The organism is Nocardia sp. NPDC003269 (genome assembly GCF_042888005.1).
In the GTDB taxonomy this organism is placed as follows: Bacteria; Actinomycetota; Actinomycetes; order Mycobacteriales; family Mycobacteriaceae; genus Nocardia.
In genome coordinates this window covers 1,264,288-1,320,642 of sequence record NZ_JBIAPA010000001.1, presented here as the reverse complement: position 1 = coordinate 1,320,642, position 56,355 = coordinate 1,264,288, and the positions used below count along the sequence as shown (strand labels likewise).

51 protein-coding genes and 1 pseudogene (2 of these 52 cut by a window edge) are annotated in these 56,355 nt (G+C 70.1%); 30 read left to right on the top strand and 22 right to left on the bottom strand.

The genetic code is table 11. The annotated features are described in order from the left end of the window. On the top strand, positions 1–623 hold the 3' portion of the coding sequence (locus ACFYWJ_RS06035) for an NAD(P)-dependent oxidoreductase (RefSeq protein WP_355275182.1). It extends 307 nt beyond the left edge of the window; 623 of the gene's 930 nt are visible here — the last part of the coding sequence; the start codon falls outside the window, past its left edge; its stop codon occupies positions 621–623. A 3-nt stretch (positions 624–626) separates the two neighbouring features. Here ACFYWJ_RS06035 and ACFYWJ_RS06030 read toward each other — a convergent pair whose 3' ends face one another. Further along, positions 627–1,568: an MBL fold metallo-hydrolase gene (locus ACFYWJ_RS06030; protein WP_355275183.1), complete on the bottom strand. Its 942-nt coding sequence runs from the start codon at positions 1,566–1,568 to the stop codon at positions 627–629. Between the two features lie 141 nt (positions 1,569–1,709). Between ACFYWJ_RS06030 and ACFYWJ_RS06025 the strand changes: the two genes are divergently transcribed. Both ACFYWJ_RS06025 and ACFYWJ_RS06020 read left to right on the top strand, forming a co-directional pair. Next, on the top strand, positions 1,710–2,099 hold the full coding sequence (locus ACFYWJ_RS06025; RefSeq protein ID WP_218718383.1) for a hypothetical protein: 390 nt from the start codon (positions 1,710–1,712) through the stop codon (positions 2,097–2,099). Beyond that, a complete protein-coding gene (locus ACFYWJ_RS06020; RefSeq protein WP_355275184.1) occupies positions 2,096–3,247 on the top strand; it encodes a cation:proton antiporter in 1,152 nt (383 codons plus the stop codon). The genes ACFYWJ_RS06025 and ACFYWJ_RS06020 overlap by 4 nt, the downstream gene beginning before the upstream one ends. Here ACFYWJ_RS06020 and ACFYWJ_RS06015 read toward each other — a convergent pair. The 3 genes from ACFYWJ_RS06015 to ACFYWJ_RS06005 form a co-directional block, all read right to left on the bottom strand. Further along, on the bottom strand, positions 3,244–3,636 hold the full coding sequence (locus tag ACFYWJ_RS06015; RefSeq protein WP_355275185.1) for an RNA-binding S4 domain-containing protein: 393 nt from the start codon (positions 3,634–3,636) through the stop codon (positions 3,244–3,246). The two genes, ACFYWJ_RS06020 and ACFYWJ_RS06015, sit on opposite strands and share 4 nt — an antisense overlap. A gap of 3 nt (positions 3,637–3,639) precedes the next feature. Next, a complete protein-coding gene (locus ACFYWJ_RS06010) occupies positions 3,640–4,200 on the bottom strand; it encodes a C40 family peptidase (RefSeq protein ID WP_355275443.1) in 561 nt (186 codons plus the stop codon). 328 nt (positions 4,201–4,528) lie between these two features. Next, the gene (locus ACFYWJ_RS06005; RefSeq protein WP_355275186.1) at positions 4,529–4,819 is read right to left on the bottom strand and encodes a hypothetical protein; all 291 of its coding nucleotides are present in this window, start codon (positions 4,817–4,819) and stop codon (positions 4,529–4,531) included. A gap of 107 nt (positions 4,820–4,926) precedes the next feature. Between ACFYWJ_RS06005 and ACFYWJ_RS06000 the strand changes: the two genes are divergently transcribed. From ACFYWJ_RS06000 to ACFYWJ_RS05990, 3 genes are all read left to right on the top strand, one after another. Continuing rightward, positions 4,927–6,108, top strand: a complete 1,182-nt coding sequence (locus ACFYWJ_RS06000) for an AAA family ATPase (RefSeq protein WP_355275188.1) — start codon at positions 4,927–4,929, stop codon at positions 6,106–6,108. Positions 6,109–6,370: 262 nt separating this feature from the next. Then, positions 6,371–7,321, top strand: coding sequence for an alpha/beta hydrolase (locus tag ACFYWJ_RS05995; protein WP_355275190.1), 951 nt, complete (start codon positions 6,371–6,373; stop codon positions 7,319–7,321). A 192-nt stretch (positions 7,322–7,513) separates the two neighbouring features. Then, positions 7,514–7,804, top strand: coding sequence for a hypothetical protein (locus ACFYWJ_RS05990; RefSeq protein WP_071930967.1), 291 nt, complete (start codon positions 7,514–7,516; stop codon positions 7,802–7,804). A gap of 62 nt (positions 7,805–7,866) precedes the next feature. On the opposite strand, the gene ACFYWJ_RS05985 is transcribed toward ACFYWJ_RS05990, so the two are convergent. Continuing rightward, a complete protein-coding gene (locus tag ACFYWJ_RS05985) occupies positions 7,867–9,051 on the bottom strand; it encodes an acetyl-CoA acetyltransferase (protein ID WP_355275191.1) in 1,185 nt (394 codons plus the stop codon). Positions 9,052–9,261: 210 nt separating this feature from the next. Here ACFYWJ_RS05985 and ACFYWJ_RS05980 point away from each other — a divergent pair, with 210 nt between their 5' ends. Genes ACFYWJ_RS05980 through ACFYWJ_RS05970 form a run of 3 tightly spaced genes read left to right on the top strand, consistent with a single transcriptional unit; the run spans position 9,262 to position 12,804 of the window. Next, on the top strand, positions 9,262–10,092 hold the full coding sequence (locus ACFYWJ_RS05980) for a hypothetical protein (RefSeq protein ID WP_355275193.1): 831 nt from the start codon (positions 9,262–9,264) through the stop codon (positions 10,090–10,092). A 28-nt stretch (positions 10,093–10,120) separates the two neighbouring features. Continuing rightward, positions 10,121–12,055 carry a fumarate reductase/succinate dehydrogenase flavoprotein subunit gene (locus ACFYWJ_RS05975; protein WP_355275195.1) on the top strand — a complete coding sequence of 645 codons (1,935 nt, stop codon included), beginning with the start codon at positions 10,121–10,123 and terminating at the stop codon, positions 12,053–12,055. Positions 12,056–12,057: 2 nt separating this feature from the next. Continuing rightward, positions 12,058–12,804: a succinate dehydrogenase/fumarate reductase iron-sulfur subunit gene (locus ACFYWJ_RS05970; RefSeq protein ID WP_355275197.1), complete on the top strand. Its 747-nt coding sequence runs from the start codon at positions 12,058–12,060 to the stop codon at positions 12,802–12,804. A 48-nt stretch (positions 12,805–12,852) separates the two neighbouring features. Here the strand turns inward: ACFYWJ_RS05970 and ACFYWJ_RS05965 are convergent, their stop codons facing one another. From ACFYWJ_RS05965 to ACFYWJ_RS05950, 4 genes are read right to left on the bottom strand one after another with little or no spacing between them, the layout of a single operon-like run. Continuing rightward, the gene (locus ACFYWJ_RS05965) at positions 12,853–13,050 is read right to left on the bottom strand and encodes a hypothetical protein (protein ID WP_355275199.1); all 198 of its coding nucleotides are present in this window, start codon (positions 13,048–13,050) and stop codon (positions 12,853–12,855) included. Positions 13,051–13,088: 38 nt separating this feature from the next. Then, the gene (locus ACFYWJ_RS05960) at positions 13,089–13,304 is read right to left on the bottom strand and encodes a DUF397 domain-containing protein (RefSeq protein ID WP_218718372.1); all 216 of its coding nucleotides are present in this window, start codon (positions 13,302–13,304) and stop codon (positions 13,089–13,091) included. Next, positions 13,301–13,519 (bottom strand): DUF397 domain-containing protein, encoded by a 219-nt coding sequence (locus ACFYWJ_RS05955; protein ID WP_218718371.1) that lies wholly within the window; start codon positions 13,517–13,519, stop codon positions 13,301–13,303. The genes ACFYWJ_RS05960 and ACFYWJ_RS05955 overlap by 4 nt, the downstream gene beginning before the upstream one ends. Next, positions 13,516–14,433, bottom strand: coding sequence for a helix-turn-helix transcriptional regulator (locus ACFYWJ_RS05950; protein WP_355275202.1), 918 nt, complete (start codon positions 14,431–14,433; stop codon positions 13,516–13,518). Before ACFYWJ_RS05950 ends, ACFYWJ_RS05955 begins: the two co-directional genes overlap by 4 nt. A gap of 203 nt (positions 14,434–14,636) precedes the next feature. Here ACFYWJ_RS05950 and ACFYWJ_RS05945 point away from each other — a divergent pair, with 203 nt between their 5' ends. Next, positions 14,637–14,822 (top strand): hypothetical protein, encoded by a 186-nt coding sequence (locus ACFYWJ_RS05945; protein ID WP_316573056.1) that lies wholly within the window; start codon positions 14,637–14,639, stop codon positions 14,820–14,822. Here the strand turns inward: ACFYWJ_RS05945 and ACFYWJ_RS05940 are convergent. Together ACFYWJ_RS05940 and ACFYWJ_RS05935 are read right to left on the bottom strand one after the other, a co-directional pair. Then, a complete protein-coding gene (locus ACFYWJ_RS05940; protein ID WP_355275204.1) occupies positions 14,819–15,766 on the bottom strand; it encodes a DNA-3-methyladenine glycosylase 2 family protein in 948 nt (315 codons plus the stop codon). The genes ACFYWJ_RS05945 and ACFYWJ_RS05940 overlap by 4 nt on opposite strands. A 238-nt stretch (positions 15,767–16,004) precedes the next feature. Beyond that, positions 16,005–18,917 carry an FAD-binding and (Fe-S)-binding domain-containing protein gene (locus tag ACFYWJ_RS05935; RefSeq protein ID WP_355275206.1) on the bottom strand — a complete coding sequence of 971 codons (2,913 nt, stop codon included), beginning with the start codon at positions 18,915–18,917 and terminating at the stop codon, positions 16,005–16,007. A gap of 148 nt (positions 18,918–19,065) precedes the next feature. Between ACFYWJ_RS05935 and ACFYWJ_RS05930 the strand changes: the two genes are divergently transcribed. Beyond that, positions 19,066–20,952: an ABC transporter ATP-binding protein gene (locus tag ACFYWJ_RS05930; protein WP_355275207.1), complete on the top strand. Its 1,887-nt coding sequence runs from the start codon at positions 19,066–19,068 to the stop codon at positions 20,950–20,952. Positions 20,953–20,976: 24 nt separating this feature from the next. Here ACFYWJ_RS05930 and ACFYWJ_RS05925 read toward each other — a convergent pair whose 3' ends face one another. Continuing rightward, on the bottom strand, positions 20,977–21,669 hold the full coding sequence (locus ACFYWJ_RS05925; RefSeq protein ID WP_355275209.1) for a GntR family transcriptional regulator: 693 nt from the start codon (positions 21,667–21,669) through the stop codon (positions 20,977–20,979). A 243-nt stretch (positions 21,670–21,912) separates the two neighbouring features. Between ACFYWJ_RS05925 and ACFYWJ_RS05920 the strand changes: the two genes are divergently transcribed. From ACFYWJ_RS05920 to ACFYWJ_RS05890, 7 genes are read left to right on the top strand one after another with little or no spacing between them, the layout of a single operon-like run. Further along, on the top strand, positions 21,913–22,833 hold the full coding sequence (locus tag ACFYWJ_RS05920) for an ABC transporter permease (RefSeq protein ID WP_355275211.1): 921 nt from the start codon (positions 21,913–21,915) through the stop codon (positions 22,831–22,833). Further along, on the top strand, positions 22,830–23,702 hold the full coding sequence (locus ACFYWJ_RS05915) for an ABC transporter permease (RefSeq protein ID WP_355275213.1): 873 nt from the start codon (positions 22,830–22,832) through the stop codon (positions 23,700–23,702). The genes ACFYWJ_RS05920 and ACFYWJ_RS05915 overlap by 4 nt, the downstream gene beginning before the upstream one ends. Then, complete coding sequence (locus ACFYWJ_RS05910) at positions 23,699–24,700, top strand: ABC transporter ATP-binding protein (RefSeq protein ID WP_355275215.1); 1,002 nt, start codon at positions 23,699–23,701, stop codon at positions 24,698–24,700. The genes ACFYWJ_RS05915 and ACFYWJ_RS05910 overlap by 4 nt, the downstream gene beginning before the upstream one ends. Next, on the top strand, positions 24,697–25,695 hold the full coding sequence (locus ACFYWJ_RS05905) for an oligopeptide/dipeptide ABC transporter ATP-binding protein (RefSeq protein ID WP_355275216.1): 999 nt from the start codon (positions 24,697–24,699) through the stop codon (positions 25,693–25,695). The genes ACFYWJ_RS05910 and ACFYWJ_RS05905 overlap by 4 nt, the downstream gene beginning before the upstream one ends. Further along, entirely contained in the window at positions 25,692–27,221 is a 1,530-nt protein-coding gene (locus ACFYWJ_RS05900; RefSeq protein WP_355275218.1) for an ABC transporter substrate-binding protein, read from the top strand. The genes ACFYWJ_RS05905 and ACFYWJ_RS05900 overlap by 4 nt, the downstream gene beginning before the upstream one ends. Before the next feature lie 4 nt (positions 27,222–27,225). Then, a complete protein-coding gene (locus ACFYWJ_RS05895; protein ID WP_355275220.1) occupies positions 27,226–28,476 on the top strand; it encodes an amidohydrolase family protein in 1,251 nt (416 codons plus the stop codon). Continuing rightward, positions 28,476–29,966, top strand: coding sequence for a chlorohydrolase family protein (locus ACFYWJ_RS05890; protein WP_355275222.1), 1,491 nt, complete (start codon positions 28,476–28,478; stop codon positions 29,964–29,966). Before ACFYWJ_RS05895 ends, ACFYWJ_RS05890 begins: the two co-directional genes overlap by 1 nt. 21 nt (positions 29,967–29,987) lie before the next feature. On the opposite strand, the gene ACFYWJ_RS05885 is transcribed toward ACFYWJ_RS05890, so the two are convergent. Further along, entirely contained in the window at positions 29,988–30,983 is a 996-nt protein-coding gene (locus ACFYWJ_RS05885) for an acryloyl-CoA reductase (RefSeq protein WP_355275224.1), read from the bottom strand. A 16-nt stretch (positions 30,984–30,999) separates the two neighbouring features. After that, entirely contained in the window at positions 31,000–32,079 is a 1,080-nt protein-coding gene (locus ACFYWJ_RS05880; protein ID WP_355275226.1) for a DNA polymerase IV, read from the bottom strand. A 150-nt stretch (positions 32,080–32,229) separates the two neighbouring features. Between ACFYWJ_RS05880 and ACFYWJ_RS05875 the strand changes: the two are divergent. Next, a pseudogene (locus ACFYWJ_RS05875) lies at positions 32,230–32,637 on the top strand (PaaI family thioesterase); the annotation flags it as partial. Between the two features lie 246 nt (positions 32,638–32,883). On the opposite strand, the gene lon reads toward ACFYWJ_RS05875, so the two are convergent. Beyond that, a complete protein-coding gene (gene lon / locus ACFYWJ_RS05870) occupies positions 32,884–35,355 on the bottom strand; it encodes an endopeptidase La (RefSeq protein WP_355275228.1) in 2,472 nt (823 codons plus the stop codon). A 267-nt stretch (positions 35,356–35,622) separates the two neighbouring features. On the opposite strand from lon, the gene ACFYWJ_RS05865 reads away from it, so the two are divergent. After that, a complete protein-coding gene (locus ACFYWJ_RS05865; protein ID WP_355275230.1) occupies positions 35,623–36,621 on the top strand; it encodes a hypothetical protein in 999 nt (332 codons plus the stop codon). After that, positions 36,618–37,583, top strand: coding sequence for a hypothetical protein (locus ACFYWJ_RS05860; RefSeq protein WP_355275232.1), 966 nt, complete (start codon positions 36,618–36,620; stop codon positions 37,581–37,583). The genes ACFYWJ_RS05865 and ACFYWJ_RS05860 overlap by 4 nt, the downstream gene beginning before the upstream one ends. Before the next feature lie 70 nt (positions 37,584–37,653). Here ACFYWJ_RS05860 and ACFYWJ_RS05855 read toward each other — a convergent pair whose 3' ends face one another. Genes ACFYWJ_RS05855 through ACFYWJ_RS05845 form a run of 3 tightly spaced genes read right to left on the bottom strand, consistent with a single transcriptional unit; the run spans position 37,654 to position 39,697 of the window. Next, positions 37,654–38,724 (bottom strand): DUF3068 domain-containing protein, encoded by a 1,071-nt coding sequence (locus ACFYWJ_RS05855; protein ID WP_355275234.1) that lies wholly within the window; start codon positions 38,722–38,724, stop codon positions 37,654–37,656. Continuing rightward, the gene (locus ACFYWJ_RS05850; protein ID WP_218718357.1) at positions 38,721–38,891 is read right to left on the bottom strand and encodes a DUF2613 domain-containing protein; all 171 of its coding nucleotides are present in this window, start codon (positions 38,889–38,891) and stop codon (positions 38,721–38,723) included. The genes ACFYWJ_RS05855 and ACFYWJ_RS05850 overlap by 4 nt, the downstream gene beginning before the upstream one ends. Before the next feature lie 29 nt (positions 38,892–38,920). After that, a complete protein-coding gene (locus tag ACFYWJ_RS05845; RefSeq protein ID WP_355275236.1) occupies positions 38,921–39,697 on the bottom strand; it encodes a hypothetical protein in 777 nt (258 codons plus the stop codon). Between the two features lie 84 nt (positions 39,698–39,781). Between ACFYWJ_RS05845 and ACFYWJ_RS05840 the strand changes: the two genes are divergently transcribed. Then, positions 39,782–40,393 carry a TetR/AcrR family transcriptional regulator gene (locus ACFYWJ_RS05840; protein WP_355275237.1) on the top strand — a complete coding sequence of 204 codons (612 nt, stop codon included), beginning with the start codon at positions 39,782–39,784 and terminating at the stop codon, positions 40,391–40,393. A 306-nt stretch (positions 40,394–40,699) separates the two neighbouring features. Here the strand turns inward: ACFYWJ_RS05840 and ACFYWJ_RS05835 are convergent, their stop codons facing one another. The 4 genes from ACFYWJ_RS05835 to ACFYWJ_RS05820 form a co-directional block, all read right to left on the bottom strand. Then, complete coding sequence (locus ACFYWJ_RS05835; protein ID WP_355275239.1) at positions 40,700–42,349, bottom strand: protein kinase; 1,650 nt, start codon at positions 42,347–42,349, stop codon at positions 40,700–40,702. A gap of 18 nt (positions 42,350–42,367) precedes the next feature. Further along, the gene (locus tag ACFYWJ_RS05830) at positions 42,368–45,187 is read right to left on the bottom strand and encodes a hypothetical protein (RefSeq protein WP_355275241.1); all 2,820 of its coding nucleotides are present in this window, start codon (positions 45,185–45,187) and stop codon (positions 42,368–42,370) included. Further along, the gene (locus ACFYWJ_RS05825) at positions 45,187–46,986 is read right to left on the bottom strand and encodes an HSP90 family protein (RefSeq protein WP_355275243.1); all 1,800 of its coding nucleotides are present in this window, start codon (positions 46,984–46,986) and stop codon (positions 45,187–45,189) included. Before ACFYWJ_RS05825 ends, ACFYWJ_RS05830 begins: the two co-directional genes overlap by 1 nt. Positions 46,987–47,079: 93 nt before the next feature. Beyond that, complete coding sequence (locus ACFYWJ_RS05820; protein ID WP_355275245.1) at positions 47,080–49,842, bottom strand: AAA family ATPase; 2,763 nt, start codon at positions 49,840–49,842, stop codon at positions 47,080–47,082. Between the two features lie 122 nt (positions 49,843–49,964). On the opposite strand from ACFYWJ_RS05820, the gene ACFYWJ_RS05815 reads away from it, so the two are divergent. The 8 genes from ACFYWJ_RS05815 to ACFYWJ_RS05780 all read left to right on the top strand — a co-directional run. After that, complete coding sequence (locus tag ACFYWJ_RS05815) at positions 49,965–50,300, top strand: hypothetical protein (protein ID WP_355275247.1); 336 nt, start codon at positions 49,965–49,967, stop codon at positions 50,298–50,300. Further along, the gene (locus ACFYWJ_RS05810; RefSeq protein WP_355275248.1) at positions 50,297–50,812 is read left to right on the top strand and encodes a YceI family protein; all 516 of its coding nucleotides are present in this window, start codon (positions 50,297–50,299) and stop codon (positions 50,810–50,812) included. The genes ACFYWJ_RS05815 and ACFYWJ_RS05810 overlap by 4 nt, the downstream gene beginning before the upstream one ends. A gap of 105 nt (positions 50,813–50,917) precedes the next feature. Continuing rightward, a complete protein-coding gene (locus ACFYWJ_RS05805) occupies positions 50,918–52,273 on the top strand; it encodes a hypothetical protein (protein ID WP_355275250.1) in 1,356 nt (451 codons plus the stop codon). Between the two features lie 108 nt (positions 52,274–52,381). Then, complete coding sequence (locus ACFYWJ_RS05800) at positions 52,382–53,173, top strand: TIGR03084 family metal-binding protein (protein WP_355275252.1); 792 nt, start codon at positions 52,382–52,384, stop codon at positions 53,171–53,173. Positions 53,174–53,508: 335 nt separating this feature from the next. After that, positions 53,509–54,192 carry a hypothetical protein gene (locus ACFYWJ_RS05795; RefSeq protein ID WP_355275254.1) on the top strand — a complete coding sequence of 228 codons (684 nt, stop codon included), beginning with the start codon at positions 53,509–53,511 and terminating at the stop codon, positions 54,190–54,192. Beyond that, positions 54,189–55,394 (top strand): L-2-hydroxyglutarate oxidase, encoded by a 1,206-nt coding sequence (gene lhgO, locus ACFYWJ_RS05790; RefSeq protein WP_355275256.1) that lies wholly within the window; start codon positions 54,189–54,191, stop codon positions 55,392–55,394. Before ACFYWJ_RS05795 ends, lhgO begins: the two co-directional genes overlap by 4 nt. 68 nt (positions 55,395–55,462) lie before the next feature. Further along, positions 55,463–55,936, top strand: coding sequence for an SRPBCC family protein (locus ACFYWJ_RS05785; protein WP_355275258.1), 474 nt, complete (start codon positions 55,463–55,465; stop codon positions 55,934–55,936). 10 nt (positions 55,937–55,946) lie between these two features. Beyond that, positions 55,947–56,355 carry the 5' portion of a ribonuclease H gene (locus ACFYWJ_RS05780; protein ID WP_355275260.1) on the top strand. It continues 113 nt past the right edge of the window, so only the first 409 of its 522 coding nucleotides appear in the window; the start codon lies at positions 55,947–55,949; the stop codon falls past the right edge of the window.

Below are 56,355 nucleotides of genomic sequence, written 5' to 3'. Positions count from 1 at the left end.
TGCTCGCCGCGGCCGAGCTGGTCGGCGCTGGTCGCTTCGTCACCCAGTCGCTGATCCTCGGCTACGGCTACCTCAATCACGGTGACCGGCCGCTGACCGAGAGCGATCCGTTCGGGGTGTGCACCGGTGGCGTCGCCGACGAGGTGGTGCGGGCGACCGTCGCGGGCGAACAGCAGGTGCTCGAGACTCCGGGCGTGGACGGCATCGCGTTGCGGTACGGGCTGTTCTACGGACCCGGCGCGTTCAGCGACCTGTTCGCCGACATGATGCGCAAACACACGCCGGTCGGGCCGCTCGGGTCGGGCGGCGTCAACAGCTGGATCCACGTCGAGGACGCCGCCGCCGCGACCGTCGCCGCGCTCGAACGCGGTACCCCGGGCCGGGCCTACAACCTGGCCGACGACACCCCGATCACCTGGCGCGAATTCCTCACCGAGGTCGCCCGCAGCCATGGCACGCCCCGCCCGATCCGGCTGCCCGGGTGGCTGATCCGGCTGGCCGTGCCCTATATCGGGGCGCTGATGACGGAGACGTCGATGCGGATCTCGAGCGCGCTGGCCCACGAGGAACTGGGCTGGCGGCCGCGCTACCCGAGCGTGGCCGCTGGACTGGCCGCGCGGTGAGGTTCAGCGCGGCGCGCGGGCGGTGACGGCGGCGCGATCGTGGCCGGGGATCAGCTCGATGTCTTCGGGCAGCGCGTGCAGGCGGTGCAGGGTCTCGAAGGCGGCGTCGCGATCGTCGTCGAGCAGGTCACCCGGCAGCGGGGCCTTCTCCCGCAGCAGCTCGACCTGCAGGGTGCTCCACACCGCGTCGCCCGCCAGCAGCACCCGCGACCCGTCGTCGACGGCGAGCAGCACGCCGATGCTGCCCGGCGTGTGCCCGGCCAGGTCGACCAGCACGACCGAGCCGTCGCCGAACAGGTCGTGGCTGCGGGTGAAGGTGAGCACCGGGGGTCCGTCGAGGTCGTAGAGGTCGAAGACGCGACCGCGCAGCGGACCCCTGGCGACCCCCAGCGGGGCCTGCGATCCGCCCATCGCCCACTGGTATTCGACGCCGGGCACCCGGATCGGCACCCAGCCGGGCAGCTCGTAGAGCCCGGCGACGTGGTCCCAGTGCAGGTGCGTCGGCAGCACGAAATCGATGTCGGCGCCGGTCAGCTCGTGCGCGGCGAGCACCTCGCTCAGGCCGCGCACCGGCTGATCGGGCGCGACCAGCAGCGGGACGGGGAACGGCAGCTCGGGCAGCACCCGCTCGTGCACACCCGCGCAGATCGCCGGATCGACCAGGAAGGTGGCCGACGGGTGCCGCACCAGGAAGGTCGACATGGTCAGCGGCGTCGACCGCAGCGTCCGCGCGCCCTCGGCGACGATCGCTGTGGGCGCGGACATCTCGGCCTGGACGAGCGCGGTGAGGGCGACGGTCGCGCGCGCCTTCGGCAGCGGCGCCGACTCGAGCGCGGCCAGGAACGCGTGGTCGGCGGGACGCGGCCACAGCAGCCGCGGCACCGTCGCGACGACAGCGACACAGCAGGCGAGAAGCGTCGATAACATCGTCCTGCGCTCACCCATAGTTGCCACCGTAGGCGATCGCCCACAACCCGACCACCGCGTACTTTTCGGGGCCGGGCGCCCGGATACCGATCGCGCAAACAAACGACAACATCCAGCGACTCTCCCGCTAACCGGGCACCAGCGGCGGATGATGATTCGATGGCAGACCAAATCATCCAGGTGCAGTGGAAGGCCACCCCGGAGGAACACGACTACCCGGCCGCCGCCGACTATCTCGAGCTGCTCGGCGACGCGACGGTGGTCGAGGCGATCGTCGCCGATCTCCGCAGCGCGCCGGTGGTCGTGAAGAAGGCGAAGGACATCCTGCGCGCCTCCCAGCTCGAGGCCCTGACCCCGGACAACCCGCACGTGCGCAAGGACCTGCTCAAGATCAACGAGGGCAAGAAGCTCTCGCCGATCCTGCTGGTCCGCGGTGACTGCCGCAAGAACGTGCCGATGCTGATCGCCGACGGGTACCACCGGGTCTGCGCGCTCTACTTCGCCGACGAGAACGCCGAGATCCCCGCCAAGATCGCCGCGATGCCGTGACCTTCGCGACCCTGGCGCTGATCGTCGCGCTCGGGGTGATCGGGCCACTGCTCGCGCTGCCGAAGCGGCTGCATCTGCCGGTCATCCTCGGCGAACTGCTGGCCGGGATCATTTTCGGCACGACGGGTTTGCAGATCCTGGACGCGAGCGATCCGATCTTCATGTTCCTGGCCGACATGGGATTCGCGCTGGTGATGTTCGCGGCGGGCACGCACGTGCCGGTGCGCGACCCCGCCGTGCGCGGCGCGCTCGGCGCGGGCGTGGTGCGGGCGGTGCTGGTCGGCGTCGTCGCCGCGGTCGTGGGCTGGGCGGTAGCGCAGGCCGTCGGCATCGGCCACGCCGCGATCTACGCGGTGCTGATGGCGTCGTCCTCGGCGGCGATGGCATTGCCGATCATCGACTCGCTGAAGCTGAGCGGCCCGCCCGTGCTCGCCCTCACCGCGCAGGTCGCCATCGCCGACACCGCCTGCATCGTCGCGTTGCCCCTGGTGATCGATCCGGACAACGCGCTGCGGGCCGCGATCGGCGCGGTGGTCGTCGCCGCCTGCGCCGGCGTGATGTTCCTGATCCTGCGGTATCTGGAGAAGACCGGCGCGCGGCGGCAGGTGCACGAGGTGTCCGAGGAACGCAAGTTCACCCTCGAACTGCGGGTGAGCCTGGTGCTGGTCTTCCTGCTGTGCGGCGTGGCCAGCACGATGCACGTCTCGATCATGCTCGGTGGCTTCGCGGCCGGACTGGCGGTGGCCGGGATCGGCGAGCCCCGGCGAGTGGCCAAGCAGGTGTTCGCGATCAGCGACGGGCTGCTGGCGCCGCTGTTCTTCGTCTGGCTCGGGGCGCGGCTGGATCTGCGCGAGCTGGGTGCGCATCCGGAGCTGATCCTGCTCGGGATCGCGCTCGGCGTCGGCGCGGTCGTGGTGCACTGGACGGCGCGCCTGGTCGGTCAGCCGCTGGCCTACGGCACGCTGGCGGCGGCGCAGATCGGGGTGCCGGTCGCCGCGGTGACGGTGGGCAGTCAGCTGGGCGTGCTGGTGCCCGGCGAGGGGTCGGCGATCATGCTGGCCACCCTGTGCACGATCGGCCTCGCGACGATCGCGGCGAGCAGACTGGCGGCGAAGGCACCGCGTAGCGCTGAGTCAGAGTCGCGCTAGTCGGTACGGCCCATCAGTCGATCCGTTTCGCGGCGTTCGCGTTTCGTCGGCCTGCCCGCGCCGCGCTCGCGCTGCGGGATCGAGGCGAGGACTTCCTTCGGCGGTGGCGGCGGGCTGCGGTCGATCATGCACTGCGCGGCGATCGGTGGTCCGACGCGCTTGTGGATGATCCGCTCGACCACCACGATGCGCTCGAGTCCGGCGTGCCGGATCCGCACCTCGTCACCGAGCTTCACCTGCTGGGCGGGCTTGACGGTGACGCCGTTGATCCGCACGTGTCCGGCGCGGCAGGCTTCCGCCGCGGCCGAGCGCGTTTTGAACAATCGAACCGCCCAGGTCCAGGAGTCCACACGGGCCTGGGTGGTGGAACGTTGTTCTGCGGGGGTCACCCCTTAGACGATACGGCGAGCCGTGACGACGTCGTCGGCGCTGAGGTGGGTGTAGGACACCGGGGTGCCCGACTGCACCGCGTTCAGCAGCTGACCGTTGCCCGCGTAGATGCCGACGTGGCCGCCACCGTTGGTGATGACGATGTCACCGGCCTGCAGGTTGTCGAAGGACACCGGCGCGCCGACGTGCGACTGCTCGAAGCTGGTACGCGGCAGTTCGATACCGGCCTGGCGGTACGCCCACTGCACGAGGCCGGAGCAGTCGAAGCTCGACGGGCCTGCGGCACCCCAGCTGTAGACCGCGCCGAGCTTGGTCCGCGCGGCGTCGAGCGCGACGTTGCCCGCCGACTGCTGCTGCTGGAAGGGGTTGTCGAAGGTGACGCTCGGCAGCTGCGGGGCGGCCTGGCCCTGCGGCGCGACCATCGCCTGAAGCTGCTTCTCCACCTGCTGCGCGGGCTGCTCGAGCTCCGGCGGCAGATCGAAGTTACCGAGGCCGGGAATGTTGATCGTGGCGGCCTGCGAGATCGCGGGCATCGCACCGGTCGTGGCGGCCACCGCACCCATGACGAGGGCACCCTTGACGGAATTCGGCAGACGAGAATCCCGCTGCAAGCTGTGTTTACCCACCGAGACGAGTCTCCCTCTTGCTGCTCCACCACCGGTCGTCGGAATCGCTTGGCGACGACAACTATTCGGCGGTGACTCAATGGCGCCGTTTCTCTGACGAAGCGACAGACTCCACTAAGTCACGAGAAGATTACGGCCTGTGATGGAAGCTGTCCAGCGAAGCACGCAAGTTGTTTTCCCGCATCCACGAAAGCCCTGAACAAGAGCCTTCTCCCCGGCGTGTCGCCACGGGTCACGAGTCGTTACACCCGCGCGCCGATCGTTATCAGCGGTGTCCGTCGCGGCGTCCGAGCGCCCGTTCCAGCTCGGCGACGCGGGTGCGCGCGTCGGCCAGATCGACCTCCAGCCTGCCGACGGCGATCAGCAGCGGACCCAGCGCCATGGCCGACATCGTCTGCAGGTCGTCGGCACCCGGCTCGGAGACGGCGGCGCGCAGGAACACCCGGATCGACTCGGTCAGGTGCGCGTCCGGTGGCAGCCGCAGCGCGTCGAGGTAGGCGGCCGTCGACGTCACCATCGGCTCACCGTGCGCGTTCCGCTGGGGTTCCTCGGCCATGCCACTCCGTTCGTGTCGACTCGGTGTCTCCGGTTCGCTAGCAGTATCTAGGACACAGCCCAGAGTTACCGAGATTCCCCTGCCGATCCGCGCTACGGTTGTCCGGCATGGACCCCGTGCGCAATCCCTACGCTCCCGGCGCCGGCCAACGTCCACCCGAATTGGCCGGGCGCGACAAACAACTGGCCGCCTTCGACATCGTGCTCGAGCGGGTGGCCAGAGGCAGGCCGGAGCGCAGCGTGATGCTCACCGGATTGCGCGGGGTCGGAAAGACCGTGCTGCTCAACCAGCTTCGTTCGGCGGCGATCTCGCGGAGCTGGGGCACCGGCAAGATCGAAGCGCGGCCGGACCAGGATCTGCGCAGGCCGCTGTCCTCGGCGCTGCACATGGCGGTGCGCGCGATCGCGATGGCGCATCGCAATCCCGAACACGTCGACGACTTCCTCGGCATCCTCAAGGCCTTCGCCCTGCGCGCCACCGCCGACAAGGGCATGCGCGAACGCTGGCAGCCCGGCATCGACGTGCCCGCGGTGACCGGCCGCGCCGATTCAGGCGATATCGAGATCGACCTGATCGAGCTGTTCAAGGAGGCGGCGGCGCTGGCCGCCGACATCGGCGTCGGGATCGGCATCTTCATCGACGAGATGCAGGATCTCGGCCCGGCCGACGTGTCGGCGATCTGCGGCGCCTGCCACGAGCTGAGCCAGGACGGCGCGCCGCTGATCGTCGTCGGCGCCGGGCTGCCGCATCTGCCCGCGGTGCTGTCGGCCTCCAAGAGCTATTCGGAGCGACTGTTCAGTTATCACCGCATCGACCGGCTCGACCGGCAGGCGGCCGACCTCGCGCTGATCGCCCCGGCCGAGCGCGAAGAGGTGAAGTTCACCGAGGACGCGCTCGACTCGCTCTACCAGAAGGCCGACGGCTACCCGTATTTCGTGCAGGCCTACGGCAAGGCGGCCTGGGACCAGGCGCCGGACAGCCCGATCACCGCCGAGGACGTCGAGGTGGCCGCGCCCGCCGCCGAGGAGGAACTGGCGGTCGGGTTCTTCGGCTCCCGGTACGAACGCGCGACGCCCGCCGAGCGCGAGTACATGCGCGCGATGGCCGACCTGGCCGGCGACGACGGCCCGGTCGCCACCTCGGCGGTCGCCGCCGAGCTCGGCCGCAAGCCCGCCTCGGTCTCCCCCGCGCGCGACGGCCTGATCAAGAAGGGCCTGATCTACTCGGCCGAGCGCGGCACGATCGGGTTCACGGTCCCGCACTTCGGCCGGTATCTCCGGAGCGTATAGGCCTCTGCCGCTTTCTAGCAGTTTCGACAGAAAGCCGAAGACAACCCTGACGACAATGATCTACGGATTTCTAGCCTGAGAGCTAGATACCCGAAGAATCTCCTGCATAACGGCGAGAGGTCGCCCGGATTCGGTTGCGCATCGGCTGCATAACGCCAGGATTGGCGGGCTAACGGGCCGGAAATCAGAGTCGAAACACTCAGTACGCGGCCCACCTCCCCGGCGGGCCGCGGCCAGCGCTCCAGAACCGCGGGAGGCCGCTATGTCGAAGTCGTTCGCCACCACCGATCTCGTCGGCCGGCGCGCCACCGTCGTCACCGACGACGGTGTGCCGATCGCGGTCCGCACCTTCGGAGCCGCCGACGCCGCGCTGACCGTCGTCTTCGTCCACGGCCACTGCCTGCACACCGAGTCCTGGGCGTTCCTGCGCGAGCACCTGCTCCGGCACTGGGACACCGAGACCAGGATGGTCTTCTACGACCACCGCGGCCACGGCGAGTCCGGCCACGCCGACCACGCGACCTACACCATCGATCAGCTGGCCACCGACCTCGACGCGGTGCTGCGGGCGATCGCGCCGACCGGACCGGTGGTGCTGGTCGGGCACTCGATGGGCGCGATGGTCCTGCTGGCCTACGCCCGGCTGTTCCCCGCGGCGATCGGCACCAGGGTCGCCGGGATCGGGCTGATCGCCGGCGCGGCGGGCGGGATCACCGAGGTCGGGCTCGGCCGGCTGCTCAACCGGCACGCCGTGGCCTCGCTCCAGCACGCGGTGCTGCGCGCACCCCGGGTGATGCAGGCCTCGAAGCGCTTCTCGCGCTGGATCTTCGGGCCGCTGATCCGCGAGGCGGCCACCGGGACGCGCCGGGTGAATCCCCGGGTCGCCGCGGTCGCGACCGCGATCCTGAACGAGACACCGCTGCTGACGATGTCGGGGTTCCTCAGCTCGCTGCTGACCTTCGACGAGGCGCGCACCCTGGCCCGGCTGGGCGACCTGCCCGCGCTGGTACTGGCAGGCTCGGCCGATCTGATGGTGCCGTTCACCCACTCGGTGGTGCTGGCCTCACAACTGGCGGGCGCCGAGCTGGTGCGGATCGAGGGGGCGGGACACAGCGTCATCCTCGAGCGCGCCGAGGAGGTCGCGGGGTCGATCGCGGCGCTCGTCGAACGCGCCGCGGCGGGGGTCCGCAAGCACTACGCGGTCGCGGGCTGAGACCCGGAGTTACCGGACGGCAATCGCGCGATCCGGGCCAACTTCGGGCGCAAACCGAAAAGCTCGGTTATTGTGGTGGAGATCACGTTGTGTGGTGAGTCACACGGCTCGGTGCAGTGCGGCCCGGGAGTTCACGGGCGTGCCAGGTGATCCGACGAGTCGGTATGCCCGCCATATACACAGGAGGTAACGATGACACGCAGCGATATCGCGGAACTGCGCTACGCGGTCGGCCAACTCCGGCAATCGATCGGCGCACTGCGCTCCAACTACGGCGACGCGGCCACCGTGCGCCGGCTGGAGAACGACCTGGAGCGGCTCGTCATCGATGCCGAGGAGTTCGAGCAGGCGCCGCCGCCGGAGCTCGCCGTCCCACGCAGGTCCGAACCGATCTACGTACCGGACAGCAAGTCCGACGAGGCCGCCTGGATGGGCGCTCAGGACGAGGGCCTGGGCTTCCACTCCCGGCCGAGAACCAAGTAAACAGTCAGACCTGTTCACCGGCGCGGCGGTCCTGCCACCCAGGGTCGCCGCGCCGACCCCTGTCAGGCGCGATGCCTGCCGAACCGGCGCCCGGGACGGACACCGTGGAACCTGGCGCCGCGCGGGGTCTCCGTCGGCTCGTCGGAATCGGCCGATTCGAACAGCGCCGCGATGCCGTGGTCGTGGCCGAGCGCGATGGCCTCCAGGCCGTAGCGGCCGCCGGTGCGGCCCAGCTCGTGCAGCATCGTCGTCATGATCCGCAGGCCGGTGGCGCCGACCGGGTGCCCGAGGGCGATATCGGAGCCGTTCACATTCAGCCGGTCGTGCGGGTCGATCTCCCATTCGGTGGCCAGGGCGAGCACCTCCACCGCGTAGCCCTCGTTGATCTCGAGCAGGTCGACCTCGTCGAGCGAGCAGCCGGTGCGGGCCAGCAGCTTCGCCACCGCGGGCGCCGCGCCGAGCGCCGGGCCCTCGCTGTCGCAGCCGGCGGCGGCCCAGCCCGCCAGGAACGCCATCGGGATCAGGCCGAGGTCGGCCAGCCGGTCCTCGGCGACGACCAGGCAGGCCGACGCGCCGAGCCGGTGCGTACTCATATTGCCCACGGTGACGACACCGTCGGCGAGCAGCGGCCGCAGCCCCGCCAGTGTGTGCGTCGACAGGTCGTCGCGCACGCCCTCGTCCCGGCGGATCTGATGCTCGAGCGACCCCGCGGCGACGCCGACCGGCACCACCTCGGCGCCGAACGCGCCCTGCCGCCAGGCCCGGGCCGCCTTCCGATGACTCGCCACGGCGAACTCGTCGGCGGCATTGCGGTCGATGCCGTAGTAGTGCGCGAGCCGCTCGGCGTTGTGCAATCCCTCCCGGCCACCCGGCAGCCCGGCCTGCGCGGGCGCGCACTCGACGCCGCCGGCCACCACCACATCGGCCGCGCCGGTCTGCACCATCATCGCCGCGGTGATCACCGCCTGTAAGCCGCTGCCACCGTGCCGGTCGGTGAGGAAACCGGGCACCGCGAACGGCAGCCCGGCACCGCGCGCGGCCAGCGCGCCGATCGCGGGCACGTCGGAGAGACCGCCGTCGACACAGGCCATCGCGACGTCCTCGATGCGTAGCGGGTCGATCCCCGAACGCTCGATCACGGCCGAGAGGACCGTGGTCGCCAACCACTCGGCGGGCATCCCGGACAGCGCACCGCCCTCCACGCCACTCGGCGTGCGGACGGGCGCCACGATCGCGGCTCTTCTCATCGTCACAGGGCACCACAGGTTTGTTGCACGGGCGTGACCGGCTGTCACGGGAGTTATTGCTGTGACAGAGATCACCGGAGGGTGAAACGGTCGGTTGAGTGAGACCCGGCTCGAGCGGCCAGAACACAGGCGTATGGTGCTCCACATCACAATCCATCGCGGTGGGGAATGATCAACCGCCGCACGGCCTAGATCAGCGAGGCATCCACCGTGAGTGCCGCACCGACCACCAGCCCGTCGTCCGGGACGGGCGTGTTCAGCAAGACGAGGGCCCGCATCGCCGCGCGGACCCTGCGCACCGACCGCTGGTGGCTGCCACCACTGCTCACCGCGATCGGACTCGGCGCCTTCATCGTCTACGCGACGATCAGATCCTTTGTGCGCACGGCCTATTGGGTGCCGCAGTACCACTATCTGACGCCGTTCTACTCCCCCTGCCTGAGCGACTCCTGCGTCCCCGGCTCGAGCCACTTCGGCACCCCGTTCGGCGAGCTGCCGATGTGGATCCCGCTCGGCTTCGTGGTGCTGCCGTTCCTGCTCGGCTTCCGGCTGACCTGCTACTACTACCGCAAGGCCTACTACCGGTCGGTGTGGTTCTCCCCGCCCGCCTGCGCCGTCGCCGAACCGCACGCGCGCTACACCGGTGAGTCGCGGCTGCCGCTGATCATCCAGAACTCGCACCGCTACTTCTTCTATGTGGCGCTGGTGGTCTCGCTGATCAACACCTACGACGCGATCACCGCGTTCCACGGGGAGACCGGCGGTTTCGGCTTCGGCCTCGGCAACATCGTGCTGCTGGTCAACGTGATCCTGCTGTGGGCCTACACGCTGTCGTGCCACTCGTGCAGGCACATCGCGGGCGGCAGGCTCAAGCACTTCTCCGCCCATCCGGTGCGGTACTGGTTCTGGACCCAGGTCTCCAAGCTCAACACCCGCCACATGGCGCTGGCCTGGACCACCCTCGGCACCCTCGTGCTCACCGACTTCTACGTGATGCTGGTTGCCAGCCAGACCATTTCGGACCTGCGGTTCGTCAACTGAATCGCGTCGACTCCAGGAGCTAGTTCGAATGTCAGATGTGGAACGGCACGACTACGACGTCGTGGTGATCGGGGCGGGCGGCGCCGGGCTGCGCGCGGTGATCGAGGCCCGCGAACAAGGACTCTCGGTCGCGGTGGTGTGCAAGTCGCTGTTCGGCAAGGCGCACACCGTGATGGCCGAGGGCGGCTGCGCGGCCTCGATGGGCAATGCCAACGAGAAGGACAGCTGGCAGACCCATTTCAAGGACACCATGCGCGGTGGCAAGTTCCTCAACAACTGGCGGATGGCCGAACTGCACGCGCAGGAGGCCCCCGACCGGGTGTGGGAGCTGGAAACCTATGGCGCGCTGTTCGATCGGACGCCGGACGGCCGGATCAGCCAGCGCAACTTCGGCGGCCACACCTACCCCCGGCTGGCCCACGTCGGCGACCGCACCGGCCTGGAACTCATCCGCACCATGCAGCAGAAGATCGTCTCGCTGCAGCAGGAGGACTTCGCGGCCACCGGTGACTACGAGGCCAGGATCAAGGTTTTCGCCGAGTGCACCATCACCGAACTGCTCACCGACGACGGCCGGATCGCGGGCGCCTTCGGCTACTGGCGTGAGTCCGGCGGCTTCGTCCTGTTCACCGCGCCCGCGATCGTGCTGGCCACCGGCGGTATCGGCAAGTCCTACAAGGTGACCTCGAACTCCTGGGAGTACACCGGCGACGGCCACGCGCTGGCGCTGCGCTCGGGCGCGACACTGATCAACATGGAGTTCCTGCAGTTCCATCCGACCGGCATGGTCTGGCCGCCGAGCGTGAAGGGCATCCTCGTCACCGAGGGTGTGCGCGGCGACGGCGGCGTCCTGAAGAACTCCGACGGCAAGCGCTTCATGTTCGACTACATCCCGCCGGTGTTCAAGGGCCAGTACGCCGAGACCGAGGCCGAGGCCGATCAGTGGTTGCGCGACAACGACTCCGCGCGCCGCACCCCCGACCTGCTCCCCCGCGACGAGGTCGCCAGGGCGATCAACGAGGAGGTCAAGGCGGGACGCGGCACCGAGCACGGCGGCGTGTACCTCGACATCGCCTCCCGGATGTCCGCCGACGAGATCGTGCGCAGGCTGCCCTCGATGCACCACCAGTTCAAGGAACTGGCCGATGTCGACATCACCGCCGAGCCGATGGAAGTCGGCCCGACCTGCCACTACGTGATGGGCGGCATCGAGGTCGACCCCGACACCGGCGCCGCGGTGGTGCCCGGATTGTTCGCCGCCGGTGAGTGTTCCGGCGGCATGCACGGCTCGAACCGGCTCGGCGGCAACTCGCTGTCGGATCTGCTGGTGTTCGGCCGCCGGGCCGGACTCGGCGCGTCGGCCTACGTCCAGCAGCTCACCGACCGGCCCGCACCCGCCGAGACCGATATCGAGGCAGCGGCGAAAACCGCTCTCGCGCCGTTCGATCCACCCGCCTCGGGCACGGGCGAGAACCCGTACACCCTGCACAGCGAGTTGCAGCAGACGATGAACGACCTGGTCGGCATCATCCGCAAGGAACACGAGGTGCGCGAGGCGATCGAGAAGCTGGCGCAGCTGCGGGCCAGGTACGCCGAGGTGACCGTCGAGGGGAAACGGCCGTTCAACCCCGGCTGGCACCTGGCGCTCGACCTCGCCAACATGCTGCTGGTCAGCGAATGCGTCGCCGAGGCCGCGCTGCTGCGCACCGAGAGCCGCGGCGGCCACACCCGTGACGACCACCCCGGCATGAACCCGGACTGGCGCAACAAGCTGCTGGTCTGCGCGGTCGACCCGGCCACGCGGGATCGACAGGTCCCGGCGGTCACCGTCACCCCGGCCGATCAGACGCCGATGCGCGATGACCTGCTCGCCCTGTTCGAGCTGAGCGAACTCGAGAAGTACTACACCGAGCAGGAATTGGCCGAACATCCGTCGGCCGGCTCGACCGAGGGAAAGGCGTAGCGATGGGGTACGACGCCCGGTTCCGGGTCTGGCGCGGTGATCTCGACGGCGGTGGCCTGGAGGACTACACGGTGCTGGTGAACGAGGGCGAGGTGGTGCTCGACATCATCCATCGCCTGCAGGCCACCCAGGCACCCGACCTCGCGGTCCGCTGGAATTGCAAAGCGGGCAAATGCGGTTCGTGTTCGGCGGAGGTGAACGGCAGGCCGCGGTTGCTGTGCATGACGCGGATGTCGACTTTCACCCAGGACGAGGTGATCACGGTGACGCCGATGCGCACCTTCCCGATCATCAAGGATCTCGTCACCGACGTCTCGTTCAACTACGAGAAGGCAAGGGAGATCCCGTCTTTCATGCCACCGGCGGACCTGAAGCCCGGCGATTACCGGATGAAACAGGTCGATGTGGAGCGCTCGCAGGAGTTCCGCAAGTGCATCGAGTGCTTCCTGTGTCAGAACACCTGTCACGTGGTCCGCGATCACGAGGACAACAAACCCGCCTTCGCGGGCCCGCGCTATCTGATGCGCATCACCGAACTGGAGATGCACCCGCTCGACACCGCCGATCGCCGTGAAATGGCACAGGAGGAAGCGGGTCTGAGCTATTGCAATATCACCAAATGTTGCACCGAGGTGTGCCCGGAACACATCAAGATCACCGACAACGCGCTCATTCCGTTGAAAGAGCGCGTTGTCGATCGCAAATACGACCCGATTGTCTGGCTCGGCAACAAACTGTTCCGCCGGTAGGCGGCGACGCCGCGGGGTACGTGCTCTGCGTACCCCGCGCGTCACTGTCTACAGCACGGCGACAGTCCCCATCGCGACCAATCCGACCAGTAATCCGATGAACAGCGCCGAGAGAAACGAGCCGGTGAGCACATAGATCCCGATCGCCGATACCGCGAACAGCAGTATCACGATCAGGCGCTCGACCCCGTCCTCAGGCGCCAGCCTCCGGTACCGGGGTGGCATTTTCTTCAACCCTCGGTCCATATACCTGGGCTACCCGCCGCGTCTTGATCCAAACGTGATCAAGGGCGATCGAACTCGCCGTCGTGCACGCCCGCGGTGAACGCGGTCCACTCGCTCGGGGTGAAGATCAGCACCGGACCGTCGGGATTCTTGCCGTCGCGCAGCGCCACGTACCCGTCGGGCAGCATGGCGACCTCGACGCTGCTGCCCTCCCCCGCCGTCCCGGCGCGCAGCCAGGTCGCGCCGGTGGTGTCGATGGTGCGCTTGCTGTTCACCGCGCGCCCAGAGCGCAGGCGAACGCGCCGTTGTCGATGCCCTGGGTGAAGGCGTCCCAGCTCGGGCCGTCGAAGACCAGCGCCGGCCCCGCCGGGTTCTTGCTGTCGCGCACGCCGACGCGTCCGCCGAACAGGAACGCCACTTCGACGCAGTCCTTGCCAGCGCCGCTGCGCGTGCTCTTGAACCAGTGTGCGTCGACGAGATCGAAACTCATGCCACATACTCCTTCGCGACCTGCCGCAGCAGGTGTCTACTCGGTTGAATATCCAGCGCATGACGCTGGAGGCACTCGTGAGCCCGGTCGTACCTTCTGACATCCGCGCGTCGTTCCAGGTAGAGATCGCCGGTGAAGCCTTCGGCGTACACCACCGGTGGTTCGACCGGTTGCCCCTTGCTGTCGGTGCCGAACTCGAGAACCGTGAAAGGTCCGGTGGAGACTCCGAGTGGAACACCGGCGGCAAACGGCAGGATACGCAGTGTCACATTGCTTCGGGTGCTCGCGTCGGCAAGATGTCGCAACTGCGCAGCCATCACCTTTGCATCACCGACGATGCGATGCAATACCGATTCGTGCAGAACCACATCGATCTCGGCGGGCGAATGCTTGCGGGTGATCAAGGCCTGCCGTTGCAGCCGTAACGCGACCCGGCGATCGAGCTCGTCCACCGAATCCTTGGGATAGCCCAGTTGATTCAGCGCACGCGCGTAGTCGGCCGTCTGGAGCAGACCGAGGACCAATTCGGACTGATAAGCCCGCAGCCGATGCGCCGAGGCCTCCAAACCCACATAGACATCGAAGTTTTCGGGAATCAGATCGCCGTAGGCGTGCCACCAGCTCTTGACGGCCGCCTGCTGCGCGAGGCCGGTCAGGCCCTCGGCGAGATCGTCCGGGATGCCGTAGATCCGGCACAGCTCGTGGATGTCGATCGTCCGGATCCGGTCGGCCTGGCCCTTTTCCAGGCGCTGCAACGTACTGGCGCCCCATTCCATCAACTTGGCGGCCTCGGCGATGGTCAGACCCGCCTGGGTCCGCCAGTCGCGCAGATAGCGGCCGAGCTGACGGCGCGGCAGCGTCGAGGAGACTCCTGCCGCCGGTCCACCCGCTCCGGTCGATGCGTTCGCTGCCACAGCCCCACTCCTTCTGTGCTCGCAACCCGCCACAGCCCACAGCCCCGCCTATGGCGGTGGATTTCGTCCACTATGGGGAATCCTGCACTCCCCGTTGGATGCCGTGCTGGGAATTCGCCGCTAAATATCGGGATCGGCGCGTACCGGACGTTAGCCGAACGGTTGCGTGCTCTCCTGGAGACATGCAATTGAGCGATGTGAACATGCATATTGCCGCTGCACTACTCGGTTGCGGCACCGATCCGGGCCCGATGGACGCCGAACAAGCCCATGCCGCAATGCAATTGCACCTCGACTGCACGGTCGACGAGTGCCGGGTCCGCCGCAGGGCGCGCACCACCCTCGTCGACGCCGGGCACTGCGTGCTCGACCAGCGCGCGATCCGCTAGCGGTGCCGATGGTCGGTGATCGGCGTGCGCGGCCCGAACTTCGGTTTGTGCGCCTGCCCGCTCAGCGCGAGCAGGCGCACCGCGCGGTAGCGATGCGGCCGTAGCGGTTCCAGGTACTCGATCATCGCGTCGTCGTCGATCGGCTTGCCGAGCAGGCTCCAGCCGACCGTCGCGGCGAGGTGGTAGTCCCCGACCGACAGCGCGTCGGCGTCGCCGAAGGCGCGCTGCGCGGTCTCGGCAACCGTCCAGACACCGATGCCGGGCAGGCTGCGCAACCGTCGCGCGGCCTCGGCGGGCGACAACTCCGCGGTGCGCTCGATCGAGTCGGCCACCCTGGCCGCGCGCACGATGGTCTGCGCCCGCTGCGGGCCGACATTGGCCCGGTGGTACTTCCACGACGGGATGCGCCGCCAGGTCTCGGCGTCGGGGGCGACCATCAGCCCGGCCGGCGCGGGTCCCGGCGCCGCGGTGCCGAACTCACGCACCAGGCTCCGCCAGGCCGCGAACGAGGACTTGGTGTGCACCTTCTGCTCGAGGATCGCGGGCACCAGTGATTCGAACACCAGCCCGGTCCGCAGCATCCGCAGGCCGGGCACCACGCGATGGGCTTCGACCAGCTTGGGATGCTCGGGCGCGAAGTCGGCCAGGTCTTCCTCGAGGCACAGCATGCGGTCCAGCCCGGCCAGGAACTCCGCCGCGCCGGGGCCCCAGGCGCGCGCCTGCGCGCCGTCGCGGCCGTCCTGGACGAGTCGATAGGTGACCACCCCGGACGGCATCCGGGAGGCGTGCCAGTGCGCGCCAGCGGCGTCGACGTGGTGGCACGGATCGCCGCCACCGCGCCGCAGCGGCACGACGGTGAGCCCGACGTCGAACGGTCGGCTCGACCGGACGGTCCTGGACAGCCCGGCCGTCGTCAGGCCGGGGTCGAGGGTCTGATCGCGCACCAGACCATTGTGCGCGACTGCTATCGCGACGATGCCCATTCGTAATATTCGCCACGTTCACTGCGATGTAGGGCTTGTTGGCAAACAGCCGGCATCCCATCGATGCAGGAGGTACCCCGATGATCACCAACGCACTCAACTGGCTGCTGGCGGCGTGGGGCAGCGGATCGGCGGGCAGCTCGGGGTACCACATCGCGCCAGGCACCTTGCCCGGCGGTAGCTGAGGGTCGGGCGCCGGTCAGCCGCCGAGCAGGAACGTCGCCAGGGGCACTCCCCGGACGTTCGCCAGCTGCTCCGCCTGCGTCCGGCAGGAGAAGCCGTCCGCCAGGAACGTCGTTCCGTCCGGGGCGGCGCGCAGGGCTGGGAGCAGGGCGCCCTCGGCGACCGCGACCGACACCTCGTAGTGCCCCTGCTGCATGCCGAAGTTGCCGGCCAGCCCGCAGCACCCGGCCAGCTCCTCGACGCTGACGTCCATCGCGGCCAGCAGCTCGCGCTCCGCCGCGAACCCGCCGACGGCGTGCTGATGACAATGCGGCTGCACCACGACCCGCTCCCCCGTACGTCGTGGCGGCCGCCATCCCGGCTGGTCGACGAGGAACTCGGCCAGCGTCCGAACCGCGCCGGCGACCCGCGCCGCCCGCGGATCCTCGGCCAGCAGTTCCGGCAGGTCGGACCGCAGGGCGGCGGTACACGACGGTTCGAGCCCGACGACGAGTCCACCCGCGGCCGCGTGGCCGGCCAGCGCCGCCACGGTGGCCCGCAGCCGAGCGCGCGCGCCGTCGAGCTGCCCGGTGGTGATCCACGTCAATCCACAGCAGACCCGGGCCGTGGGGATGTGAACCCGATAACCGAGCCCTTCGAGCAGCACCGTCGCGGCGATCGCGTTCGCCGGAGCGAAGGTGTCGGTGAAGGAATCCACCCACAGCAGCACCGTGCGCTCGCTCCCCGCCGCCGGCCCGGTGGCGGCGGGCGTCAGTGCGTCGCTCGTGGTCGCGCGGGTGTCGGTGCGGGAGGGCGGGAGCAGGTGGTGGTGGCGGGTGCGCGCAAGGGCGGTGACCGTGGGTTCGGTGCGGTGGTTGCCACCGATGTCCTGCCAGATACGACGGAATGGCGTCGGTGCGAGGACCGGTGCTTCGCGGCGGGGATCGATGCCGACCGCGCGCATCGTGGTCCGTCGGAGCAGGGGGCGGGCGGCGAGGGCGTTGGCCAGGCGCGGGAAGCGTTGGGCGACAAGGAGCCAGCGGGGGAGCTGGCCGAGGATGTAGTGGTCGAGGGGACGGAGGCGGCCTCGGTAGCGGCGGTAGAGGGTCTCGGATTTGTAGGTGGCCATGTCGACGCCTGCCGGGCAGTCCGATCCACAGGCCTTGCAGGACAGACAGAGATCCAAGGACTCCTCGACTGCCGGTGCGCGCCAGTCGAGTTCACCTCGGACGACCTCCTGGAGGACGCGGGCGCGACCTCGGGTGCTGTCCTTCTCGTCGGAGGTCGCCACGTACGACGGGCACATGAAGCCGCCGGAGGCGCGAGTGTCCGCTCGGCACTTGCCGATTCCTACACATCTGTGCACAGCTGTGGACAGATCGCCGGAGTCGTCCGCGAGCGCGAAGCCACCCGCCGAGGTCAGCGGCCGGAGACCGGCGACGCGCAGGTCGGCGTCCACCGGCGCCGGGGCGACCAGCACGCCGGGGTTGAGCACGTCGTCGGGGTCGAACAGCGCCTTGAAACCGGCGAAGGCGGCGCGGGCGGCGGGGGAGTACATCACCGCGAGGAGTTCGGATCTGGCGCGGCCGTCGCCGTGTTCGCCCGACAGCGATCCACCGTGGCGCACCACGAGTTCGGCAGCGTCGAACAGGAAGGACCGGAAGCGCTGCGGCGCTTCGGCGATCGGGAAATCGAGGCGGACGTGGATGCAGCCGTCGCCGATGTGGCCGTACAGCAGCCCGTCGACCTCGTACTCCGCGGTGAGCGAGGCGAATTCGCGCAGATAGTCCCCGAGCCGGGCGGGCGGAACGGCGGCATCCTCCCAGCCGGGCCAGGCCGGTCGGCCGTCCGGCGTGCGCCCCGCCAGACCGGCACCGTCGGCACGGATGCGCCAGAGTGCCGCCGCCACCGCCGGATCGGTGACGATGCGATGGTCGTCGGCGTTCGCTTCCCGGCACAGCCGCTCGGCCAGCGCGAACGCCTCCGCCGCGCTCGCCCCCGCCGTCTCGACGAACAGCCACCCGCGTCCGCGTGGCAACTCGGGCACGGTGCCCCGATGGGCGCGGACCCGGTCGACCAGACCGGCATCGATGCCTTCCACCGCGATCGGCCCGCAGCCGGTGACGGCGGCGACATCGTCTGCCGCCGTGGCGATATCGGGATAGCCGAGCACCGTCAGCACGGTGGCGGCGGGCAGCGGGGTGAGGTCGATCTCGGCATCGAGCAGTAGTCCACAGGTGCCCTCGGTGCCGACGAGTGCTTTCGCGATCGACGAACCGCGTTCCGGTAGCAGGTGTTCGAGTCCGTAGCCGGACGCCTGCCGATCGAATCGGCCCAGCTCGGTGCGCAGCACGGCGAGGTTGGTCGTGGTGAACCCGGCCAGGCCGGGGACGACGCCGAGGTCGTTTGCGAGCACCCGCTCGACGCCCGTCCCGTCGACGACCCGCAGCGACCGCACCCGATCGGAGGTGCGCCCCCAGGCCAGTGCGTGCGGTCCACACGCGTTGTTGCCGATCATCCCGCCCAGCGTGCAGCGGTCCTGGGTGGACGGGTCGGGCCCGAACCGCAGCCCGTCGGGCCGCAGCCGTCGCTGCAGGTCGGACAGCACGACCCCCGGCTGGACCAGGGCCGTGCGCGCCTCGGGATCGACCGCGAGCACGGCCCGCATATGCCTGCTGAAGTCGAGCACGATCCCGCGACCAACGGCATTGCCCGCCACCGAGGTGCCCGCCCCACGGGCGGTCACCGGCAGCCCGTGCTCGCGGGCGAAGACAACGGTCGCGGCGACGTCGGCGTCGTGGCGGGGGAACACCACCAGCGTCGGCCGGACCCGGTAGTTGGAGGCGTCGGAGGCGTACTCGGCCCGGCGGCGGACCGACGCGTCGACCGCGCCGTCGACCCGGCCGCGCAGGGCATCGGCCAGCAGCTCCGCACTCCGGTCGTCGTCCACCCGACCAGCCTAATCAGCACATGTCCGGCCCACTTTCGCTGTCGGCGGAACGGGCGACCCCGGGAAAGTATTTGCGGTCAACCTCTGTTGAGGTTTTAGTGTCGGTGGGCAGGAGTTCGATGGGCGGGGAGCGAAGAGGAGTACGGCAGTGAGTATCGAATCGGTGGCCTACAGCCAGATGTACCGGCGGATGAACGCGCCCGAGGAGGAGCGGCCGTTCAGCCTGTCCACCGCGCGGCGCATTCTGCGTTTCGCCGAGGCTCACTGGCGCCGGATCTCGGCGTTCCTGCTGCTCAGCATCGTGGCCGCGGTGCTCGGCGTGGCGACGCCGGTGCTCGCCGGTCGCGTCGTCAACGACATCGTCGGCGGCTCGGCGCCGCGCACGGTGGTCCTGCTCGCCCTCGTCATCGCGGGCCTGGCGGTGCTCGACGCCGGGCTCGGCATCGTCATCCGGTGGCTGTCCGCCCGGATCGGCGAGGGCCTGATCCTGGACCTGCGCACCGCCGTGTTCGACCACGTGCAGAAGATGCCGGTCGCGTTCTTCACCCGCACCAGGACCGGCGCGCTGGTGAGCAGGCTCAACAGCGATGTGATCGGCGCGCAGCGCGCGTTCAGCGACACCCTGTCGGGCGTGGTCACCAACCTGGTCACGCTGGCGCTCACGCTGGCGGTCATGCTCAGCATCTCCTGGCAGATCACCCTGCTCGCGCTCGTGCTGCTGCCCGTGTTCGTGATCCCCGCGCGCCGGGCCGGTAACCGCCTGGCCGCCATGCAGCGCGAGGCCGCCCAGCTCAACGCCGCCATGAGCACCCAGATGACCGAGCGCTTCTCCGCACCGGGCGCCACCCTGGTGAAGCTGTTCGGCAGGCCGAAGCAGGAGTCCGCGGAGTTCGCCGTGCGCGCCACCCGGGTCCGTGACATCGGCGTGCGCACCGCCATGCTCCAGACCACCTTCGTCACCTCGCTCACCCTGGTCTCCGCGCTGGCCTTGGCCCTGGTCTACGGCCTCGGCGGCTGGTACGCGCTGCGGGGCAGCCTCGACGCCGGTTCGGTCGTCGCCCTGTCGCTGCTGCTGACCCGCCTCTACACCCCGCTCACCGCACTGGCCAGCGCGCGCTTGGAGATCATGTCGGCGCTGGTGAGCTTCGAGCGCGTGTTCGAGGTGCTGGACCTGAAGCCGCTGATCGAGGACGCGCCCGGCGCTGCCCCGGTCGCGGACGGTCCGGTCGCGGTGGAGCTGGACGGGGTGAACTTCGGCTACCCCTCGGCCGACAAGGTGTCGCTGGCCTCGCTGGAGGACGTGGCGACCCTGGACACCAGGGGCGGGGTCGAGGTGCTGCACGAGGTGTCGCTGCGCGCCGAGCCCGGTCAGCTGATCGCCCTGGTCGGCTCCTCGGGTGCGGGCAAATCGACCATCGCCCAGCTGGTTTCGCGCCTCTACGACGTCGACTCCGGCGCGGTCCGGCTCAACGGCACCGACGTGCGGGAGCTGACCACCGAGTCGATCCAGCGCACGGTCGGCCTGGTCACCCAGGACGGCCACCTGTTCCACGACACGATCCGGGCGAACCTGCTGCTGGCGCGGCCGGAGGCCACCGAGGACGAACTGTGGGACGCGCTGCGCCGGGCCCGGCTCGGCGAGCTGGTCGACTCGCTCACCGACGGCCTCGACACCGTCGTCGGCGAGCGCGGCTACCGGCTCTCCGGCGGTGAACGGCAGCGCCTGACCATCGCGCGGCTGCTGCTCAAGCAGCCCCGCGTGGTGATCCTCGACGAGGCCACCGCCTCGCTGGACTCCACCTCCGAAGCGGCGGTGCAGGAAGCGCTCACCGAGGCGCTGCAGGGCCGGACCGCCCTGGTGATCGCGCACCGGCTCTCCACGATCCGCTCCGCCGACCAGATCGTGGTGCTCGAACAGGGCCGGATCGTCGAGCGCGGGACGCACGCCGACCTGCTCAACGCCGACGGCCGCTACGCCGAGCTCTACCGGACCCAGTTCGCCGAGGACCCGGTCGCCGTCACCACCGCGGCCTGACCAGCGCGCACGCCGGCCCCGCCCTCAGGCGGGGTCGGCGTGCCGCAGCGCGGTGACGATGGCCAGCGTCGGCGACCGGCCCGCCTCGGTGTGGCTGAGCATCGCGTACTCGGCCAGCCGTTCGTCACCGGAGGAGATCGCCTCGATGAGATGGCGATGCTCGTCGCGCTGTTCCTCGGTGTCGCGGTCGGCGGTGAGGAAGAACAGCCAGGCCATCCGGGCCAGGATGGTGCGCATCAGCTGGGTGAGCAGGCTGTTGCCGGACAGTTCGACGATCGCGCCGTGCAGTTTCGCGTTGGTCTCGGCGATCCGCAGCGGATCACGAGAGTCAGTGGCCACCTGGGCTTCTCGCAGCGCGGCCCGCAGCGGGGCACTGTCGTGCCCCTGCCGGATGCGGGCGGCCGCGAGCCGGGCGCCGAGCGGTTCCAGCCCGATCCGCACGTCGAACAGTTCCTCGACGGCCGCGCGATCCCAGGAGCGGACGACCGCGCTGCGCCGGGGGAGCGCGCTGACGATGCCGTCGAATTCGAGCAGCGCCAGCGCCTCACGCACCGGCAGCCGCGACGTGCCGAGCATCGCGGCGACGCGGGCCTCCGGTAACTTCTCGCCTTCCCGGTATACCCCGGTGATGATGTTGCGCCGAAGTTCGTCGTAGATCCGCCGGGTCTGGGAGGTGTCGTCGACGGCTTCCGCCGGGCGACGTTGGTCTCGGGCCACGGAGTAAGTCTACGAATATATCGTTGGTCGACTGTTGTTTCGTCTGGTCACACACCGGCGCACGCCATACCGCCGCCGGATCCGCGCGCGGACAATGGCTGAAAAACGCCTACTGACCACGAAATATATATCTTTTCGACCAGCCCCATCATTCACCGGACCGAAACGTGCGGAACACGAGCGGGATACACCCGAATCCAATTCTGTATACCGATTCATCATCGGCCACAGAGAGGATGCGAGTTGGCCGTCTATCTCCTCCGCCGCTTCGCGCAGGCGGTGATCACCGTTTTCGCCGTCATCTCGCTGGCGTTCCTGCTCGGCAGGCTGACCGGAAGTCCCGCCGCGTCGCTGCTGCCCGAGACCGCGAGCGAGGCCGACATCGCGGCGCTGAACCACGAACTCGGCTTCGACAAGCCGCCGCTGACCCAGTTCCTCGACTACCTCACCGGCATCCTGTCCGGCGATTTCGGCGACTCCTACCAGCAGACCGGCACCTCATCGATGTCGCTGGTCCTGCAGCGCCTGCCCGCGTCCCTGCAATTGGGTGTCGCCGGCTTCGCGATCGGCCTTGCGCTGGCCTTCGCCGTCGTGCTCGCCGTTCATCTCAGTGGTCGCTGGTCGCTGCGCGGGGTCGCGCTCGGGATCGGCGCGGCCCGACTCGCGGTGCCGGACTTCCTGTTCGGACTGCTGCTGGTCCTGGTGTTCTCGGTGACGCTGGGCTGGTTGCCGTCGCTGGCGGGTGCCGATCCGCTGGCGATCGTGATGCCAGCGGTGACCATCGCGACGGCGCAGTTCGTCGTCTACTCGCGGCTGCTGGACAACTCCCTGGTGTCGGAGAGCGCGCAGGACTACGTGCGCACCGCCTACGCGCGCGGCGAGCGCCGGTCGTCGGTGCTGCTGCGCGATGTGCTGCCCAACGCGCTGCTGCCGGTGCTCACCATTTCGGGAATCACGTTGGGCACCTTGCTCGGCGGGTTGGTCATCGTCGAAAACGTCTTCGCCTGGCCGGGTTTGGGTCAGCTCATGCTCGACGCGGTGTTCAACCGGGACTTCCCGGTGGTCCAGTCCGGGCTGGTGGTGATCGCGACGATCTTCGTGCTCGTCAACTTCGGCATCGACGTCCTCTACGGCGTCATCGATCCGAGGGCGAGGGTCCGGTGAGCCGACCCCGCAACTTCGCCACGCTCGCCGGCGGCACGATGATCCTGGCCGTCGTCCTGTTCTCCCTGCTCTACCCACTGTTCCCCGGCTACGACCCGTACGCGCAGCAACTCGCGTCGGCGTTCGTGCGCCCGTTCACCGACGGGCGCTACCCGCTCGGCACCGATTCGCTCGGCCGCGATCTGGCGAGCAGGCTGGCGCTGGCCGGGCGGATCACACTCGGGCTGGTCCTGGTGATCGTGGTGGTCAACGCGCTGATCGGGATGGCGATCGGCACGGTCTCGGGCTACTTCCGCGGCCTCACCGACAACGTGCTGATGGGCGTGGCCGACGTGCAGCTCGCGGTGCCGATGACGCTGGTGATCATGGCCGTGTCGGCCATTCGCGGCCCGAGTACCGCGCTGATGGCCACGATCCTCGGCGTCACCTTCTGGGTCGGCTACGCCAGGGTGGCGCGGTCGGTGGCGCTCGGGCTGTCCGGGCGGGACTTCGTGATCGCGCCCAAGCTGCTCGGCGCGCGGTCGGGCTGGGTGATGCGCAAGCACGTCCTCGGGCATGTCACCGCGCCGGTGCTGATCCTGGCCACCGCCGATCTCGGGAACGTGCTGATCATGATCTCGTCGTTCGACTATCTCGGCCTCGGCGTGCAACCGCCGACGCCGAGCTGGGGCCTGATGATCACCGACGGGCAGAAGTACCTGCGCCAGGCCCCGTATCTGACGATCGTGCCCGCCGTCGCCCTGCTGCTCGTGATCGGCGGAACCCTGCTGGCCAGCAGGCGATTCACCGACGAGGGGCAGGGGCTGCGCCGGGTCAGGCGGGCACCGCGCGGCCGTCGCGGCGCTCTCGCGAAGGAGGTTGCCGCATGAGCGCGCTGTTGGAGATCACCGATCTCACCGTGGGTTACGCGACGGCGACGGGGGAGCGGGTCGTGCTCGTCGATTCGGTGAGTCTGACCCTGGCCGAGGGCGAAGTGCTGTGTCTCGTCGGCGAATCCGGGTCCGGCAAGTCGGTGACCATGCTCGCCGTGCTCGGCCTGCTGCCCGCACCGCTGGAGATCTTCGCCGGCAGTGTGCGTTTCCGCGGCGCCGAGCTCGTCGGCGCCGACGACGAGACGCTGCGGCGGCTGCGCGGCGCCGAGCTCGGCATGGTCTTCCAGGACCCGATGACCACGCTCAATCCGGTCCGCCGGGTCGGCACCCAGATCGGTCGGGCGCTCGCGGTCCACCAGCGGCTCGACGCCACGACGCGCAAGCAACGGGTCGTCGAACTGCTCGCCGCCGTGGGCATTCCGCAGCCGGCCGAGCGGGCGAAGGCCTACCCGCACCAGTGGTCGGGTGGCATGCGGCAGCGCGCGGTGATCGCCATGGCCATGGCCAACGATCCGGCGGTGCTCATCGCCGACGAGCCGACGACCGCCCTCGATGTGACCATCCAGGCGCAGCTCATGGAGGTGCTGGCGCAGGCCCGTGCCCGCAGCGGCGCGGCGATGGTGCTGATCACGCACGATCTCGGGCTGGTCGCCCAGTACGCCGATCGGGTGGCGATCATGTACGCGGGCCGGGTCGTCGAGTCCGGCACCGTCTGGCAGATCTTCGACGACGCCACCCACCCGTACACGCGGGGACTGCAACGCAGTCTGCTCGGGCAGTCGGGCAGCGCCCGTGCCTATGCCATTCCCGGCTCGCCGCCGTCGCCGACGCGACGTCCGGCCGGATGCGGCTTCGCCCCGCGCTGCGAGTTCGCCGGGAAGACCGGCGAATGCGATACCACGGCACCGGTTCTCGTGCCGCTGGCCACCGGCCGCGCGGTGGCCTGTCCGCCCGCGGTCGAGTCCGTATCGATCGAACAGGACCTCTCCGCATGACGACGATCGACGAGCCAGAGGACGTCATCCGCGTCGACGGGCTGGAGGTGAGCTTCACCAGCAGGCGCGGCCTCCTCGGCAAGCGCAGGCTCCGCGCCCTCGACGGCGTGAGTTTCGCGGTCCGCCGGGGCGAGACCTTCGGCCTGGTCGGCGAATCCGGCGGCGGCAAGTCGACGCTGGTCCGCACGCTCTTCGGCATCAACACCCCGAGCGCGGGCTCGATCCGCGTCCTCGGCCACGACCTGGCGACCCTGCGCCCGCAGGCCAGGCGCGCGCTGCGCAACCGGGTGCAGCTGGTGTTCCAGGACCCGTACTCCTCCCTCGATCCCCGGATGACCGCGCACGACATCGTCGCCGAGCCGCTGCGCATCGCGGGCGGGTACCGCGAGGAGCGCGTGGTGGAACTGCTCGACCAGGTCGGCTTGGGCCGGGACGCGCTGGCGCGCAAGCCCGCCGAGTTCTCCGGCGGACAGCGGCAGCGGCTCGGCATCGCCAGGGCGCTCGCCCCGGGACCGGAGGTGCTCGTCCTCGACGAACCCGTCTCCGCGCTGGACGCCTCGGTGCAGGCCCAGGTGATCAATCTGTTGCGGGACCTGCAGGAACAGCTCGGCCTGTCGTATCTGTTCATCGCCCACGATCTTTCGGTGGTGCGCCACCTGTCCGATCGGATCGCGGTGATGCACCTGGGCAAGCTCGTCGAGATCGGCCCGACCGAAGACGTGTTCACCGGCCCTGGGCACCCGTACACGCGGGCCCTGATCGCCTCGGCCCCCGTGCCCGACCCGCACCGGCGCCGCCGCGACACCGCGACGCTGGTGCGCGGCGAACTCCCCGATGCCGCGAACCCACCGAGCGGCTGCACCTTCCGCACCCGCTGTCCCCTGGCGACGCCCGAATGCGCCTCGCGCGTACCGGAACTCGAACCACTGGGCCGCACCGACCATGTCGTGGCCTGCCTGCGCCCGCTGGCACGCCCGTCGAAAGGAAAACGATGAAACCGATCACCCGCGGTATGGCGACGGGACTCGCCGTCCTCGCGTTCACCACCTTCACCCTCAGCGCCTGCGCACCGGCGGGCACCGACACCGCGTCGGCGAAGACGCTGGTCGTCGGCGCGGTGACCGAACCGACGGACGTCCCCGATCCGATCAGCGACGGCTCGCTGGCCGGCTACAACTACTACTTCGCGACCTTCGACCAGCTCGCCCGCTTCGACAGCGAGGGAGTGATCGGTCCGAAGCTCGCGACCAAGTGGGAGCACAACGCCGACTTCACCCAGTGGACCTTCACCATCCGCGACGACGTGAAGTTCCACAACGGCGAACCGCTGAAGGCCTCCGACGTCGCGTTCACCTACAACAAGATCAAGGCCACCCCGACCGGCGATCCGGCCACCTACATGGAGATGTTCACCTCCGCCGCCGTCGGTCCCGGCAACACCGTGGTGTTCAGTCTCAATGCCCCGTTCTCCGCGTGGCCGACGATCACCACCGGCGTCTCGATCGTGCCCGAATCCGTCTACACCGCACTGGGTTCGGCCGGGTTCGCGGCAGCGCCGGTCGGTTCCGGCCCGTTCGTCTTCGATCACTACACGCGCGGCGTCGAATACGCCGTCAAGCGCAATCCGGACTACTGGGGCGAGAAGGCGGCGCTCGAGGCGGTGACCTTCAAGACGGTGGCCGACGCCGACGCCCGGCTCAACGGTGTGCAGTCCGGCAGCCTCGACATCGCGCTGATCGCGCCGAACCAGGTGTCGGCCGTCGACGGTGCCAAGAGCGTGCACATCGAGTCGCGGGTCTCCAACGGCGTCACCTTCCTCGGCATGAACGCCACGGCGGGTCCGCTGGCCGACCAGCGGGTCCGCGAGGCGATCGCGCTGTCGATCGATCGCGAGGGCATCGTGAAGACCCTGCTGGCGGGCCGCGCGACGGTCGACAATCAGCTGGTCGCCGAGAACGTCGGCGGGTTCGACCCGAAATACCCGGCGCCGGTGCGTGATACCGCCAAGGCCAAGCAGCTGCTGGCGGCGGCGGGCTACCACGGCGCGCCGATCCCGTTCCAGTACGCGACGAACGGGCGCATCCCGCTGAGTTCGGAGATCGCCCAGGCGATCCAGGCCAACCTGGCCGAGGTCGGCATCACCATCACCCTGCAGGGCACCGATCAGAGCAGCCTGTCGCAGATGATCTACACCAAGAAGTCCGCCACCGGCATCTATCTCAACACCTACGCGCCGTCCACCATGGACGGTGACGCGCCCATCGCCTCGATGTTCGGCGGGCAGTGGAACGACTACGCGATGCTGCCGGAGACCCAGGCGCTGGTCGCCAAGACCCGGACCGTCGCCGGGCAGGCCAGAATCGACGTGTACCGCGAGCTGTTCACCCTCAACGACACGAAGGCGCTGCTGATCGGCCTGTACACACCCGACGCCAGCTATGCCGTCGATCCGGCGCTGCGGTGGAAGCCGAGGGCGGACGGGATGATCACCGTCGACGCCGCGACCTTCGGAAAGGACTGAGTCCATGGGAGATTCGCTGCTGCTCACCGACGTGCGTCCGTGGGGCGGCGACCCGGTGGACGTGCTCGTCGAGAACGGGGTGGTCGCCGCGGTGGCCGCCACCGGAACGACGACGACAGCGGCGGAGCGGGTCGACGGCGCGGGCAGGCTCGTCCTGCCCGCCCTGTCCGACGTGCATCTGCACCTGGATTCCAGTCGCCTCGGTTTGCCGTTCCGCGCGCAGACCGGGGCGCCGGGCCGCTGGGGCCGGATCATGAACGACCGGGAGCATTGGCGAACGGCCGAGCGCTCGGTGACCGAACGGGCCTCGTTCACCCTCGCCGTCGCGGTCGCCAACGGCGCCACCAGGATTCGCAGTCACGCGCAGGTCGACGCCGACACCGGGCTCGCGAAGCTCGAGGGCGAACTCGCGGCGCGGGAACGCTACGCCGCGGTCTGCGATGTGGAGATCGTGGCGTTCCCGCAGGTCGGCATCCTGCTCGAACCCGGTGTCGTCGACCTCATGGACGCGGCGCTGTCGGCCGGGGCCGATCTGGTCGGCGGGATGGACCCGTGCGAACTCGACCGCGATCCGGTGCGTCATCTCGACGCGGTATTCGGGCTGGCCGAGAAGCACCAGGCCGGGATCGATATCCATCTGCACGAGGCGGGCGAGCTCGGGCTGTTCACGCTGTCGCTGATCAGCGAGCGGGTGCGGGCGCTCGGGATGACCGGACGGGTGACGATCTCGCACGCGCGCTGCCTGGCCAGTGGCCTGCCCGGGGTGCCCGCCGCGATCGAGCGGCTGGCGGAGTTCGATATCGCGCTGACGCACGCGGCGGGCGCGCAGGGCTGGGCGTTGCCCCTGCTCGAGCTGGCGGCGGCAGGCGTGCGGGTCGGTGTCGGGATGGACGGGCAGCGGGACTACTGGTCGCCCTACGGCAACGGCGACATGCTCGACCGCGCTTGGCAACTCGCCTTCGTCAACGGGTACGGCTCCGATCAGCATGTGGAACACGCACTGGCCGTAGCGACCTGGGGTGGGGCGAGCGTGATCGATCGGAGTCTGCGTCCGCTCGATCTGCGCGACCCGCATCCCGGTTTCGCGGTCGGTGATCCGGCGGAGTTCTTCCTGGTCGACGCGGTGAGTCCGACCGCGGCCGTGATGGATCGGCCCGCCGCGCGGACCGTCATCCACCGGGGCGCCGTGGTTTCCGTCGACACCGCGATCGAGGGTTTCGAGATTCCGGGGCGTTTCGGCAGGGAGGGGAGCTGATGACACGGCGCAGCATTCGAGCGCGGCACGTCCTCGCGTATTCGCCGTTCGACGCCGATGCCGCGGGGAAGTCCGAAGGGCACGTGCTGCTCACCGATGCCGAAGTGGTGGTCGAGGATTCGCGCATCGTGGCCGTGGGGCCGCGCGGCGCGGAACCGGCCGACGAGGTGATCGAACTCGGGGACGCGCTGGTGCTGCCCGGTCTCATCGATCTCGACGCGCTCGCCGATATCGACCACACGATTCTGGATTCGTGGCAGTCGCGTGAGCTGGGCCTCGGCCTGCAATGGTCACGTGACTACGCCACGCATCGACGGCGGGCCGTGTTCGACGCCGAGGAGCGGGCGTTCATCCGCGAATACAGCTTCGTCCAATTGTTGCTGCACGGAGTGACGACGGCGATGCCCATCGCCTCGGAGGTGCACAGCGACTGGGCCGAGACCTTCGACGACGCCGTCGCGATGGCGGAGGCGGCCCAGCGGCTCGGCCTGCGGGTGTACCTGGGGCCCGCGTATCGCTCCGGGGTCAATGTCGTGGACGCGGACGGCACCCGCTCCATCTACTGGAACGAGCGACTGGGCCGCGACGGATTCGACGGTGCGGCACGTTTTCTCGACTGGGCGGCCGAGCGCGGATCCGATCTCGTGCACGGCGCGCTGCTCCCGTGCCGGATCGAGACACTGACCGAGGAGCTGATGCGGCGCACAGCCGAACTCGCGTCGGCGACCGGCGTCCTGGTCCGCCTGCACGCGCTCCAGGGGTTGCTCGAGCGCGAGTTCATCGTGGAGCGTTTCGCCGCACCACCGCTGGACGTGCTGGCGCTGACCGGGCTGCTCGGGCCGAATCTGCTGATCCCGCACGGTATCTACCTGGACGCGCACCCTCGGGTCGACGCGGATACCGACGACGATCTGGCCACGCTGGCCGCGTCGGGAGCCGCGATCGTGCACTGTCCGCTCACTTCGGCCCGGCACGCGGCGGCCCTGGACACCTTCGACCGGTACCGCGCGGCGGGCGTGCGGATCGCCCTCGGCACCGACTCGTTCCCGCCGGATCTGGTGCGCGGCATCGACCTCGGCGTCACCATCGCCAAGCTGCTCACCCACCGGCTCGACGGCGCGACCTACGCCGACTACCTGACCGCGGCCACGCTCGGCGGCGCGGACGCGCTCCGGCGCCCCGACCTGGGCAGACTCGCGGTCGGGGCGACCGCCGACCTGGTCGCCTTCCGGCTCGACGACCCGCGCGACGGCGTGCTCGACGATCCGATCCGCACCCTGTGCATGAACAGCACCGGGCGCGCGGCGGACTTCGCCATGGTGGCCGGGCGGATCACCCTGCGGGACGGGGTGATTCCCGGTATCGATCTGCCCGCGATGACCCGCCGCGCGCAAGGACTGTTCGACCGGATGCGCTCGGCCTACTCCGAGCGCGACTACCTACGGAGACCAGCCGACGAGCTGTTCCCCGCGTCGTTCCCGGCGAAGTAGGCCGCGCGCGGCGGGCGTCGCTCAGAACTCGCCCGCGACGCCGATCACCGAGCGACCGGAGTGGGTGCCGTCCTTGATCGACTGCAGCACCGCGCCGACCTCGGTGATCGGGGCGAACGACTCGATCGTCGAGAGATGCTGGGGACGCAGTTCCTTGCCGAGCGCGGTCCACAGCGCGCGCCGCTTCTCGATGGGCAGGAAGACCGAGTCGATGCCGATCAGGCTGACCCCGCGCAGGATGAACGGCAGCACGGTGGCGGGCAGTTCGGCGCCGCCGGTGAGGCCGCTGGCCGCGACGGCGCCGCCGTAGCCGATGGAGCTCAGGACGTGCGCCAGCGAAGCACCGCCGACACTGTCCACCGCCGAGGCCCACTGCGCCTTGTTGAGCGGGCGCGGCTTGGCGTCCGGGTCGAGCGGGAGGCGGCCGATGACCTCGTTGGCGCCGAGTTCGGCGAGCAGGTCGCCCGCGTCGGTCTTGCCGGTGGAGGCGATGATCTCGAAGCCGAGGCCGGACAGAATGTCGATGGCGACGGTGCCGACACCGCCGGTCGCGCCGGTGACCAGGACCGCGCCGTCGTCGGGGGTCAGGCCGTTGTCGAGCAGCGCCTGCACGCTCATCGCCGCGGTGAAGCCCGCGGTGCCGATGGTGGCGGCGTCGCGGGTGTCCAGGCCGTCCAGGCGCACCACCCACTCGGCGGGCACCCGCGCGTACTCGGCGAAGCCACCGTTGCGGGAGACGCCGATCTCGTAGCCGTGCGCGATCACCTGGTCGCCCGGGGCGAAATCGTCGGTCTCGGACGCGACCACCTCGCCGGTGAGGTCGATACCGGGCACGATCGGATAGTTGCGCACCACGCCGCCGCGCGGGGTGATCGCCAGCAGGTCCTTGTAGTTGGCGCTCGAGTAGTGGACCTTGATCGTCACCTCGCCTTCGCCGAGGAAATCCTCCCCGACCTGCTCACGAGCGAGCACGATCCCACCGTCGGATTCACGGGCCACCATCGCGGAGTAATCCATGAGTTCGAGCATACGATCAACCGTCCGGCTCGGGCGGCAGGAGTTCCAGGCGGACGCCCAGCAGGCGGACAGGGCGGTCCAGGTCGAAGCGGTCGATGATGGCCAGGGCGGTGTCGACGATGGTGGCGATGTCGGAGGTCGGCTGGGGGAGTTTCTGCTGCTTGCTGCGGGTGTAGAAGGTTTTGGTGCGGACGGTGACCGCGACGCGGGTGCTGATGCGGTGGTGCTCGATCATCTCCTCGGCGACCTCGGTGGCCAGGCGGGCTACTTCGCGGCGGATCTCGTCCGGCTCGGTGAGATCGTGCGGGAAGGTCTCGGACTTGCTGCGGCCCACCGGGATGCGCGGGGTGGTCGAGAGCTCGGTGTCGCCCTTGCCGTGCCCGAGGACCCACAGGTAGGGGCCGGTGTTCGGGCCGAACTCGGCGGCCAGTCGCTGCCGGTCGGCGGCCATCAGGTCGGCGACGGTGACGATGCCGAGGTCGGCCATGCGCTTGGCGATCCGGGCGCCGACGCCCCACAGCGCGTCGGTGGGGCGGTGGCCCATCAGCTCGGCCCAGTTCGCGGCGGTCAGCTCGAACACCCCGGCCGCGGCGCCCGGATCGTGCTCGGGCTCGGCGGAGGTCTTGCCGGTCGACTTGGCGAACCCGGTGGCCAGTTTCGCGGTGAGCTTGTTGTCGCCGATGCCGACCGAGCAGGTCAGCCCGAGCGCGGTGATCGCGCGCCGGATCTCGGCGGCCAGCCGCCACGGATCGTCGTCGGTGGCGACGAAGGCCTCGTCCATGCCCCAGATCTCGACGGCGCCGGCGACCCGGCCCAGGGTCGCCATGATCTCGTCGGAGGCCACCTCGTAGGCGGCCATGTCGACCGGCAGGAAGACACCCTCCGGGCACTTGCGCTGCGCCATCTTCAACGGCATGCCGGCGCGCACGCCGAAGGCCCTGGCCGGATAGGACGCGCAGGTGACGACCTTGCGCGGCTGCGCCGGATCGCCTTCGCCACCGACGATGACCGGCTGTCCGCGCAGCTCGGGGCGACGCCGGAATTCCACCGCCGCCTGGAACTGGTCGAGATCGACATGCAGCAGCCACTGGGGCACGGTTGAAGTATTACCGCACGGTACCGACAAAACGGCGCAACCTTCGCACCCGGCGGTGCGGCACTGGCGTACTCGTCACTCACCTTCGGATGGCAATATCCGTAGCGCGCCAACCGATGTCACGACCGAGCTCGAAGAACGGAACACCCGATGCCGACCGAAGCCACCACCCTCGACCTCGACCTGGCCCGCCAGGTACTCGCCGCGCAACCGTTCGCCCGACTCGTCGGCACCGAACTCACGGAATTCGGGGACGGCGCGGCCACACTGGTGATCGAGATCCAGCCCGAGCACGGGCAGCAGTTCGGTTTCGTGCACGGTGGCGTGCTGGCCTACGCGGCCGACAACGCGCTCACCTTCGCCGCGGGCACCGTCCTCGGACCCAACGTGCTGACCGGCGGCTTCACCATCACCTACCTGCGCCCCGCCCTGGGCGAACGGCTGCGGGTGCACGCCACCGTGCTCGGCGCCACCCGCCGCCAGGCGGTCACCCACTGCGACGTCTACGCCGAGACCGAGGGCGAGGAACCGATCCTGTGCGCGGTCGCGCAGGGCACGACGCGACGGGTCGAGAAGGACCTCGAGCGGGTCGCCGAGGCGGGCGCCGACGAGGACACCGAGTTCGACGACGAGGACGAGTTCGACGAGGACGACCAGGACAGCTACGACACCGACCAGCTCGCGATCGTCACCGCGGTGCCCGAGGAAGCGCCCGCGCTGCCGCCCACGGTCAGCCGATAGCGATTCCGGACAGCGAACGGGCCGTGCACACGATGGTGTGCACGGCCCGTTCGGTTCGATGGGTCAGGCGCTGACGGCGAAGCTGCCGTCGGCGGCCGGCTCGGCGACCGGCTCGATGGCGTAGGCCAGGATGTCGGCCACGTCGGCGACGGGACGGACGTCCAGGGCGGCCAGCACCTCGGCCGGGACCTCGTCGAGGTCCGGTTCGTTGCGAGCCGGGATGAAGACGGTCTTCAGTCCGGCGCGCTGGGCGGCGAGCAGCTTCTGCTTCACGCCGCCGATCGGCAGCACGCGGCCGTTCAGCGTGACCTCACCGGTCATGCCGACATCACCGCGCACCTGACGGCCCAGCGCCAGCGACACCAGGGCGGTCACCATGGTGACACCCGCCGACGGTCCGTCCTTGGGCACCGCACCCGCCGGGAAGTGGATGTGGATGTTGCGGTCGAGGACCTTCGGCTCGATGCCGATCTCCGCCAGGTGCGAGCGCACGTAGGTCAGCGCGATCTGCGCCGATTCCTTCATGACGTCGCCCAGCTGACCGGTCAGGGTCAGGGCGCGCTCGCCCTCGGCGGCGTTGGCCTCGATGTAGAGCACATCGCCACCGGCGCCGGTGACCGCCAGGCCCGTCGCCACGCCGGGGACGGCGGTGCGTTCCACCGAGTCCGGGGTGAAGCGGGGACGGCCGAGATAGTCGGTCAGGTTGTCGACGTCGACCACGAGACTCGTCGGCCGACCGGCCGGCTGTGCGCCGGACTCGATATCGATGACGTTGTCGTAGCCGAGCCCGGGGTCGTACCCGAGCACGGCGCCCGCGCCGAGCGAGCCGTTGTCGACCAGCGTCTTCTCGTCCAGGCGACCGGCGTCCCCCGCGACCAGGCGGGTCGCCGCCTTGCGCAAGGCTTTCGCCACCAGTCGCTCCATCTGGCGCACGCCCGCCTCGCGGGTGTAGTTCGCCGCGATCTCGCGCAGCGCCGCGTCGGTGATCGCGACCTCCTCGGCGGTCAGCGCGTTGCGTTCCAGCTGCCGGGGCACCAGGAAGTCGCGGGCGATGGCCACCTTGTCGGCCTCGGTGTAGCCGTCGACGGTGATGAGCTCCATCCGGTCCAGCAGCGGGCCGGGGATGGTGTCCATGACGTTGGCCGTCGCGATGAACAGCACGTTCGACAGGTCGAGATCCAGGTCCAGGTAGTGATCGCGGAAGGTGTGGTTCTGCGCGGGGTCGAGGACCTCGAGCAGCGCCGCCGCCGGGTCACCGCGGAAGTCGGAGCCGACCTTGTCGATCTCGTCCAGCAGCACGACGGGATTCATCGACCCCGCCTCCTTCACCGCGCGCACGATCCGGCCGGGCAGCGCGCCCACGTAGGTGCGCCGGTGGCCGCGGATCTCGGCCTCGTCGCGCACGCCGCCGAGGGCGACGCGAACGAACTTGCGGCCCAGCGCCTTCGCGACCGACTCACCCAGCGAGGTCTTGCCGACACCGGGCGGACCGACCAGCACGAGCACCGCGCCCGAGCCGCGTCCACCGACGACCTCGAGGCCACGGGCGGCCCGGCGCGAACGCACCGCCAGGTACTCGACCATGCGGTCCTTCACCTCGTCCAGGCCGTGGTGATCGGCGTCGAGCACGGCACGGGCGGCCGAGACGTCGGTGCTGTCCTCGGTCTTCACCGTCCACGGCAGGTCGAGCACGGTGTCGAGCCAGGTGCGGATCCAGCCCGATTCCGGGCTCTGGTCGCTGGCCCGCTCCAGCCTGCCGACCTCGCGCAGCGCCTCGGCGCGCACGTTCTCGGGCAGGTCGGCGTTCTCCACGCGGGCGCGGTAGTCGTCGGCGCCGTCGGGTTCGTCCTCGCCGAGTTCCTTGCGGATGGCGTTGAGCTGCTGGCGCAGCAGGAACTCGCGCTGGCTCTTCTCCATGCCCTCGCGGACGTCCTCGGAGATCTTGTCGGTGACCTCGACCTCGGCGATGTGCTCGGTGATCCACTCGATCTGCTTGGTCAGCCGGGTGACGACATCCGGGGTCTCGAGCAGTTCCCGCTTCTGCTCGTTGGACAGGTACGGCGCGTAGCCCGCCGTGTCGGCGATGGCGTCGGGGTTGTCGAGCTGGTTGACGATGTCGATGATCTGCCACGCCTCCCGACGCTGCAGCACCGCGACGACCAGCTTCTTGTATTCGGCGGCCAGCTCGGTGGTCCGCTCGTCGGGCGCCACCTCCTCGACCGGTTCGGCCTCCACCCACAGGGCGGCGCCGGGCCCGGTCACGCCGTGTCCGATCCGCGCCCTGCGCTCGGCCTTCAATACGGCGGCGGGAGCGCCACCGCGCATGCGTCCGACCTGCTCGATCGAGGCGACGACGCCGTAGGAGGCGTATCCCTCGTCCAGCCGGGGCGCGACGAGCACGGCGCCGGTCTTCCCGGCCTGCGCGGCGTCGATGGCGGCCTGCGCGGATTCGTCCAATTCGATGGGCACGACCATGCCCGGCAGCACGATCGGATCGGTCAGGAACAGCACCGGCAGGTTCTGAGCTGTAGTCATGTCGACCCTTCCAAAGTTGAGCTTTGCTGACTCAACCCAGCCGGGTACCCGTTTGTTCCGGCCCGTGCCCCGGTTCACTGACGGCGAACATTCGGCCGTCCCGACCAGGGCTTGTCCGGACTCCGCCCGATGTGACAGCATCAGCGCCATGACTGATCGAATCGAGTCCCCCCGCGCCTGATGCGCGACGTGACCGGGACGGAACTGCCCGGATCGCCGACCTCCCTGTTCGACCACACGATGCGCTTGCATCGACAATCACCCGACATGCCGCTGGAGCGGAACGGGTATCCCTACCCCGATGAGCCGTGGCACGGGCGTGGAGACACGCCGCCCCACCCGAAGGACCCACGAACCGTCGGCATCGACCTCGCGGCCCTGCTCGACGCGCATTTCGCCGATCCCGACAGCACGCCCGCCGACCTGGCCGAAGCGTGTCATCAGGTGTTCGTGCCGCTGTTCCGGAACGAGCACGTGGTCGCCGCGGCCCGGCGGGTCGAGGTCGAGCGGGTGCGCCGGACCGGCCGTTGGCTCGTCCGGCGGGGCACCGATCGCTGTGCGGTGACGACCGGGCTTGCACTGCTCGAAACCGCTCCCGAGGACGGCGACCTTCCGATGTTGCAGACGATCGGACTGCTGTCGGAGAGTTTCGGTCCGCTGGTCGCGGACACGATGGCGCGCTGCCGGGGCGGGTTGCCCGGGTTGCTCTGGCTCGGTGATCGCGTCGGTGGTTGGGGACGCGTGGCTGTCGTCGAAAAGCTGTGCGCCGCCTACGGTGTGAGCGCCCGGGACTGGCTGTTGCGCAGATCGTGCAACGGGGAGTACCTCAACCAATACTTCGCGGCCGAGGTCGCGATCACCGCCGACCTCGCCACCGCGATCACCGCCGACGACCCCGATCTCGACCTCGTCCACCACACCGGTGTTCTGTTGTCCGCGATGACCGACTGCGCGGGAACAGGTCTCACGCTCGACGCGTACCCGGCGGCGCCGAACGTCCTGGCGGCGCACTCGAAACATGCGGTGCGCCTGGCACCGACAACCCATCGCTACGGGAATCTGGCGAACCTCGCCGACTACCTCCGGCGGCCGTCGACACGGGAGTGGCAGGGCCGGGAGCAGGCGATCGACCGGTACCTCACCCTGCTGAACCAGCCGGAGTGGGAAGCCGTCGCGCGAACCGGCCTGGTACAGGGCGATTTCCGGGTGCTGTGGCTGCGGCACGCGATCGGTGCCCGGCTCGACCTCGCTCCCTTCACATCATGACAGCGCCGGTTTCGCTGTTCGACCATGCGATGCGGTTGCATCGGGAGTCTCCGGATGTACCGCTGGAGCGGGAGGGGTACCCGTTTCCCGACGATCCGTGGCACGGCTTCGGCGACACGCCTTCGCATTCCGGGCATTGGCGAGCCGAGGGCATGGGGCTGGCCGCGCTGCTCGACGCGCATTTCGCTGACCCAGCACGGTCACCGGCCGACCTTGCCGCGGAGTGTCACCACGTGCACGTCCCGCCGTACCGGAACGAGCACGTGGTGGCCGCGGCGCTGCGGGTCGACGCCGAGCGGGTGCGGGCGACCGGGCGCTGGCTCGTGCGGCGGGGAACGGATCGGTGCGCGGTGCGGATCGGGCTGGCGCTGCTCGGCACAGTGCCCGACGACGCCGACATTCCGCTGTTGCTGACGATCGGATTGCTGTCGGATGCCTTCTCACGCTTGGTCGTCGACGCGTTGGCGCGGTGCCGGGACGGGACCGCCGCGCTGCTGTGGCTCGGTCAACGGGTCGACGAGTGGGGGCGGGTGGTCGTGGTCGAGAAGCTGTGCGAGCAGCGCGGTTCGATCGCCCGCGACTGGTTGCTGCGGAATTCGTGCCGCGACAGTTTTCTCGACGGCTATGTCGCCGGGAAGGTCGCGATCGCGGCCGACCTCGCCACCGCGATCACCGCCGACGCCCCCGATCTCGACCTCGTCCACCACACCACCGTGCTGCTGTCGGCGATGACCTACTGCGCGGGAGCGGGTCTCACGCTCGACGAGTATCCGGCGGCCGCGCGGGTGCTCGACGCCCACTCGGGACAGGTCGCGCGCTTGGAGCCGTCGACCCACCGCTACCGGCACGTGGGCACCCTGGCCGACTACGTGCGGCGCGCGGAGCCGGACGGGTGGGAGCGGCTGAGCGAGCGCTATCTGGACCTGCTGAACCGGCCGGACTGGGCCGCGTACGCGCCGTGAAACGACGTCGTGAAACAACGAAGCCTCCCCGGAGTGATCCGGGGAGGCCGCGCTGTGCAGGGGAACCGAGCTAGAGGTTCGTGGTACGGATCTGTTCGGTGGGCGGGTCGTAGGTGCGACGACCGGTGGAACCGCCCGAGCTCAGGACGCCGAGGACGGCGCCGGCGATGAGCAGGATCGCGCCCAGGATGCCCAGGATGATCGGCAGGGTCTTGCCGAACAGGTCGAGCTTGTCGAGGCTCTCCTGGGTGACGGCCATCTGCGCCTCGATGGTGTCCTCTTCGAAGACGAGGTGCGCCTTCAGCGCGGTGACGTCGACCTGGTTGGCGCTGCGGCCGTAGAACAGGTGCAGCTGCTCGCCACCCTTGATGACGGCGCCGGTCCGCGGCTCCACCCACACCTCGCGGACGTTGGTGTAGAAGCGGAGCATGGTCACCTCGCCCTCGCCCTCGAGGCCCCACTTGGCCGCGGGCAGGGTCAGCTTGCTGGTCGCGGTCGGCGCGACGTCGTGCAGGCTGGTGACCGGGATGGACTGCCGGAACAGGTAGACCGGCATCCCGTTGATCTCCGTCTCCTCGACGAAATCGATCGGGAAGGTGGCGCGGGCGTTCAGGTCGAAGTACGGGTACGACTTCTTCTCGGTGCCGATCGGGAAGCGGTACTGCAGGCCCTGGCGGTTGGTGGGATCGGCCACCGACGCACCGGACTTGTCGACGTTGACCGCGATCGAACCGTTGGGCGAGGTCGACACCGGCTCGCCGGTGAAGCGGTCGATGGTCACCCGGTCGACCTTCGCGTCGAGCACGCCGGCGTCGCCGTCGCGGTCGTCGCGGCGCAGGGTCTGGCCGGCCTGGACGGTCATCTCGTCGGCGCCGGACGGCTCCTGGACCGTGAGGAAGCGCTGCGAGGAGACGGGGACGTTGTCCACCTTGGCCGCGCCGTCGGGCGAGACCAGGGACTTCGAGTCGAGCACCATGCTGGGTTCACCCGGCACGCTCTTGGCGATCGTGGTGACCTCGAGGTCCAGCGGGGTCTTGGCGACCTTGTCCACGGTGTAGGTGGGGATCATGACAGCGGCGGCGAGCAGCAGCGCGCCGAGTCCGACGAGAATGCAGGCGATGAGCCTGCGCCCGTTGCTCATCGGCTGCCGTACTGCACGTTGCCCAGCACCGAGGAGCCGGGATCAGCGGTGGTCTCGGGAGCGGGGATCGAATTCTGTTGCGCGCCCGCGGTGATGCCGAGCACGGCAATCACCCCGAGGATCGCGCCGGCCAGGCCACTGACCAGGCCGGGGACGGCAAACTTCATTGAACGAAACTCCAATACGTGGCGTCGGCTCAGGCGACGGAGAAGAACCCGAGGGTCGGGGCGAACGAGCAGGTCCGGTCACCGTCGGCGGTGGTCGTGGTGAGCGAACCGGTGATCACCGCGGCGACCCGCCCCGCGCCGGTGTCGGCGATGGCGGACAGGGTGGCGGGCCCGTCCGGGTTGATCCCGGCCGCGGTGGTGAGCGGCTGGGTGCCCGTCCGCCGGTTGTCCAGGTTGATCCACTGCACCGTCATCGGCGGGTTCTGCGCGACGGTCGGCGTCTTGGTACCCAGCGCGGTGAACACGAAACCGGTCTGGCCCGCGGCGGGCCCCGGCGGCGGCAGCTCGGCCGGGCCGGGTACGGCCAGCGCGGTGCCGACGGAATCGGAGGTCGGGCCGATGCAGCCCTTACCGATGGTCGGGTAGAGGAACTGGGCGATCCGCGGGCCGTCGGACGGCGGGAGCTCGGGGCCGCCACCGCCGCTGCCGTCGAGGAAGGTGATGACACGTTCCAGGGTGGACTTGACCTGGGCCGGGATGCCCGGGGTGGCGAGCAGCACGCGCGCCTGGGCCAAGATCGCGGCCTGCGCGCCATCGGCGATGGGGGCGGGCGCGGAGATGGCGCTTACGATCGACGGTGCCAGCGCGGCCAGCGTCTCGGAGGGAACGTTCTCCGCGATCGCCGGGACGCTCGGCTGAGCCGCAGGCCGCGGGGCAGCCATGGTCGATGCCGGTGCGGCGAGTGAGGCACTCACCGCTAGTACGAGAGCGGACAATGCGGTCCGCGAGCCTCGGGTGCGCAGCACTGGTCAGCCGTCCTTCTTTGTGGGGATTGGTTGAAGCAGCCCGGAAAGGTAAGTGTGATCCCGGGTTTCAGATACATTGGAGAGGTGACTACAGCGGACAGACGGTATGGGGGTCGTACAGTCGTCGCGCGTAAAGCCGAACGGCGCCAGCGGTTCCTGGAAGCAGCGACGCGAATCTTCGCCGAACGCGGGTACCCGACGTGCTCGCTCGCCGAGGTGTGCGCGGCGGCGGGCCTGTCCAAGCGGCAGTTCTACGAGGAGTTCGAGACCCGCGAGGACGTGCTCATCGCCGCCTACGACCGCATCCAGGACGACGCCGCGGCCGCGGTCGTCCAGGCGGTGGTCGCGCACACCGAACCGGAACCCGCGCTGCGGGCCGGCCTGGGGGCGTACCTGGAATCGCTCGGCTCCGACCCGTACCGCGCGCAGGTGGCGCTGATCGAGGTCGTCGGGGTCAGCGATCGGATGGAGAACCATCGTCGCGCGCGCAGGCATGCCTGGTCGGCGCTGATCGAGACGGCGCTGGCGGCCAAGGGGGTGCGGCTGCGCGGCGACGCGGAGCTCACCACCGGCCTGCTCACCGGCGCGGTCAACGGCGTGGCCCACGAATGGCTGCTGCGCGAGTCGCGGCCACCGGTCGGCGAACTGGTCGACCTGCTGACCGCCGCAGCGCTCACGCTGGTCGACTGGGGCTGATTTCCGCGCAACCGTCGGGAGGGTGGCAACATCGCGCACTTGCCGCTCGCTCAACACACTCCCTCTCCGGACATTGTGAGACCGGACGGCTTCACAGTGTGGGACGAGAGTCTGGCATAGTAGTGACCCAGATAGCAACGGCTGGAAAGTTGAGATCGGCATCACCAGGGGTGATGTATTGGTCGAAAGTCCAGACAAGCTCGTGGTGGTAGTGAACCACCACCGGCCGCGTACGGTGTCCGCTTCGCCGTTTCGCTCCCGTTTCCACATGGTTGGCAAATGACCGGCAATCGCCATCGCGGGTGGTCAGGACTTCCGCAGGAACCCGGTGATGGTGCCACCGAGCAACCCTGGCGTGCGGTAGGTGAGAGTGCCGTTCGAGCCCATGGTGACCGTCGAGGTCGCGCCGTCGTCCACACAGCCACTCGCGCTCTTGCCGGTGAGTTTCGCCCGGAGGACGAGGCCGTCGGTGGTGGCCTCGACCAGGGTTTCCGAGCGCTCGCAGCGCTCGCCGGAGAGCACGCCGGTATTCGACGCGGTGGCGACCTTCTGCCCGACCTTGCCGTCGTCGATGGTGAGGGTGATGTCGAACTGCACCGGCCCGTCGACGGCCCGCCCCTGCCAGCTCCCCACGAACGCGGCGGGGACGGTCGCCACCGGCGCTCCGGTGGCGGGCGGGAGCTCGGAACCTCGGTGGCTGGTGGAGATCGACGTCGAGTTCGCCACGCTATTGCCGTCCGATCGGTCGCGCAGCTGGACCCCGATCAGGAACGCGCCCCCGGCGACCGCCAGCGCCACGACCACCGCCGCGGCCACCAGTGCGTTGCGCCCGCGGCGCGCGGGCGGGCGCAACGCCTGCCCGGGCGCGGGAGTACCGCCGGTGATGTCACCGGCAGGCCGACGGACAGTCGCGTACCCAGCCTGCGTCGGCCCACCGAAGCCCGTAACGGCACCTGGCAGCGGGGTCTGCCCACCGAAGCCCGCGGTGCCGGGGAAGGATGCCTGGCCGCCGGTGTTCGACCACGTCGGGTGAAGGGGTGTGCTGGGACCGGGAGGGAGGTCGGCCGGGCCGGAGTCGAGGTCGAGCAGGGTGACCGCGCGCCTGCTGACGTCCTCGAGCACAGCGGGCGGGAGCCAGCCGGTGCGCTCGGGCAGGCCGATGGCGGTGAGCTCGGCGAGGACCTGCTGCGGGGTGGGGCGGGCGGCGGGGTCCTTGGCGACGCAGGCGGCGACCAGCGGACGAAGGCGCGCGGGCACGCCCTCGAGGCGCGGTTCCTCGTAAACGATGCGAAACAGCATCTGCACGATCTCGGCGGTGCCGAACGGGCCGTGGCCGGAGGCGGCGAAGGTCAGCACGCCGCCGAGCGCGAACACATCGCACGCGGGGCCGAGCGGTTCACCGGTGACCTGCTCCGGGCACATGAAACCCGGTGAGCCGATGACCTTTCCGGTGGTGGTGAGCGCGGTGTCCTCGACGGCGCGCGCGATCCCGAAGTCGACCACCTTGGGCCCGTCGACGGCCAGCAGCACATTCGACGGCTTCAGATCGCGATGCACGATGCCGACGCCGTGAATGGCCACCAGCGCCTCGGCCAGCCCGTGCCCGAGCGCGAGCAACGACGGTTCGGTGAAGGGCCCGAACCGCGACACCGCGTCCGAGAGCGCGAGTCCGGCGACGTAACCGGTGGCCAGCCACGGCGGATCGGCGTCGACATCGGCGTCGAGGACCGGCGCGGTGCAGGCACCGCCGACCCGCCGCGCGGCGGCCACCTCCCGGCGGAACCTGGCCCGGAATTCGGGGTCGCCCAGCAGATCCGGCCGGATCACCTTCACCGCGACCGTGCGTCCGCCCGCGTTGCGGCCCAGGTACACCTTGCCCATGCCGCCGGCGCCGAGGACGCCGAGCAGCCGGTACGCCCCGATCTGGCGTGGATCGTCGCTGCCGAGCGGTTGCATCGCGTGGAGTCCTTCGAATCAGCCGAGTCTGGAGCGGGTTTCGGTCAGCAGGTTGGTGAGCAGGCCGTAGGCGGGATGGGTGTCGTCGAGTTCGGCGACGGCACCGGCGAGGACCTTCTCTGCCTCGGCGGTCCGGTCGAGGTCGAGCAGGATCCTGGCCTGGTCGTAGTCGGCCCGTACCGCCCGATCGATGACGTCGATCGCGCGGAAACCGGCGGCGGCGGCTTCGGCGCGCGGTAGGGCTTCGGGGAAACGATAGGCGGCGTGCAGGATTCGGGCGGCATTGTGGTCGAGCCGGGCCCGGTGCCAGCACAGTAGATCGGCATCCGGGCCGGTGGCGGCGAGCGCCGCCAGCGCGGCGTCGGCGACCTCGACGGCCGCGACCGCGCCCGCCGAATCACCGGACCAGTGCAGGGACAGCGCGGCGCTGTAGCGGCAGTAGGCGACCCGGATCGGATCGTCGACCCGCGCCGCCACCTCGGCGGCGAGGCGGTAGCGTTCGGCGGCCTCGGCGTCGCGGTCGAGCGCGTCGAGCAGGTCGGCGGTCTCGGCCAGGACATACGCCTCGTCGCCGAGATCCTCGACGGACCGGTCGAATTCGATGATCGCGTCGTACACGGCGAGCGCCTGATCGGGCTCGCCGAGCGAGCGGTGCAGACCGGCCAGCAGGTAGCGGCAGCCACGGGCCGCGCCGCCCGCGCCCGCGCCGTCGAGCGCGGTGATCGCCGCTTCCGCCTGCTCGGCGGCATCGAGCAGCTGCCCGGTGGCCCGGTAGGCGATGGCCAGATCCCATTGCGCGTACGGCAGCTGGGGCAGACCGGCGGGTGCGCCGACCGCGATGGCGGTGAGCAGCTCGCCGACGGCCTCGGCGGGACGCTCGAGGAGCAGCAGGAGATCGCCGCGACGGGCGAACAGGGCCGTCCGGAAACCGACGCGGGTGTCCGCGTCGAGCAGCGGCAGCGCCTCGTCGGTCGCGGCCAGCGCGGCGGCGAAATCACCGGCCGCCCGGTGGATTCCGGCCAGGTAGTACAGCGTGGTCGCGGCCCGGAACGGCAGGTTCGCCCGGCGGTAGGCCGAGATCGCCGTCCGTGCCGCGACATCGGCGTCGTCGATCCGGGAGTTGTTCTCGGACAGGAAGAGCCGCTGCTTGGCGGCATCACCGATCAGCTCGTCCTCACGAGAGGCGGCGGACTCGGCGTCGGCACGGTCGAGCAGTTCGGGGAGCTCGGCGGCGGCCTCGTCGGGCAGCAGGCCACGGTCGTACAGGTCGAGCAGACCGCCGGACAGCCGCAGTACGGCGTTGCCCCGGACCGCCGGATCGGCCGACGCGCCCAGGTGCGCGAGCGACGCGCGCAGCAGCGGTGTCGCCTCGGCGGGATCTCCGTGCCTGCACAGGTGCACGCCGAGCCTGCCGAGACCGATCTGGCGGAGATCCTCGTCGCCGGCGGCGGTGTAGTGCTCGATCGCCCGGCGCAGCAGGGATTCGGTCGCGAGACAATCGTCGCCACGGGCGGACTCGCGCGCGAGCACAGCCGCGCGCCTGCCCGCCAGCAGCGGATCGGTGGGCTCGGCGTCCTCGGTCAGGCGCTGGACCAACGCCGTCACCTCGGTGGTGGCGTCGCGCTGGAGGCCCAGTTCGGCCCGTTCGATCAGCTCGGCCGTGGTCAGCGCGGGGAGTTCGATCGGGGCGGGCGCCTGCTCGACCGGCACCCGGTGCACCGCGGCGGCCGACAGCGGCAGCTGGTCGACGATCGGCGTGCTCGCCAGCACCGTGTGCACCAGCTCGGACTGGTGGGTGGTGCCGTTGCGCCGATCGAATCGCGCCGCGATCGCCAGCGCCTCGGCGGTCAGTTCCGCGCCCAGGGCGCGCGCGGTCGATTCGGCCGCGGGGCGGTCGAGATGCGCGGGCCGCCGGACGACGGTGTCGCCGTGGCCCGCGTCCTCGACGGTGCGCAGCAGCAGCGCGGCCGCGGCGGCGAGGTCCATGGCGGCGGACGGATTCGGCGACCGGTCGAGCCAGCCGAGATGCCGGTCGAGCAGTTCCAGGCCGCGGGCCTGGTTGCCGGACAGCGCGCAGAACTCGAGATGCGTGGCGATGGCGCTCACGTCCTGGGGTTTGGTGCGCAGCACCCGGTAGGACCTGCGGTGCGCGTCGCGCGCGGCGTCGAGCTGGCCGGTGCGCAGGTAGGGCAGCAGCAGGGCGGTGAGGATCAGCTGGGGTTGCTCGTCACAGTTCAGCTCGCCGCGCAGGACCGGGGCGGCCAGTTCGACCGCCTCCGTGTCCCGACCCCGGCTCGCCAACCAGGTGACCTTGCCGGTCGGGTCGCATCCGGCGCAGTCGGAGTTCTCGTCGCGCGGTGTGGTGCACCATCTTTCGTACCAGCTCTCGGCCTCGGTCAGGTCGCCCAGATGCTTGGCCACGTAGTGCCGGTAGGCGTACACCGCCTGCGGGCTCTGGCCCTCCACCCGGTAGCGCTGCTCCATCTGGTCGAGCGCGGCCAGCGCCCGATCCTTGGGCACCTCGGGGAAATTCGTCATCGCGCGCACCGCGAACTTGAAATCCCAGCGCAGCGATCCCGCCACCCAGTCGCCGTAGGCGCCGGGTTCCCGGTCGTAGTCGGCCAGGCAGCGGGCGAACGGGACGAACAGCTTGGCCGGGCTCATGCCCTGGGCGTAGGCGGCGATCAACCGCATCCGGGTGTTGAACGCGATGTCGGTGTGCCCGCCCGCTTCGGCGTGTCGCAGGACCTGTTCCAGCAGTGCGTCTTTGGCGTCGCCGTAGGGCATGTGACCGGCCTGGGCGAGCAGCCGCCACAGGTCGTCGGCGGTCTCGGACATCAGAGCTCTCCCTGCGGATCGTGCACTGCCCAGTCGAGCAGCCCGACGAACGACTTGTTCAGCAGCGCGGTGTCCACCGGCCGCATCGGATGCTGGCCCTGGAGCAGCGCCTGGCTGTAGAGCGCCTCGACCGCCATGGTCACCAGCCGGGTGTCGGCGAGCCCGGCGATGCGGCGCACCAGCGGATTACGGTGATTGAGCACCAGCTGCGGCCGGTCGCCGTCCTGACCGGAATCGAAGGCGCCGAGCACATCGGCCCACAGTTCGTCGGCGACCTGGCGGGTGGCCCGCAGTTCGGCGCGATGCTGGGTGTCGCGGTCGAGCAGGTACAGCGCCGACAGCGACGGCGGATCGAACGTGCGCAGCGCGACCTCGCAGTCGAGCCGGTCGAGCACGCGCTGGGCGGTCGTCAGGAAGGGGCGCAGCGCGAGTTCGGTGGCCGGGTCGACCAGGTCGAAGTGGGTCGCCAGGGCGGCGGTGTCCAGGCGCGTCACCTGGATCTCGGGATCGAGCGCGGGCAGGCGCTCCAGGATCTCGGTGATGTAGGTGTAGCCGCCGTTCACCAGGCCGAGGCCCTGCGCGGCCGCCACCGCGCCGAGCTGGCGGAACTCCTCCACCGACGGCGTGTAGCGCATGCCGCCGAACCGGCGGCGGAACTCCGCGAGCGGGATCTGCCCGGCATTGGTCTCCACCGGCAGCCAGCGGTCGACCAGCCGGAGCATGTCGTCGTCGTGCAGGGCCAGCGCCTTCACGCCCAGGTCGTGGACGCGCAGGAAGCGGGCGAGCGCGGCCGGGTCGGCGGTGGACAGCTCCACCAGCCAGTCCCTGATCTGCCCGCCGAGCGACTCCCTGGTGGATTCGAGCAGGTCGTCCTCGTACAGGGCCTCCCGGCTCGCGGTCGGCCGCAGCTCGGTGGTGTCGACGACGCAGCGCACGAAGAACGCCCAGTCGGGCAGCAGCCCGCTGACGCTCTCCGCCAACAGCATCCGCTTGAGATACACCCGGTGCCCGGCCTTGGCCGCCGGGTTGACCGGCTGCGGGAGCACGAACGCCACCCCGGTGACACCTGATTCGGCACAGCTGAGATCGAACGTGGCGAACGGCGTGAAGCCGAAGGTGTCCTCGGCGTAGGCGGCGAGGGCGGCCTTGCGGTCGTCGGGAGTGGGGTGGTTCGCCCGCCACGGCACCTCGGGCTCGGTGACCGAGCGCCCGTCGACGGTGACCTCGAACGGCAGCAGACTGCCGAACAGGGCGGCCAGCTCGGTGACGGTGGCGCCGGTGAGCCACTGCTCGGCGCCGCGCCGGGGCGTCAGGATCACCGTGGTGCCCGGTTCCTCGCGTTCCCGCGAGGCGGGCTCGACCCGGTAGCGGCCGTCGGCGAAGCCGGTCCAGCGCACCGTCGGCCCGCCGCGCGCGGAGCGGGTGAGCACGGTGACCTCGTCGGCGACCAGGAAACACGAGAGCAGGCCGATACCGAACTGGCCGAGGAACTCGTGCCTGGCGAAGCCGAGATCGTCGCGTTTGCCGCTGCGGCCGATGGTGGCCAGGAAGGTGTGCACCTCGGCCTCGGTGAGCCCGATGCCGGTGTCGTGGATCCTGATGCTGCCGTCGCCGGTCCGGTCGGCGGTCTCGATCCGCACGCTGAGCTGCGCCGACGGATCCAGCGTCCGGCGCGCGGTGCTCGCGTCGACGGCGTTCTGCATCAGCTCGCGCACGTACACCCGCGGACTGCCGTACAGGTGGTGACTGAGCAGGTCGACCACACCACGCAAATCGACCTGGAATACCTGTTCCACCACCGGTCCCCTCCGAGCACGAGCACTACTTGCCCGGCCACTGTAACCGCAACTTCGCACCGCGCACCGACCACGATGTCAGGGGCGTGACCTGCGTCAGCGGGGGCCGCGGGCGAGTTCGGTGCGGTTGGCGACACCCAGTTTGGCGAGGATGTTGCGGACGTGAGTTTCCACGGTGCGCTCGGAAAGAACCAAACGCGTGGCGATTTCGCGATTCGTCAGCCCCGCCACCGCGAGATCGCGGACTTCCCGCTCGCGCGGCGTGAGGGGATCGGCGGACCGGGTGGCGGCGGCGATCCTGGTCAGCAGGGCGTCGGCGGCGGCCAGGCGGTACGGCATGCCGAGCCTGCGGAATCCGGCGGCCGCCCGCTCCGCTTCGGCGCGCGCGGCGGTGAAGTCGGCGCGGGCGAGCTGGGTGCGGGCCAGGCCGAGATGGCCGAGCGCGACGAAGGGCCGCGCGCCGATCCTGGCGTCCATCGCCAGACCGCGCCGGTACAGCTCGACGGCGGCGTCCAGGTGCCCGGCCACGCGGGCGTTGTCGGCGCGGACCCGGGCCAGCGAGCTGACGCAGATCAGCGCGCCGGTGCCGTCGGCGCTGTAATGCCGCTCCTGGCCCGCCAGGGCGCGGTAGACCCGGTCGGCGGTCTCTGCGTCGTCGAGGAGTTCGGCCACCAGACCGACACAGAATACGGTGCCCGCCCAGCGCGCGCCGATCTCGAGGGTGTCGGGGAGCTCGCGGAACGGCGCGAACAGGGCCGTGGCCTCGTCGACGTCACCGGCAAGCGCGTGCATCAGCGGCGCGAAGAGCTGGGCGATCGGGATCTTCGGGGCGAAGGACAGCGACTCGACCGCGGCGGTCAGCTCGGCGCGGTCGATGTGGCCGACGATCACCGCGTACATCCCGCGGAACGCGTGATGCAGCCCGGCCAGCGAGAAGTCGCCGATGGCCAGCGCCAGTTCATAGGCGGCGCCGTCGAATTCGAGGGCGGCGGCGAGCTCGCCGACGAGGACCGCGCGGGTGGCGCGCAGGCGCAGCAGGTGCCACCGGGCGATCGGCAGCCGACGGCGTTCGACCAGCAGCGCGATGTGGTCGAGGGCGCTGTCGAAGGCGGTGAGGTCGCCGCGTTGCAGGCTCGCGTCGGCGGTCCACACGTGTCCCCATAGCTGGGCGAGCGGTTGTTCGGCGTCGACGGCGATCTCGATCGCCTTGGCGGCCAAGGTGGTTCGCTCGTCGAGGTAGTCCGGCGCGGCCAGGGACAGGTGGCGGGCGTGGATGGCGTCGAGCGCGACATCGGGGTCGGTGGAGTGCGCGGCGGCGCGCATGGCCTGGTCGGACAGCGTCCTGGCCGCCGCGCCCGCGCCGCGATCGGCGGCCGACAGGGCGTGCCTGGCCAGGATCCGGGCGATCAGGTCGTCGTGGGTACCGGGCTCGAGCTGCCGTAAGGCGGTGGCGCACAGCTGGTCCAGCTGCGTCATCACCGTGGGCGTGGTGACGCCGTGCACCACGAGCGCGGCCTCGGCGAGCAGGTCGGGGCGGGCGGCCCGCTCGGCGAGGGCTGCGGCCTGGACGCAGTGTTCGAGGCTGTCGGCGATCCGGCCCGCGGCGAATTCGTCCCCGGCGAGGTCGAGGAGCAGCTCGGCGCGGTCGGCCTCGGCGGCGGTGGCGCCCGCCGCGTCGATCGCCCACTGCCCGAACCGGATCGCCTCCGCGTAGGCCGCGGCGGCCCGTGCCGAGCGGGCCGCGCGCCGCGACCAGCGCAGGCCTTCCGATGATTCGGCGCCTGCCGCCGCCTCGCGCCACTGCGTCGCGATCGCCCCGGCGACGACGGCATCGGGGCCGCCACGCGCGGTCAGCGCTTCCGCCGCCACGCGGTGCAGGACGGACCGGCGCGAGGGTGCCAGGTCGGCGTACACCGCGTCCCTGATCAGGGCGTGGGTGAAACCTGTCGTGCCGTCGTCGAAACGGCGGACGATGCCCGCCGCGGTCGCGGCGTCGATGGCCGCCGGCACCCGCGGGCATACCTGTGCCAGCAGGTCGGCGTCGATGCGTTCACCGAATACGGCGGCGGCACTAAGTACTTCGACGGTGTCCGGCGCGAGCCGGTCGAGCTGTGACAGCACCAAACGGCGCACCGCGGGCACGGACAGCACGTCGCCGTTGTCGGACTCGGCGGCGCCGGATTCCAGGACGAGCCGGACCAGCAGCGGATTGCCGTCGGTGCGGTCGCGCACCCGCGCGGCGAGGTCGGCGGACAGACCGCGCTGTTCGAGCCAGTAGCGCACCTCCGGCTCGGAAAGACCAGGTAGGGAAAGTGATTGGGTATTCGGCAGGCGCAGCCACTCGGACTGGTGCCCGAGCAGGGTCGGACCCGCCGGATCGCGCGCCGTGCCGACGATGAGCAGCTCGGCGCGCGCCGTCTCGCCGGCGACGTGGGTGAGCAGCGCCAGCGAGGTCGGGTCGGCCCAGTGCAGATCCTCGAGCACGAGCAGCAGGCCGGTGCCCGCGGCCGCCGCGGTGAGCACGTCGACGACCTCGGTGCACATCCGGAAGCGCTGCGCGGCCGCACCGCCACCGGGTTCGCTGACCGTATCGAGGGCGGCGGCGAGTTCGGGCAGGTCGCGGGCGGCCCGGCGCCACGGCCACAGCGGCGGCATCCCGGCGTCGTCGAGCGCGTTGCCGCGCACCACCCGCAGCCCCGACTCCGCGGCCAGTTCGACGGCGCGTTCCGCCAGCCACGACTTGCCGATCCCGGCCGCGCCACCGACCAGCACGAACCGGCCCGCCCCCGAGGCGGCGGACAGCACCGCCGCGCGCAGCCGCGCGATCTCCTGATGCCGTCCGACGGCCGGAGTCTGCATCGCACCAGTATCGCGCCTACGGCGAAGTTCAGTACCGCGGATACGTACCGGCACTGATCCGGACGCGCCCGCGCGCGGCGATCCTTGAATCACCGAATTCCCCAGGTCAGGAGCTGAAAATCATGTACGCACACCTTGTCTGGTTCGACCGGCCGCGCACGGCGGGCGAACTGGCGGCCGCCGACTTCGCCGCCGCGCACCGCATCCGGCCCGCCCTGGCCACCGTGCCGGGCCTGGTCGAGTACTACGAACTGCGCCGCGCCGACGGCTCCGGCGTGGTGATCGGCATCGGCGAGTCCGAGGAAGCGCTGCACGCGGTGGGCGCGGCCATCCTCGCCACCGAGCTGCTGCCGGGCGAGGACCCGGCGCTGCTGCCCGGGCCCGACCGGGTGGAGATCTACCCGGTGCTGCGGCACCACGACACCGCCGCCATCTACGCCGCGGGGGCGACGTCATGAACTGGATCATGCTGGGCGAGCGCGAGCGCACGGACTGGGTCGCCGCGCCGCAGCGGTGCACCGCGCGGTTCCGGGTCGGCCACTTCGGGCGCCGGACCGTGCACGGGACGATGCCGGTGCTGGCCGGCCGGCTGACGGTCGGCCCCGCCGGGCAGCCCGAGACGGTCAGCGGGGTCGTCGACCTCGCCGCCATCGACACCGGCAACGCCCGGCGCGATCGCGACCTGCGCAAGCCGGGGCTGCTGGATCTGGACCGGCACCCGCGGATGAGCTTCGTCGCCGACGACATCACCGGCACCGACGGGGAGTGGCGCGTCGCGGGCGTGGCCACCGTCCGCGGCCGTGACATCCCGCTGGTCTTCACCGTCACCCGATTCGACCTGACCGCCGACACGGTGGCCGTCAGCGCGGAAGCCGTGCTCGACCGCAGGGCGATCGGGGTGAAAGCACCGGAATTCCTGATCGGGCGCTGGGTGACGATCGAGGTCCACGTCGTGCTGCGGCCGGGGTAGATACCGCCATCCGCCGTTGACACCCCGTCGCGACCGGTCAGAATGTGATTGCCTTATCCTCACGTTCTTCACGTTCTTCGCGCGTCAGCACTAGGGGGCTCCACGATGACCACACTGGCCTCCGGACTCTTCATCGATTGGGAAGAGCTGACGGGGCAGTCGAAATTCGTGGTCGATCTGATCAGTTTCCCGATCTTCAGCGCGCTGGCCGGTTGGCTCACCAACTGGACCGGCGTGCTGATGCTGTTCTGGCCGGTGCAGTTCAAGGGCTTCCGGGTGCCCATGCTGCATGTGCTGTACCCCTATCTACCGCGCCGGGTCCAGGTGCTGCCGACCTTCTCCGGAGACGGGCGCAGGCTCGGCTTCCAGGGCTTCATCCCGGCGCGGGCCGAGAAGATGGCCAGCATCTGCGTCGACAAGGCGCTGATGCGGATCGGCAGCCCGCGCGACTTCATCCACGAACTCGACCTCGACGGCATCGGCGACTACCTGGCCGAACGCGCGCGCGACCAGGTACAGCCGATCGTCGACGAGATCATGTACCGGGAGAACCCCGACCTGTGGCGTTCGCTGCCGCGGCCGGTCAAGCAGGCCGTCTACCAGCGGGTCGACCGCCAGTTGCCCGCGCTGGGCCGGCGCGCGTTCGCGAGCCTGGGCGACAACATCGACCAGCTGCTCGACGTCAAGAACTTCGTCATCCGGTACCTGGAGAAGAACCCGACCATCCTCAAGGACCTGACCACCACCATCGCGGCGCCGGAGCTGAAGTTCATGGCCAGGATCGGCCTGCTCGGCGCGCCGTTCGGCCTGATCCTGGCGCTGTACCTGCACGTGCACGCGCAGATCCCGTACTGGGGGCTGGTGCCCGCGTGGGTGATCGTGCTGCTGGCCTCGGCCGCGATCGGCGTGACCGTGAACGTCATCGCGATCAAGATGGTGTTCGAGCCCGGCGATCCGCAGCCGCGCTACAAGTACCTGTGGCGCCAGGCGCTGCTGGCCAAGCGGCAGCCGCAGGCGGCGACCGACCTGGCGCACATCCTGGCCTACCAGGTGCTGACCGTGGAGAACCTGTCCAACGAACTGCTCGAAGGCCCGAACGGGGACAAGACCCGGCAGCTGATCGAGCGGGTGGTGGCCGAGGAGATCCACCAGCAGCTGGGCCCGACCGCGTTCATGGTGCGGGCGGCGATCGGCAAGAAGGGCTACGACAACCTGGCGATCTCGGGCGCGGGCGCCGGTCTGAGCCTGGCGCCGGAGATGGTCGACGACGAGAAGTTCGTGCTCGAGCAGGCCAAGAAGATCGACGCCTTCGCCGATCGCAAGCTGCAGAAACTGACGCCGGGCGAGTTCATGGAGATGTTCTACGCGGCGGTCGAGCAGGACGCGTGGCTGCTGTATCTGCACGGCGGCGTGCTCGGTCTGGCCGTCGGCGGTATGCACCTGCTGACCTTCGGCTGGTAGCCGCGCCGCAAGAACAAGCACGCGTGCTTGCATTTTTCTGGGGGCGCTGAGATTCTTGGTGGCGAGGCGCACCCGTACCGGGTCGCGCCACGATCGGCAAGGGAACAGATGGCTGACCTCGCAGCGCTCCTCGACGACTTCGCCGCCGAATGCGCGGATCTGGAAAACCTGGTCGCACCGCTGACCTCCGCGCAGTGGCAGACCGCCACCCCTTCACCCGGCTGGGATATCACCACCCAGATCGCCCACCTGACCTGGACCGACGAGGTCTCCAAGCTGGCCGCCACCGACGGTGACACCTTCGCGAAGCTGCTGGCCGAGGCCGCGCCCAAGATGTTCACCTTCGTCGACGAGGCCGCCGAAGAGGTCGCGCAGACCCCGCCCGCCGAGCTGCTGGTGCGCTGGCGCTCGGGCCGCGCGGCCCTGATCGCCGCGCTGGCCGCCGTGCCCGCGGGCACCAAGCTGCCCTGGTTCGGCCCGCCGATGAGCCCGGCGTCGATGATCTCCGCGCGGATCATGGAGACCTGGGCGCACGGTCAGGACGTCGCCGACGCGCTCGGCGTCGAGCGCACGCCCACCGCCCGGCTGCGCACCGTCGCCCATATCAGCGTCCGCACCCGCAACTACGCCTACACCGTGCACGGGGAATCCGGTCCCGCCGAGGAATTCCGGGTGGAGCTGACCGCGCCCGACGGCAGCCTGTGGACCTGGGGACCCGAGGACGCGAAGCAGCGCGTCACCGGTCCGGCCGTCGACTTCTGCCTGGTCGCGACCCAGCGCAGGCACCGCGAAGACACCGCCCTGGTCACCGAGGGCCCCGACGCCGAACACTGGCTCGGCATCGCCCAGGCCTTCGCCGGTCCGCCCGGAGCGGGCCGCGAAGCAGGCCAGTTCGCCTGACCACACGTTTCGAACAGGCGAGCGTCAGTCTCTGAGCGCCATTCGTGCCGACTGCCCCGGACTTCGTTGGCCGGGGTTGACCTCCGTGGCAGTCGTGAACGACGCTCGCCTGCTTCGGAGGGGTACCCCGCGGCGCGGTGTGAGAAACAACCGCGACCCCCGGGCACCCCGCTGACCCGCACTGATAGGTCAGTTGTCCAGATGTGGTCCTGATCTCACCGGCGCCGGTGCTAACAACAGCTAGCACCGGCGTACCGTGGAAATCAGCGCGTGGCTTTCAACGATGCGGGCCCCGTTCCCTCGGGTTCACCCACAGGTACAGGAAGGACCGCATCGTGACCGCTCACCGACCCGCTCAGATCGCGCGTCTGTCCGCCACCGTCATCGCCGGCGCCGCCAGCCTCTGCCTCACCGTCGCCGCGGGCGCCTACATCGTCAACCACATGCCCGAGCTCGCGCCGCCGCGCGCCGACGACACCGCGGCCCCCGCCGTGCCGCCGGGATCGGGCCACCACCGCCCCGTCTTCGCCGAGGACTCCGCGCCGCGCGCGACCAGCGATCTCGTCGAGCTCGCGATGTCGACCGAGCGCACGGTGCCCGCCGTGACCAGGACCCCGGTGACCGCACAGCAGTCGGGTGTCGGCGCCACCCCCGACAGCTCGGCGCTGGCCGGACGGCTCAAGATCGGCACCACCTACGTCGGGGCGCAGGTCGCGCCCGCGCGTACCGACACCATCGCCTTCACGGTGGACACCAACCTGGTGACGATCGCGTCGAAATACCTTGGCCTCACCGCCGACCCCGCCGGGGTGACCGCGCTGCGGACCGAACTCGACACCCGCCGCGGTGAACTGGTCTTCGTGCTCTCCGATCCCGGCCTCGGCAGCCACACGCTGCGCGTGGAGCGGGTGCAGAAGCCGGGCACCGAGCCGGCGCCGGTCGAGTCGGCGCAGGCCGGCGACGAGACCGCCGCACCGACCACACCTGCCGACGAGGCGCCGACTACCGTCGGCGTGTGAGTTCTGGCGGCACCGGGCGCGGTGCGTACGACTTCTGCGTGCTCGGCGGCGGCATCGTCGGCGTGGCGACCGCGCATCGCCTGCTGACCACCCACCCCGGCGCGAGTCTGGTGCTGGTGGACAAGGAGTCGAGCCTCGGCGCGCATCAGACCGGGCACAACAGCGGCGTCATCCACTCCGGAATCTATTACCCACCGGACAGTTTGAAGGCCCGGCTGTGCCGCGCGGGCGCGCGGTGGACCAAGGAGTTCGCCGCCGCCAACGACATTCCGTTCGAGGTCTGCGGAAAGCTGCTGGTGGCCACCGATTCCGCCGAGCACGCGCGGATGCTCGACCTCTACGAGCGCTCCGTCGCCAACGGCGTCGAGGTGGAAGCGATCGACGCGGCCGAGCTGGTGCGCCGCGAGCCCAGGATCACCGGCGTCGGCGCGCTGTTCGTGCCAGCCACCGGCATCATCGACTACGCGAAGGTGACGGCCGCGCTCGCCGATCAGGTGGTGGCCATGGGCGGGCGGATCGCGCTCGACACCGTCGTCGCGGCGATCAGCGAAACCGATGCCGCCGTCACGATTTCCGGCCCGGCCGCGACGTTCACCGCGCGCACGCTGGTGGTCTGCGCCGGCTTGCAGGCCGACCGGATGGCGCGGATGGCGGGCATCCGCACCGACTTCCGCATCGTCCCGTTCCGCGGCGAGTACTACCGGCTGCCCGCCGAGCGCGCCGCGCTGGTGCGCACGCTGATCTACCCGGTGCCCGATCCCGCGCTGCCGTTCCTCGGCGTCCACCTGAGCCCGACCATCGACGGCGAGCTGACGGTCGGGCCGAACGCGGTGCTCGGGCTGGCCAGGGAGGGCTATCCCAAGGGCAGCGTGAACGTGCGGGACGCGGTCGACGTGCTGCGCTTCCCCGGCGTGCGCCGGGTCGCCCGCACGCACCTGCGGACCGGGGCGCGCGAGCTGCGCAATTCGGTGTTCAAGCGGGGTTACCTCGCCGAATGCCGTCGATACTGCCCGGAACTCACGACCGCGGATCTGCTGCCGCATCGCGCGGGCATCCGCGCCCAGGCCGTACTGCGCGACGGCACCCTGGTGCACGACTTCCTGATCGAGCGGACCCCGCGCTCGATCCATGTGCTCAACGCGCCCTCACCTGCGGCGACGTCGGCGATGCCGATCGCGGAGTACCTCGTCGACCAGCTCTGAGCGGCAATCCGGCAAATAAAGAGGACATTTGTAGTAATTTTGAGCCCATCCGTGATCAGGGAGGGCCGATGGGCCACATCAGGTATGCGTGTGACGTCGGCGCACCCGTCGACGCCGCCTTCGCCTACGCCGCGAACTTCCGCTTCGTCCCGGACTGGATGTCGGGTGTCACCGGCATCGAGCCGGACGGCGAACCCGACCAGGGCCTCGGCGCCGCCTTCGTGCTGAAAGTCCGGCTGTTCGGGGTGATTCCGCTGCGCTCGACCTGCGAGATCACCGAATATCGGCGCAACGCGGTGATCGGGTATACCCTGCGTGGGCGGGTATACGGAACCGTGACACTACGGTTCGATCCGCTCGGCTACGAACGGTCGGTGCTGACCTCCGAAGCCGACTATCCACCACCACGCGGTGTGTTCGGCCGCCTGTGCCACGGCCTCGTCGACGCGGTCGCGAGATCGGCACTGCGCCGGACGGAGTCGCGGTTGCGAAGGGAGATAGAGGCATTCCACGGTACCGATCTTGTCGGCCGCATCGCCTAGGGTGGCGGTCATGATCATCGTGAGCACCGACGGGTCCTGCCTGCGCAATCCCGGTGGTGCCATCGGCTGGGCCTGGGTGAACCACCAGGGCCCGGCGGACAGCGGAGGAGCGGCGACCGGCACCAACCAGATCGCCGAGCTCCGCGCCGTACTGGAAGCCATCCTCGCCCACCCCGGCGCCGAGCCGATGCTCATCGAGAGCGATTCGCTCTACGCCATCAAATGCGCCTCCGAGTGGATCACCGGCTGGCGGCGCAACGGCTGGCGCACCTCCACCGGTGGCGCGGTGAAGAACGTCGAGATCATCAAGCAGATCGATCGGGCCATCACGACCCGCGAGGGCCCGGTGCGTTTCCGCTGGGTCCGCGGGCACGTCGGTAACTATTTCAACGAACAGGCCGACACTCTGGCAGGCGCGG

Excerpts from the sequence above, each read along its gene's own strand:
- lon (WP_355275228.1), bottom strand. The coding sequence starts at position 35,355 with ATGACTACAGCTCAGAACCTGCCGGTGCTGTTCCTGACCGATCCGATC.
- ACFYWJ_RS06005 (WP_355275186.1), bottom strand. The coding sequence starts at position 4,819 with ATGGCCGAGGAACCCCAGCGGAACGCGCACGGTGAGCCGATGGTGACG.
- ACFYWJ_RS05975 (WP_355275195.1), top strand. The coding sequence starts at position 10,121 with ATGTCAGATGTGGAACGGCACGACTACGACGTCGTGGTGATCGGGGCG.
- ACFYWJ_RS05965 (WP_355275199.1), bottom strand. The coding sequence starts at position 13,050 with ATGGACCGAGGGTTGAAGAAAATGCCACCCCGGTACCGGAGGCTGGCG.
- ACFYWJ_RS05800 (WP_355275252.1), top strand. The coding sequence starts at position 52,382 with ATGGCTGACCTCGCAGCGCTCCTCGACGACTTCGCCGCCGAATGCGCG.
- ACFYWJ_RS05995 (WP_355275190.1), top strand. The coding sequence starts at position 6,371 with ATGTCGAAGTCGTTCGCCACCACCGATCTCGTCGGCCGGCGCGCCACC.
- ACFYWJ_RS06025 (WP_218718383.1), top strand. The coding sequence starts at position 1,710 with ATGGCAGACCAAATCATCCAGGTGCAGTGGAAGGCCACCCCGGAGGAA.
- ACFYWJ_RS05890 (WP_355275222.1), top strand. The coding sequence starts at position 28,476 with ATGACACGGCGCAGCATTCGAGCGCGGCACGTCCTCGCGTATTCGCCG.
- ACFYWJ_RS05985 (WP_355275191.1), bottom strand. The coding sequence starts at position 9,051 with ATGAGAAGAGCCGCGATCGTGGCGCCCGTCCGCACGCCGAGTGGCGTG.
- ACFYWJ_RS05945 (WP_316573056.1), top strand. The coding sequence starts at position 14,637 with ATGCATATTGCCGCTGCACTACTCGGTTGCGGCACCGATCCGGGCCCG.
- ACFYWJ_RS05810 (WP_355275248.1), top strand. The coding sequence starts at position 50,297 with ATGAACTGGATCATGCTGGGCGAGCGCGAGCGCACGGACTGGGTCGCC.
- ACFYWJ_RS05895 (WP_355275220.1), top strand. The coding sequence starts at position 27,226 with ATGGGAGATTCGCTGCTGCTCACCGACGTGCGTCCGTGGGGCGGCGAC.
- ACFYWJ_RS05990 (WP_071930967.1), top strand. The coding sequence starts at position 7,514 with ATGACACGCAGCGATATCGCGGAACTGCGCTACGCGGTCGGCCAACTC.
- ACFYWJ_RS05850 (WP_218718357.1), bottom strand. The coding sequence starts at position 38,891 with ATGAAGTTTGCCGTCCCCGGCCTGGTCAGTGGCCTGGCCGGCGCGATC.
- ACFYWJ_RS05860 (WP_355275232.1), top strand. The coding sequence starts at position 36,618 with ATGACAGCGCCGGTTTCGCTGTTCGACCATGCGATGCGGTTGCATCGG.
- ACFYWJ_RS05900 (WP_355275218.1), top strand. The coding sequence starts at position 25,692 with ATGAAACCGATCACCCGCGGTATGGCGACGGGACTCGCCGTCCTCGCG.
- ACFYWJ_RS05955 (WP_218718371.1), bottom strand. The coding sequence starts at position 13,519 with ATGAGTTTCGATCTCGTCGACGCACACTGGTTCAAGAGCACGCGCAGC.
- ACFYWJ_RS05815 (WP_355275247.1), top strand. The coding sequence starts at position 49,965 with ATGTACGCACACCTTGTCTGGTTCGACCGGCCGCGCACGGCGGGCGAA.
- ACFYWJ_RS05970 (WP_355275197.1), top strand. The coding sequence starts at position 12,058 with ATGGGGTACGACGCCCGGTTCCGGGTCTGGCGCGGTGATCTCGACGGC.
- ACFYWJ_RS05855 (WP_355275234.1), bottom strand. The coding sequence starts at position 38,724 with ATGAGCAACGGGCGCAGGCTCATCGCCTGCATTCTCGTCGGACTCGGC.
- ACFYWJ_RS05905 (WP_355275216.1), top strand. The coding sequence starts at position 24,697 with ATGACGACGATCGACGAGCCAGAGGACGTCATCCGCGTCGACGGGCTG.
- ACFYWJ_RS06030 (WP_355275183.1), bottom strand. The coding sequence starts at position 1,568 with ATGGGTGAGCGCAGGACGATGTTATCGACGCTTCTCGCCTGCTGTGTC.
- ACFYWJ_RS06010 (WP_355275443.1), bottom strand. The coding sequence starts at position 4,200 with ATGGGTGCGGTGGCCGCCACGACCGGTGCGATGCCCGCGATCTCGCAG.
- ACFYWJ_RS05910 (WP_355275215.1), top strand. The coding sequence starts at position 23,699 with ATGAGCGCGCTGTTGGAGATCACCGATCTCACCGTGGGTTACGCGACG.
- ACFYWJ_RS05830 (WP_355275241.1), bottom strand. The coding sequence starts at position 45,187 with ATGTCCGAGACCGCCGACGACCTGTGGCGGCTGCTCGCCCAGGCCGGT.
- ACFYWJ_RS05885 (WP_355275224.1), bottom strand. The coding sequence starts at position 30,983 with ATGGATTACTCCGCGATGGTGGCCCGTGAATCCGACGGTGGGATCGTG.
- ACFYWJ_RS05835 (WP_355275239.1), bottom strand. The coding sequence starts at position 42,349 with ATGCAACCGCTCGGCAGCGACGATCCACGCCAGATCGGGGCGTACCGG.
- ACFYWJ_RS05785 (WP_355275258.1), top strand. The coding sequence starts at position 55,463 with ATGGGCCACATCAGGTATGCGTGTGACGTCGGCGCACCCGTCGACGCC.
- ACFYWJ_RS05820 (WP_355275245.1), bottom strand. The coding sequence starts at position 49,842 with ATGCAGACTCCGGCCGTCGGACGGCATCAGGAGATCGCGCGGCTGCGC.
- ACFYWJ_RS05805 (WP_355275250.1), top strand. The coding sequence starts at position 50,918 with ATGACCACACTGGCCTCCGGACTCTTCATCGATTGGGAAGAGCTGACG.
- ACFYWJ_RS06000 (WP_355275188.1), top strand. The coding sequence starts at position 4,927 with ATGGACCCCGTGCGCAATCCCTACGCTCCCGGCGCCGGCCAACGTCCA.
- ACFYWJ_RS05865 (WP_355275230.1), top strand. The coding sequence starts at position 35,623 with ATGCCGCTGGAGCGGAACGGGTATCCCTACCCCGATGAGCCGTGGCAC.